50 protein-coding genes and 6 pseudogenes (1 of these 56 running past the window's edge) are annotated in these 57,671 nt (G+C 65.3%); 34 read left to right on the top strand and 22 right to left on the bottom strand.

Translation table 11 applies throughout. The features are described 5' to 3' along the window. Positions 1–379, bottom strand: the 5' end (the start) of a protein-coding gene (locus tag AC2W7M_RS00835; RefSeq protein ID WP_486129387.1) for a DUF932 domain-containing protein. The gene continues 464 nt to the left of window position 1, outside the view; the window shows 379 of its 843 coding nt (coding positions 1–379); its start codon is at positions 377–379; its stop codon lies off the left edge, out of view. Positions 380–651: 272 nt separating this feature from the next. Here AC2W7M_RS00835 and AC2W7M_RS00830 point away from each other — a divergent pair, with 272 nt between their 5' ends. Next, entirely contained in the window at positions 652–1,302 is a 651-nt protein-coding gene (locus AC2W7M_RS00830) for an abortive infection system antitoxin AbiGi family protein (protein ID WP_486129386.1), read from the top strand. 68 nt (positions 1,303–1,370) lie between these two features. Here AC2W7M_RS00830 and AC2W7M_RS00825 read toward each other — a convergent pair whose 3' ends face one another. Then, on the bottom strand, positions 1,371–1,688 hold the full coding sequence (locus AC2W7M_RS00825; RefSeq protein WP_486129385.1) for a DUF736 domain-containing protein: 318 nt from the start codon (positions 1,686–1,688) through the stop codon (positions 1,371–1,373). A 906-nt stretch (positions 1,689–2,594) separates the two neighbouring features. On the opposite strand from AC2W7M_RS00825, the gene AC2W7M_RS00820 reads away from it, so the two are divergent. Then, positions 2,595–4,553, top strand: coding sequence for a nuclease-related domain-containing protein (locus AC2W7M_RS00820; RefSeq protein ID WP_486129384.1), 1,959 nt, complete (start codon positions 2,595–2,597; stop codon positions 4,551–4,553). 26 nt (positions 4,554–4,579) lie between these two features. Continuing rightward, positions 4,580–4,723: an SEC-C metal-binding domain-containing protein gene (locus tag AC2W7M_RS00815; RefSeq protein WP_486129383.1), complete on the top strand. Its 144-nt coding sequence runs from the start codon at positions 4,580–4,582 to the stop codon at positions 4,721–4,723. 55 nt (positions 4,724–4,778) lie between these two features. Here AC2W7M_RS00815 and AC2W7M_RS00810 read toward each other — a convergent pair whose 3' ends face one another. Beyond that, the gene (locus AC2W7M_RS00810; RefSeq protein WP_486129382.1) at positions 4,779–7,061 is read right to left on the bottom strand and encodes a ParB/RepB/Spo0J family partition protein; all 2,283 of its coding nucleotides are present in this window, start codon (positions 7,059–7,061) and stop codon (positions 4,779–4,781) included. Between the two features lie 471 nt (positions 7,062–7,532). Between AC2W7M_RS00810 and AC2W7M_RS00805 the strand changes: the two genes are divergently transcribed. From AC2W7M_RS00805 to AC2W7M_RS00740, 14 genes are all read left to right on the top strand, one after another. Further along, positions 7,533–7,811, top strand: coding sequence for a hypothetical protein (locus AC2W7M_RS00805; RefSeq protein WP_486129381.1), 279 nt, complete (start codon positions 7,533–7,535; stop codon positions 7,809–7,811). Beyond that, positions 7,804–10,287, top strand: coding sequence for an AAA family ATPase (locus AC2W7M_RS00800; RefSeq protein WP_486129380.1), 2,484 nt, complete (start codon positions 7,804–7,806; stop codon positions 10,285–10,287). The genes AC2W7M_RS00805 and AC2W7M_RS00800 overlap by 8 nt, the downstream gene beginning before the upstream one ends. After that, positions 10,288–11,007, top strand: a complete 720-nt coding sequence (locus AC2W7M_RS00795; RefSeq protein WP_486129379.1) for a DCL family protein — start codon at positions 10,288–10,290, stop codon at positions 11,005–11,007. A gap of 212 nt (positions 11,008–11,219) precedes the next feature. Beyond that, the gene (locus tag AC2W7M_RS00790) at positions 11,220–11,840 is read left to right on the top strand and encodes a type IV toxin-antitoxin system AbiEi family antitoxin domain-containing protein (RefSeq protein ID WP_486129378.1); all 621 of its coding nucleotides are present in this window, start codon (positions 11,220–11,222) and stop codon (positions 11,838–11,840) included. Further along, the gene (locus AC2W7M_RS00785) at positions 11,830–12,750 is read left to right on the top strand and encodes a nucleotidyl transferase AbiEii/AbiGii toxin family protein (RefSeq protein WP_486129377.1); all 921 of its coding nucleotides are present in this window, start codon (positions 11,830–11,832) and stop codon (positions 12,748–12,750) included. Before AC2W7M_RS00790 ends, AC2W7M_RS00785 begins: the two co-directional genes overlap by 11 nt. Before the next feature lie 76 nt (positions 12,751–12,826). Continuing rightward, positions 12,827–14,131 carry an SIR2 family protein gene (locus AC2W7M_RS00780; protein WP_122094767.1) on the top strand — a complete coding sequence of 435 codons (1,305 nt, stop codon included), beginning with the start codon at positions 12,827–12,829 and terminating at the stop codon, positions 14,129–14,131. Positions 14,132–14,138: 7 nt separating this feature from the next. Next, on the top strand, positions 14,139–16,250 hold the full coding sequence (locus AC2W7M_RS00775) for an ATP-binding protein (RefSeq protein WP_486129376.1): 2,112 nt from the start codon (positions 14,139–14,141) through the stop codon (positions 16,248–16,250). After that, positions 16,247–17,479 carry an exonuclease SbcCD subunit D gene (locus AC2W7M_RS00770; RefSeq protein WP_486129375.1) on the top strand — a complete coding sequence of 411 codons (1,233 nt, stop codon included), beginning with the start codon at positions 16,247–16,249 and terminating at the stop codon, positions 17,477–17,479. Before AC2W7M_RS00775 ends, AC2W7M_RS00770 begins: the two co-directional genes overlap by 4 nt. 2 nt (positions 17,480–17,481) lie before the next feature. Continuing rightward, positions 17,482–18,540 carry an AAA family ATPase gene (locus AC2W7M_RS00765; protein ID WP_486129374.1) on the top strand — a complete coding sequence of 353 codons (1,059 nt, stop codon included), beginning with the start codon at positions 17,482–17,484 and terminating at the stop codon, positions 18,538–18,540. Continuing rightward, positions 18,471–20,030: a coiled-coil domain-containing protein gene (locus AC2W7M_RS00760; protein WP_486129373.1), complete on the top strand. Its 1,560-nt coding sequence runs from the start codon at positions 18,471–18,473 to the stop codon at positions 20,028–20,030. Before AC2W7M_RS00765 ends, AC2W7M_RS00760 begins: the two co-directional genes overlap by 70 nt. A 59-nt stretch (positions 20,031–20,089) precedes the next feature. After that, positions 20,090–21,256, top strand: coding sequence for an SbcC/MukB-like Walker B domain-containing protein (locus AC2W7M_RS00755; RefSeq protein ID WP_486129372.1), 1,167 nt, complete (start codon positions 20,090–20,092; stop codon positions 21,254–21,256). A gap of 321 nt (positions 21,257–21,577) precedes the next feature. Then, on the top strand, positions 21,578–21,847 hold the full coding sequence (locus tag AC2W7M_RS00750) for a hypothetical protein (RefSeq protein WP_486129371.1): 270 nt from the start codon (positions 21,578–21,580) through the stop codon (positions 21,845–21,847). Then, positions 21,844–22,419 carry a hypothetical protein gene (locus tag AC2W7M_RS00745; RefSeq protein ID WP_486129370.1) on the top strand — a complete coding sequence of 192 codons (576 nt, stop codon included), beginning with the start codon at positions 21,844–21,846 and terminating at the stop codon, positions 22,417–22,419. Before AC2W7M_RS00750 ends, AC2W7M_RS00745 begins: the two co-directional genes overlap by 4 nt. Before the next feature lie 134 nt (positions 22,420–22,553). After that, the gene (locus AC2W7M_RS00740; RefSeq protein WP_486129369.1) at positions 22,554–23,573 is read left to right on the top strand and encodes a hypothetical protein; all 1,020 of its coding nucleotides are present in this window, start codon (positions 22,554–22,556) and stop codon (positions 23,571–23,573) included. A gap of 594 nt (positions 23,574–24,167) precedes the next feature. Here the strand turns inward: AC2W7M_RS00740 and AC2W7M_RS00735 are convergent. The 8 genes from AC2W7M_RS00735 to AC2W7M_RS00700 all read right to left on the bottom strand — a co-directional run bounded on the left by AC2W7M_RS00735 (position 24,168) and on the right by AC2W7M_RS00700 (position 33,395). After that, positions 24,168–25,358, bottom strand: coding sequence for a hypothetical protein (locus AC2W7M_RS00735; RefSeq protein ID WP_486129368.1), 1,191 nt, complete (start codon positions 25,356–25,358; stop codon positions 24,168–24,170). 44 nt (positions 25,359–25,402) lie between these two features. Then, complete coding sequence (locus AC2W7M_RS00730) at positions 25,403–25,852, bottom strand: hypothetical protein (protein WP_486129398.1); 450 nt, start codon at positions 25,850–25,852, stop codon at positions 25,403–25,405. Positions 25,853–25,904: 52 nt separating this feature from the next. Beyond that, positions 25,905–26,903, bottom strand: a complete 999-nt coding sequence (locus tag AC2W7M_RS00725; RefSeq protein ID WP_486129367.1) for a hypothetical protein — start codon at positions 26,901–26,903, stop codon at positions 25,905–25,907. 109 nt (positions 26,904–27,012) lie between these two features. Continuing rightward, positions 27,013–29,397 (bottom strand): molybdopterin-dependent oxidoreductase, encoded by a 2,385-nt coding sequence (locus AC2W7M_RS00720; RefSeq protein ID WP_486129366.1) that lies wholly within the window; start codon positions 29,395–29,397, stop codon positions 27,013–27,015. A gap of 106 nt (positions 29,398–29,503) precedes the next feature. Continuing rightward, positions 29,504–30,562, bottom strand: coding sequence for an ABC transporter ATP-binding protein (locus AC2W7M_RS00715; protein WP_486129365.1), 1,059 nt, complete (start codon positions 30,560–30,562; stop codon positions 29,504–29,506). 9 nt (positions 30,563–30,571) lie between these two features. After that, the gene (locus AC2W7M_RS00710) at positions 30,572–31,411 is read right to left on the bottom strand and encodes an ABC transporter permease (protein WP_486129364.1); all 840 of its coding nucleotides are present in this window, start codon (positions 31,409–31,411) and stop codon (positions 30,572–30,574) included. 2 nt (positions 31,412–31,413) lie between these two features. After that, complete coding sequence (locus tag AC2W7M_RS00705; protein WP_486129363.1) at positions 31,414–32,337, bottom strand: ABC transporter permease; 924 nt, start codon at positions 32,335–32,337, stop codon at positions 31,414–31,416. Beyond that, positions 32,334–33,395, bottom strand: coding sequence for an ABC transporter substrate-binding protein (locus AC2W7M_RS00700; protein ID WP_486129362.1), 1,062 nt, complete (start codon positions 33,393–33,395; stop codon positions 32,334–32,336). Before AC2W7M_RS00700 ends, AC2W7M_RS00705 begins: the two co-directional genes overlap by 4 nt. Before the next feature lie 345 nt (positions 33,396–33,740). On the opposite strand from AC2W7M_RS00700, the gene AC2W7M_RS00695 reads away from it, so the two are divergent. The 5 genes from AC2W7M_RS00695 to AC2W7M_RS00675 all read left to right on the top strand — a co-directional run bounded on the left by AC2W7M_RS00695 (position 33,741) and on the right by AC2W7M_RS00675 (position 38,505). Next, positions 33,741–34,490: a GntR family transcriptional regulator gene (locus AC2W7M_RS00695; protein WP_486129361.1), complete on the top strand. Its 750-nt coding sequence runs from the start codon at positions 33,741–33,743 to the stop codon at positions 34,488–34,490. Between the two features lie 295 nt (positions 34,491–34,785). Next, complete coding sequence (locus AC2W7M_RS00690) at positions 34,786–34,953, top strand: hypothetical protein (RefSeq protein ID WP_486129360.1); 168 nt, start codon at positions 34,786–34,788, stop codon at positions 34,951–34,953. Positions 34,954–35,007: 54 nt separating this feature from the next. Next, entirely contained in the window at positions 35,008–35,691 is a 684-nt protein-coding gene (locus AC2W7M_RS00685; RefSeq protein ID WP_486129359.1) for a CocE/NonD family hydrolase, read from the top strand. Further along, positions 35,583–36,818: a CocE/NonD family hydrolase C-terminal non-catalytic domain-containing protein gene (locus tag AC2W7M_RS00680; RefSeq protein WP_486129397.1), complete on the top strand. Its 1,236-nt coding sequence runs from the start codon at positions 35,583–35,585 to the stop codon at positions 36,816–36,818. The genes AC2W7M_RS00685 and AC2W7M_RS00680 overlap by 109 nt, the downstream gene beginning before the upstream one ends. Continuing rightward, positions 36,811–38,505: an NAD-dependent malic enzyme gene (locus AC2W7M_RS00675; protein ID WP_486129358.1), complete on the top strand. Its 1,695-nt coding sequence runs from the start codon at positions 36,811–36,813 to the stop codon at positions 38,503–38,505. Before AC2W7M_RS00680 ends, AC2W7M_RS00675 begins: the two co-directional genes overlap by 8 nt. A 36-nt stretch (positions 38,506–38,541) precedes the next feature. Here the strand turns inward: AC2W7M_RS00675 and AC2W7M_RS00670 are convergent, their stop codons facing one another. From AC2W7M_RS00670 to AC2W7M_RS00635, 8 genes and pseudogenes are all read right to left on the bottom strand, one after another. After that, positions 38,542–39,804: a phthiocerol/phthiodiolone dimycocerosyl transferase family protein gene (locus tag AC2W7M_RS00670; protein ID WP_486129357.1), complete on the bottom strand. Its 1,263-nt coding sequence runs from the start codon at positions 39,802–39,804 to the stop codon at positions 38,542–38,544. Then, entirely contained in the window at positions 39,794–40,846 is a 1,053-nt protein-coding gene (locus AC2W7M_RS00665; RefSeq protein ID WP_486129356.1) for an FAD-dependent monooxygenase, read from the bottom strand. Before AC2W7M_RS00665 ends, AC2W7M_RS00670 begins: the two co-directional genes overlap by 11 nt. Before the next feature lie 37 nt (positions 40,847–40,883). After that, positions 40,884–41,456, bottom strand: a pseudogene (locus tag AC2W7M_RS00660) (FAD-dependent monooxygenase); the annotation flags it as partial. Positions 41,457–41,547: 91 nt separating this feature from the next. Further along, positions 41,548–42,030 carry a cupin domain-containing protein gene (locus AC2W7M_RS00655; protein WP_209484994.1) on the bottom strand — a complete coding sequence of 161 codons (483 nt, stop codon included), beginning with the start codon at positions 42,028–42,030 and terminating at the stop codon, positions 41,548–41,550. 542 nt (positions 42,031–42,572) lie between these two features. Next, a complete protein-coding gene (locus tag AC2W7M_RS00650; protein WP_486129355.1) occupies positions 42,573–42,821 on the bottom strand; it encodes a helix-turn-helix transcriptional regulator in 249 nt (82 codons plus the stop codon). Further along, complete coding sequence (locus tag AC2W7M_RS00645; RefSeq protein ID WP_486129354.1) at positions 42,715–43,593, bottom strand: AraC family transcriptional regulator ligand-binding domain-containing protein; 879 nt, start codon at positions 43,591–43,593, stop codon at positions 42,715–42,717. Before AC2W7M_RS00645 ends, AC2W7M_RS00650 begins: the two co-directional genes overlap by 107 nt. Positions 43,594–43,604: 11 nt before the next feature. Continuing rightward, positions 43,605–44,429, bottom strand: coding sequence for an oxidoreductase (locus AC2W7M_RS00640; protein ID WP_486129353.1), 825 nt, complete (start codon positions 44,427–44,429; stop codon positions 43,605–43,607). A gap of 351 nt (positions 44,430–44,780) precedes the next feature. Next, on the bottom strand, positions 44,781–45,650 hold the full coding sequence (locus AC2W7M_RS00635) for an FTR1 family iron permease (RefSeq protein ID WP_486129352.1): 870 nt from the start codon (positions 45,648–45,650) through the stop codon (positions 44,781–44,783). Between the two features lie 541 nt (positions 45,651–46,191). Here AC2W7M_RS00635 and AC2W7M_RS00630 point away from each other — a divergent pair. Next, a pseudogene (locus tag AC2W7M_RS00630) lies at positions 46,192–47,474 on the top strand (imelysin family protein). A gap of 97 nt (positions 47,475–47,571) precedes the next feature. Beyond that, positions 47,572–48,963, top strand: a complete 1,392-nt coding sequence (locus AC2W7M_RS00625; RefSeq protein WP_486129351.1) for a multicopper oxidase family protein — start codon at positions 47,572–47,574, stop codon at positions 48,961–48,963. 114 nt (positions 48,964–49,077) lie between these two features. Here AC2W7M_RS00625 and AC2W7M_RS00620 read toward each other — a convergent pair whose 3' ends face one another. Continuing rightward, positions 49,078–49,653 carry a hypothetical protein gene (locus AC2W7M_RS00620; protein WP_486129350.1) on the bottom strand — a complete coding sequence of 192 codons (576 nt, stop codon included), beginning with the start codon at positions 49,651–49,653 and terminating at the stop codon, positions 49,078–49,080. Here AC2W7M_RS00620 and AC2W7M_RS00615 point away from each other — a divergent pair. The 10 genes and pseudogenes from AC2W7M_RS00615 to AC2W7M_RS00570 all read left to right on the top strand — a co-directional run. Further along, positions 49,643–49,924: pseudogene (locus tag AC2W7M_RS00615) on the top strand (DUF4159 domain-containing protein); the annotation flags it as partial. The gene AC2W7M_RS00620 and the pseudogene AC2W7M_RS00615 sit on opposite strands and share 11 nt — an antisense overlap. A gap of 107 nt (positions 49,925–50,031) precedes the next feature. Next, positions 50,032–50,079: pseudogene (locus AC2W7M_RS00610) on the top strand (hypothetical protein); the annotation flags it as partial. A gap of 134 nt (positions 50,080–50,213) precedes the next feature. After that, a complete protein-coding gene (locus AC2W7M_RS00605; RefSeq protein WP_486129349.1) occupies positions 50,214–50,378 on the top strand; it encodes a hypothetical protein in 165 nt (54 codons plus the stop codon). 25 nt (positions 50,379–50,403) lie between these two features. Next, positions 50,404–52,468, top strand: a pseudogene (locus AC2W7M_RS00600) (hypothetical protein). Between the two features lie 208 nt (positions 52,469–52,676). Further along, on the top strand, positions 52,677–52,874 hold the full coding sequence (locus tag AC2W7M_RS00595; RefSeq protein WP_486129348.1) for a hypothetical protein: 198 nt from the start codon (positions 52,677–52,679) through the stop codon (positions 52,872–52,874). Then, positions 52,861–53,436: a hypothetical protein gene (locus AC2W7M_RS00590; protein ID WP_486129347.1), complete on the top strand. Its 576-nt coding sequence runs from the start codon at positions 52,861–52,863 to the stop codon at positions 53,434–53,436. Before AC2W7M_RS00595 ends, AC2W7M_RS00590 begins: the two co-directional genes overlap by 14 nt. Further along, positions 53,433–53,804: a DUF2019 domain-containing protein gene (locus AC2W7M_RS00585; RefSeq protein ID WP_486129346.1), complete on the top strand. Its 372-nt coding sequence runs from the start codon at positions 53,433–53,435 to the stop codon at positions 53,802–53,804. Before AC2W7M_RS00590 ends, AC2W7M_RS00585 begins: the two co-directional genes overlap by 4 nt. Before the next feature lie 39 nt (positions 53,805–53,843). Further along, positions 53,844–54,035, top strand: coding sequence for a hypothetical protein (locus AC2W7M_RS00580; protein ID WP_486129345.1), 192 nt, complete (start codon positions 53,844–53,846; stop codon positions 54,033–54,035). Then, positions 54,032–54,403 (top strand): DUF2019 domain-containing protein, encoded by a 372-nt coding sequence (locus AC2W7M_RS00575; RefSeq protein WP_486129344.1) that lies wholly within the window; start codon positions 54,032–54,034, stop codon positions 54,401–54,403. Before AC2W7M_RS00580 ends, AC2W7M_RS00575 begins: the two co-directional genes overlap by 4 nt. Positions 54,404–54,631: 228 nt before the next feature. Continuing rightward, the gene (locus AC2W7M_RS00570) at positions 54,632–55,003 is read left to right on the top strand and encodes a DUF2019 domain-containing protein (protein WP_486129343.1); all 372 of its coding nucleotides are present in this window, start codon (positions 54,632–54,634) and stop codon (positions 55,001–55,003) included. Positions 55,004–55,146: 143 nt separating this feature from the next. Here the strand turns inward: AC2W7M_RS00570 and ubiB are convergent. Continuing rightward, a pseudogene (gene ubiB / locus AC2W7M_RS00565) lies at positions 55,147–56,713 on the bottom strand (2-polyprenylphenol 6-hydroxylase). A 33-nt stretch (positions 56,714–56,746) separates the two neighbouring features. Further along, complete coding sequence (gene ubiE, locus AC2W7M_RS00560) at positions 56,747–57,547, bottom strand: bifunctional demethylmenaquinone methyltransferase/2-methoxy-6-polyprenyl-1,4-benzoquinol methylase UbiE (RefSeq protein WP_486129342.1); 801 nt, start codon at positions 57,545–57,547, stop codon at positions 56,747–56,749. Between the last annotated feature and the right edge of the window lie 124 nt (positions 57,548–57,671).

The raw sequence follows: 57,671 nt of genomic DNA, 5'->3' as shown, positions 1-57,671 counted from the left end.
TGCAGACGAAACGGAGCATCCCGGCAAACATCTGATAGGCGCTGGTCCCGTCATGGCTGTTGACGATGATGACTTCGGCCGCCTCCGGCTTGCCGATCCCGCCATCGCGGCGCAGTCGCAGCATATGCTTGGCGTGGCCGTGGCGCGAACCGTCGCGCGGAACCGACTGCACGGCGAAGAACGGGAACCATCCTTCGCGGCGCAGGCCCTCCACGATATCGATGGTGGGGACATAGACATAGCGTTCGGAACGGCTGTCATGGGCTTCGCTGGCGAAGATCGACGGGACGTGACGATAAAGCGCCTCGTTATCCAGCGGCTCGCGCCCGCTGATCTGATGGGAGTTGCGGCCGAACCGGGTGGCGAGCTGGTGATACATGGTCTTTCTCCTATGGGCTTGGGTTGGAGCGCAGCGCTGCGCTGCAACCCTGCCCGTCGGCGAGACCGGGGTAGAAAGGTGCAAGGGCGACCGGGCCGGAGGGGGATCACCCGGCCTGCACGGAGCGGAGGAACGACGTGGAGGAAGGCTGGGGAGACCGGCTCGGTCGAGCGTCAGGGATCCCTTGCGCCGCGCGAGGGCAGCGCCCTTAGTGTTCAATATAATGATCGCGCCGCTGGCGGCGCTCACTGAGCCGTTTGGAGAAGAGTGTTTTGAAGAAGCTGATTGGCCCGACGCATCCTAACTGGGACGACATGTCTCCGTTCGTCGTTCATTTCACCAAGAAGTCGGCCACCGGCAGCGAATACGATAATTCCATCTCGATTCTCGCAAGCCGATGCCTTCAGGCGCAAAACCGTTTTGGTATGGGCAAGAATTACGCGGAGTCGCCACCGTGCGTTTGTTTCAGCGAAGTGCCGCTGCACCAGCTCAAGCGTCTTGCTGATAAGCGCGGGCCATATGGGATTGTCTTCCGAAAGGAGTTCATCGTGTCACGCGACGGCGGGCCGATCCTCTATGCCTATCAGGATACGCCGCACGCGAAGGCCACGCGGATGCTAATTGAGGGTGCTGTGGGGAAGCCCAACGATCTCATCTGGAAGATCGCGCCCTTTGTCGACCAGCCAGGACACTATGGAAGCTCGTCATACTTCTACGAGTGGGAGCGCGAATGGCGACACCCCGGCAATCTCGTTTTCAATGAAGCCGACCCAGCGTTCCTGATTATCCCCGAGGATATTCACGAGGCGGCCCGAGACTTCTTCGACAACGCCGAGCGCGAACAACTCGGACCAAATTACAAGTGCCCCTTCATCGACCCCTATTGGGGTCTGGAAAAAATCAAAGGCATCTTGAAGCCGTAGGCTTCGAGTGGCGGGCATGAGCATGAAGAAGCCCGCCGCGGCGGGGCTGCTTCGATGGGAGGCCGGTCTCAGTCGCCGTTGCGGCGGGACCAGATGAGGTTGTGACCGCTGCCGTCCTCGGCTTCAACCAGGCTGGCGTAGATCGGGGCCGGGAAGCTCGGATCGTCCAGCTTGACCGAGAGGTATTCGCGGCCGGTTTCGCGGGCGGTTTTCTTCCAGGCAGCGCCGAACTCGGTCGCGCCGGCGAAGATGCGGAAGTCGGGGCCGCGCTCGCTTTCGCCCTCCGAGGGGACGAACTTGGCCTTGACGTTGAGGGTCAGGGTCTTGACCGCGCCGGCGAAGCCCGCGCCGTTTTCGTTCTTGGTGAAGGTGCCGATGGTCGCCATTGTCGTATTCCTTTTCCTGTCGGGCCGCACCATTGCGACCTCGATGGGGGTCGTGAGACCGGGGACGCTCGGCCCTGCACCCGAAGGGCTGGAACGAGTGGAAGGCGGCCGGCGACGGCTTTTTTGCTTCGCGATGCAAAGCCGAAGGCGGCGGAAAAAGCTGGCGACGGACGTTGCGGGAGACGAGCGAGGCGAAGCCGGTCTTCGGTCAGACCCTTGCCAATCGAGCTCGCGGATGGAGCGCCCGTTTCAGAAAATCGGGGGATACGGCAATGGCGGCAATCCCTCGCACATTACCGCTCGAGAACGGAAACGGCGTGGACCCCACTGGCCGATGCGCCACCACCCTAATCCTCGACGTCAAGGCCATGGCCATAATCGCCTCGGGCGAGAAGGACGGACACGCGGCCCTGTTCTCGCACCATCGTTGGCGCGATCCGCGGGCGGCGCTGCCGAACGTCCATCCGCGTACGGCCGCGTCGATGGTCTCGGCCCAACAGCCGCTCTGCGCCTCCCGGCCGTTCTATGTCACCCTGACAGTGTGCGAGCGTAGCGGCCCAGCGCTTACTGGCGTCGGTGCAATTGCGATTGAGACCAGCCCTTCAGACGCCTCGCCGTTGCGGGGCAATTTGGCGAAATGCCGCTGCCGCCCCTTTGCGTTAGCGATTGAAGTCGAATGGCGGAAACGCACGATAAGCGTGGTTCCGGCGCAGCCTAAAGCGCGGCCCGAAGGGCAACACCAAGCGCTTGTGCATCAGCCGCGCGGGGTGGCCTCCGTGTTGCCGTGGTTCCAAACGATGCGACATCTTCAAAGAACACAAAGATACGCAAAGTGAGTCTTTCGGGAGGGAAAAATTGGGGAGCAGTGTAGCTGAAAAAAAACCGGTTATCCGTACTGAGGCAGAGGTGTTTGAGGAGATTGCCGCCCTCTGTGCGTCGCCCGGATATATTCATGCGATAGCGTATTTCTGTTTTCGGGATAACCTCATCAAGTTCAGTGAAAATCTGGTCGTAAAAGACATGGATTCTCACTATGAGGGCTCCAGTCTTCTCCGCAGTGAAATCTCCACGTTGATCGGCTTAATGGCTAGGGCGCCGATCGGGTTAGAGCTTCCGGCTCCACAGATCATGCAAGCCTACGTTGATCGCACAGATTCATTGATGAAAGAACTTCATCACGCAATGATGACGGGCGCATTCTTTGGAGGAAAGGATTGGGCTGCACTTCTCGCAGAAGGTAGGGATCCGTTCGATGATGGGGCTGCAATGCGTGAGCCCATCTTTTACGGTGGAGAGTCTGCATACAACTTCCAATATGAGGCCCTGACTGCTCCGAAGTACAGTTCTGACGATTCTTGGCTTGTTGCTAAGCGTGGTTTCAGCATTACCGATGCTCTGACTGTCACAAAGGCGATTGGCGAAGGGCATATTTCCAAGCTTGCTTCACTTCGCGAGGAGATGCGCCCAAAAAGCCCGGATGAATGGACCTTTCTGCCTGCTTTCATGTTCACTGCGCAGGAGGTTGTTGAGAGGTCGGGCCTAGACGCGGCGACTGTCGATGCTGTCCTGCGCGCGTTTCGGTTTGAGAGCCACGAGCGCAATGCGCCTTTTGGTGGCATCAGTGAATTCAACGAAACGAATGTGCGGCCAATCCTGTGCATTGCTGACGGCTCTTATGTCCTTCTCCAGCACTATCAGCTTCAAGAATCTCTGTATGAGTCGCCGTTTTTCTGGATGATGGTGGACGATAGTTATCGTTCCACTGCCACAGCACATCGGGGAAATTTCACCGAAACCTATACGAGCGATCGGCTCCGAGCCGTTTTCGGCGACGCTCGCGTACTGAGAAACATCGACATCTATCGCGGCAAGAACCGCTATGCGGAAGCCGACGCATTAGTTCTGTTCGGCAATCATGCGATCGTCGTGCAAGCTAAATCGAAGCGGTTGACGCTAGAAGCGCGGAAAGGCAACGACCGCGCACTACGGGATGATTTTAAAAAGGCAGTCGAGAACGCGTACGATCAGGCGTTACTCTGCGCAGAAGCCCTACAGAATCCCGACGCATTCGTATTTCGGGATACGTCCGGAGCGGAGATAAAGCTCCCCAATTCCATCGATGTCGTCTTTCCGGTTTGTGTTCTGGCCGATCACTATCCTGCCTTGAGTTTCCAAAGCCGCCAATTTCTGAAGGTCCGCGCCACAGACTCTGTCAAGCCACCCCTGGTAACAGACGTGTTCACTCTCGATGTCATCGTTGAGTTTCTCGATACCCCATTGCAATTCTTGAACTACCTCGATCTACGGGCTCAGGCCTTTGACAAGCTTCTCATCACCAATGAGCTGATCCCGTTTTCCTACCATCTTCGGAACAATCTATGGCTCGATCCCAAGTACGACATGGTCAATCTTGGGGAGGATTTCACGGCACACGTCGATGTAGCAATGGCGGTGCGGCGGCAAGGCGTATCTGGCAGCCCTGAAGTCAAAGGGGTGCTGACACGGTATCGCGGAACGCGTACCGGAGCGGTTCTTGACCAGATTCAAGAAGCAACCATCCCAGAATTGACCGAATTGGGTCTTTGGATACTACAGCTTTCGGGCCAGACGGCCGATGGGCTATCACGGGCTCTTGAAAGCCAAATCCAAGCGGCGGTGAGGGAGCGCGTAACAAAAGATCTTAGTTTCCCCTTCGAGGGGCAGTCTGCCGGATTGACGATTCATCTCAGCGCATTGCCGGTTGAAATTGCGCGAGAGAAAATCCTTCAGCACTGCCAATTGAAAAGTACGATCTTAAAGCCGATCGCTGGTACGGGCTCGTCGTTCGTCCAGAAGATCTTCGGATTAGAGATGCACTTGTTTTGAATGATCCTTGGAAGCACAATGTCGCTATGGACAAAATTCTCTCGGCACTCCCGCGACGTGCGCCGGTTCGGCTTGAATCCATGGGGCGCACTTCCAAAAAGGTTGGGCGCAACGAGTCATGTCCGTGCGGCAGCAGACTGAAGTATAAGAAATGCTGTTTGTCTCGATAGCGGCGAAAGCTGGCAGCTCGCTGATCCTGAATGACTGTTAGTTTGTTGTGGCGGATCATCGGTGAAGCCACAAGCCGTGCCCACGCAGATTGGCTGGCGGCGCTCCCGTGACCGGCCCGCTCAGCCCCCTCGCGCGACGGGCCATCAACATGAGCACGATCATTGCAAGTTCCTCCTGAACCCGATGACGGTCACGGTCATCGGATCGTCCCGCGGGGTCGATCCCGCGTGACCGCGATTTTTGGGGCTGAACGGCAAGAAGGCGGGACGCTTGCGCGATCCCGGCCCGGTCCTCACTCGGCGGCTTGGAGGAGGCGTCCGCCTCAGTCTCAGCATCGAGCCATGCGGGTCGCTTGGTGCGCAGCATGGGCGGAAGCCAGCCGGTCCCGGCCAGAAGCTGCTCGGCGGTTGCCGCCATCTCCTGCTTCTTCTTGTCCGCGATCCGTTCCGCAGCCTCGTCGCCAAGGGCTTCGCGCACGGCGGCGAGGATATGGGCCTTGGTGACGCGCCCGAAATAGCTCCGCACGGTCGGCGTCCAGTGCGCCGTCATGTCGAGCGTCACCGCCGTCGCCAGCTTGTCGGCCGTCTCATGGGCGCGGCGCTTGCTGCTCTCCCAAGGCAGCTTCACCGCATTGACGGTCAGCGAGGCGCAATGCGCCAGCAAGGCCATGAGGCTCGCATGGTCCAGACCGGCGACGAAGCCCCAGAGGTCCGCCACGTCGCGCGGCATGTCCGCTGCCCATCCGGCATGACGGTCGTTCAGCATCTTCGCCGCCGCCGTGTCCTCGATGCCGTCCGCGTGGGCGGCGAGGTAATTGCTGGTCGGGCTGATTTCGAGGCAATGGGCCGTGCTGCCGCCCCGATAGTAGGTCTGCGCGGCCAGCGCGTGGACCACGGCGATCAGCGCCATATCCGCCTGCTCGCCAAGGGCGAGGCGCAGGCCAAGGGTGCGATGTGCTGTCAGGTCGCGAATGAGGGAATCGGGCAGCGGCTTGCCTGCGTCCCCGGTCTCTTCTTCCGGCTCGGCTTCGGGAAGGTCGTCGCCTTCGCCGTCCTCGCTTTCGTCGTCGAGGATTTCGCCATCTGCGTTGACGTGCACGCCGTCAATGATGGTTTCGCCATCCTCTACGGTTTCCGCCTCCGGCTCCGGTGCCTCGTCCTCGGCCCGGATGAAGCCACGCTCGATCCGAACATCACCGCTATGGCCGACGACGATGAAGGCGCCGCCGCGCGCGATCTCGTCGGGATCGTAGGCGTGGCGCTTGGCGTCGATCCGCTCGATCTCGGCTTCAAGCTCTGCGAGCCGCGCATCCACCTCGGGCGGGAGGTCAATATCGGCGTCTTCCCATTCCGCATTCCGGCGCTCAAGCTCGTCCTGTGCGGCGTCGTAGGCGGCGGCGTCTTCCTCCGAAAGCTCCACCGAATACGGATAGACGCGGCGCATACCATGCGCATGGGGGAAGTCCAGATGGGCGGCGGTCCACTTCCACCCCTCGGCCTCCCGCACCTCGGCGGCGATCCGTTCCAGCTTCTCGACGGCCAGCCGGTCCAGAAGCGCCGGGTCTTCGAAGAAGCCGCCGCGATCCTCGGTAAACAGGTCGCGGATGATGGTGCCGCCTGCCTCGGCATAGGTTTGCGCGCCGACGAAGACCGCGCAGCGATCCGTCGCCGCGACGTTCATCTTGGTGAGGTCGCGCCGGATGATGGACGGATCGCGGTTATAGGACAGGTTCTCATAGACGTGTTCCTGCCGGGCGTGGTCGTCGGTGATGGCGAAGGCCATCAACTGATCCAAGGTCAGGTCGCCGTCGCGATAGACCTGCAACAGCTTCGGGCTGACAGCGCCGAGACGCTTCCGCTGCTTCACGACATGGGCGGTCACGCCGAACCGGGCGGCGATTTCCTCCGCGCCCCATCCCCGATCTTCCGAAAGCTCGCGGAAGCGCTCGAACTGGTCGGCAGGGTGCAGGTCTTCGCGCGTCACGTTCTCGTCAAGGCTGATTTCCGCCGCATCGTTCGCCGTGTCGATGACGCAGCGGATGGGTTCGGTCTTCTTGATCTCCTTGCGCTTCACGCGCAGCATCTGCGCCTGCCTGCGGCCTTCCCCGATGCTGACGAGATAGAAGCCGGTCGGCTCGCCTTCGCCGTCCGTTTCCGGCTCCACCACCAGATTTTGCAGGATGCCCTTGGCGGCGATGCTGGCCGCCTTCGCCTCGATAGACGCCTCGCTGTGCGGGGTCTTGCGGGCGTTCTTCGGGTGCTTCTTGAGCTTGTTGAGCGGGATGAAGACGGTCGTGCCATGTTCGTCGGTCGGGGCGCTGGTTGCGGTCGTGGTCATGGTGTCTTTCTCCTATGGGCTTGGGTTGAAGCGCAGCGCTGCGCTGCAACCCTGCCCGTCGGCGAGACCGGGGGGTGCAAGGTGCAAGGGCGACCGGGACGGAGGGGGATCACCCGGCCTGCACAAGCGGATCGAAGCCATGGCGAGAGTGAGAAACACGCATCCGCGCGGAAGGCTGGGGAGACCGTCCCAGTCGAGAGTCAGCGATCCCTTGCACCGCGCCAGGGGGCAGAGCCCCCAAGCCGCCGGCCCGGCCAGAGCGGAGCGGCGGCCGGGCGCAAAAGAATTGGATCAAGATATGGAATCCCAGAAGGTGTGAGCAGGCAGCATTCGTATGTTCGCGTTCTCGCTAGGAGAGGGGACGTTGCGAGTTCCTCCCTCGCAAAACGGGTCGGGCGAGACCATGGCTCGACCGCAGGGGAAGGCTTTCCCCGTAAACGCACATAGTTTCGAAGGAGGCGCCATTCTCCTGTGGGCGATCTCGTTGTATTGTCGAATGCAAACAACTGGGGGGATATGCGCGTGGAAGATAAAGCAGAACCGGCAGATTCGCCGGACGTATTTCTTAAAGCCTTGGGAGAAAGTCTGAAGGAAAAGGAAGGTGTCGATGCCGGCATGGCGGAGATCCTTAAGACTCACATCCTGAAAGTGGCGCCCGCGCAGAACGCCGTCGCTCAGGCTAAGGACGCCATCCTGAAACTCGCAGGCGAACGTGCCAGTCCTCCTAAGCCGGAGGTGGCCAATGGCTGATCCTTACTTTCTTCAGTCCTTGGGTATTTCAGGGTTCCGCGCGTATCTCCAACCGAAGACGTTCGATTTCAGCAAGAAGCGTTGCCTGGCGATCTTCGCGCCGAACGGCAGCGGCAAATCCAGCGTCATCGATGCGCTGGAATTCATGTTCTCCAAGGACGGAACGCTCGAAAGGCTCGGGCAGCGCGCAATCAACAACCAGGCTGGACCCGTGGCGCTGGCGCACAATCTGGCCGAGGAGGCGAAGATTCCGGCGGCGGTTACGATCGGCGTGGTCTCGGGCAAGGATGCTACCAGCGGCAGCCGAGCGGCGACGGGGGCGAAGCGACCGATACCGGCGGTGGCCGCGACTGTGAACGCCTGCTTCGCGGTGCCGCCGATCATCCGGGGGCATGCGCTGCGCACGTTCGTCGAAATCCATACGCCCGAACAGCGCTACACGGATGTCGCCAATTGGCTGCAGCTCGGCCCGCTGGTTGAGGTGCAGAAGAACATTCGCTCGCTGCGCACGCACGTGAAGGCCGCCGCCGAGGACGAGACGGCGCTGCAGCGCGTGGACACCCAGCTTGCCAAGGAGACGGCCCAGGCGGTGAAAACCTGGGATGCGGCGGCAGTGCTCTCCCACGCCAACACGTCGGTCCTGGCGCCACTCGATCCGTCGCTAGTGCTGGCGGCGCTGGCGGCCGGCGATCTGGCTTATCTCGAACTGGGATCGCGCGCCAAGGCCGAGGAGAACAAGATCGGGCTTGCGGGCCTGCGCCAGATCCGCAATGCGGCTGCCGCTTTGCGGGCGGAGACGACGGACACGGAGAGCGGCGAGACTGTCGTCAGCGGTGCGATTCCGACCTTTGACGCGGCTGTCGCGGTGCTGTCGGCGGCTGAGAGTAAAGAAACGGAAGAACGCGGCAAGGCGGCGAGCACCGTGTTTCAGGCTTTGTGGAAAGCCGCAGAGCCGCTTTTTGCCGAAGGGGTGGCGGCACCTGACATTTGCCCCGTCTGCGCGACACCTGTCGCGGACACGGCGGCTGGTAGCGCTGAGACGATCCGGGAACACATCGCCAAGCACCTCGAGGAGTTGGCGGACTACGCTGCGGCCAAGAAGGCGCTCGACGAGGCCAAGACTGCGGTGACCAAGGCCCATACCCAGTTGGTAGCGGCGCTGCCAGGACTGATTGGCCACCTCGGCGACGGCGAGGCGGCATTGAAAGCCGATCTTATCGCCTATCAAGTAGGCGTCGCCGGCTGGCCTCAGACTGCCGTTCCGGCCTCGGCCGACATTGTTTTGGCAATCGCCAAGCTGCTCGCCGCGCTCGATCAGGCCATCGCCGACATCGAATCGAAGCAAGGCGACCACACCTATATCAAGGCCAAGGCGAAGATCGATCGACTGCTGGAGCTACAGACCGAGCGGAACCTTGCGCTGCGAACGCTCGATGAGCTGGGGAAACTCTCCAACGCCTTGACGGCGCAGGCGACGATAATCTCGGCCGAAATCCGCAAGAAGGTGCAGGCTCTGCTCGACAAGCTTCAGACGCCGATGAACGATATTTACAAGCTGATCCAGGGCGCTGGCGCCACGCCAATCCGGCTGGAGCTGCCGGCGGAAGACGACACGAACCAGCAGCGGCTCAACCTCCTGATCGACTTCGCTAAAAACCGCACGGGCGTGCAGCCGGGCGGCTATTTGAGCGACTCACAGATCCATTCGGTGGCCCTGGCGTTGCGGATGGCGGCGATCCAGCAGTTTAACGTCGGCGCGCCCATCATCGCGCTGGATGACATCGTCACCTCCTACGATGCCGATCATCGGCGCACCATTGCCGGGCTCATCGCCACCATGTTCGGCAACTGCCAGATCCTGATCACCACGCACGACGAGCGGTTCTTCAATTATTTGAAGGATCAGCTCGAGGCGAAAGCGTGGCACTTCACCCGGATCATTGGCCTCGATCCGGCCTACGGGCCGCGTTTCGCTGATCACAAGGTCAGCGATGAGATGATCGAGGCGCGTTGGGCGGCGGGCCAGTCGGCGGCCAACGAGATGCGCCAGGCCGAGGAGGAATGGCTTCTCGGCATCTGTCGGGATTTCGGGGTCAGCGTCCGTATCCGACCGCTGGAGAGGGCCTATTCCTACGAACGCAGCGAGTTGGCCTCGGCGCTCGCTGGCCTGCTCAAGGATGCCAAGCTGGCGCCGGCGCTGGTGCCGGGCGTCAACAACCGGTTTCTCGACAGTTTGGTGAAGGGCGAGATCGAGAATTTCGGCAGCCACTTCCAGGACGGGCCCTATGGCGACGGTTCGATTGGTGACGAGAAGGCGCGCTGGGAGGAGTTCAAGGCTTTCCGCAGCCAGTTCGGCTGCAAGAAGTGCAGTCGAACGAAATTCCAGCGGCCCTTTACTCTCAAAAAGCCAGTTTGTGCGCATGATGGCTGCGAGGCGCAGTTCGAGTTTGCGGCAGCGCCGGCAGGGGTGGCTTGAATGGGAGGGCGTTCGAAACCAGTAGAGCTGGCGACGCGCAGCTTCGAAAAGCAAGGCGACGCCACGGCTTTCTTCAAGGCCATGCTGAATCGCTACCGGCCTGGTGAGCGAGTGAGTGACGAGGATGGCCTCGACGTTGCCGCCCTTCTCGAACGCCACACCGAATATGTCGCCAAGGTGGGCTGTGGCGTCAGCCATTTTCAGGTCATGATGACCGAGCATGGGACGCAATGCTTCCGGATCATCCGCACCGATGGCAGTGGCACGGATTTCTCCTATCCGCACTGCATATCCCAGCGACCACCCAGCCGTAAGCAGGAGGTCGCTCAAGCCTTTCGACGTGTGGTGCGTTTTGATCTCTACAAGGCCCGCGATAATTTCTTCGCCACCCATAGCGGTTCTGACGGTCTGGTTTCCTGCGCCGTGACGGGCGAACGCATCGCGCGGGACGAGGCGCATATGGATCACCGTCCACCAATGACCTTCGAGGTTATCGTGACGACGTTTCTCTGCGGGCGTGGTCTATCGCTGGACGATGTGCCGCTCACGACAGGCAAGGATGATCAAGTCTCACCCGAGGTGACCGATGACGCCTTGAGCGAGGCGTTCCGAGCCTACCATGCTGGGATCGCGCGGCTCGATTTCGTGCGGAATACCGTCAACCTGGCCCAAGCCAGTCGGCATCGGCTGAAGGACGGCCGGATCACGCTGACAGGATAGCCGCTGCTTACCACGAGAGTTTAGTCGCGCTTTCTCGTCTCATCGACGTACTGGGAAAATATGAGGTCGGCGGCGACGCTGTCGTCGTCCGGCGCCGCTCGGCCAAGCTTCGAGAAGGTTGGTGGTGGGCGAAAACCGGGGATTCCCAAGCCAGCCAGCTTGTGATAAAACCTCTGCTACATATTTCTTTGTCAGAGGAAACGTCACCGTCCATGCCATCCACTAGCGCCCAGCGGCTTCGTGCGCTGAAACTTCTAGAAGCCCGAGGTATGCTCCGGCTGAAGGAGTTCGTTGCCGAAGGCATCGGCCCGGAGACGCTCGCGCGCCTTGTCCGGGAGGAGGCGGTCATCCGCCCGGCACGTGGCCTCTATCAACTCCCCGACGCACACGTCGAGGCTGCCCATACGCTGGCTGAAGCGGCGGTTCTGGTTCCAAAGGGCGTGGTCTGCCTAACCTCAGCCCTCCAATACCACGAACTGACGCTGCAGATGCCGTCGGCTGTATGGATGGCGATCGACCGTGCCGCCTGGCGGCCCAAGATCGATTATCCCCCTATTCGGTTCGTGCGCTTCACTGGGTCGGCACTGACCGAAGGGGTCGAGCGTCACCGCATCGAGAATGTCGACGTTCCCATCACGGATCCGGCGAGGACAATTGTCGATTGCTTTCGCTACCGGACGAAGATCGGCCTCGACGTCGCGATGGAGGGACTGCGCGAGGGTCTCCGCCGTCGCCGATGCAAACCGGATCAAATCTGGCGTTACGCGCGCAAGGCGCGGGTCTGGTCGATCATGCGTCCTTACGTCGAGGCAATGGTGTCTGATGCCGCGTGAGCCTCGCAACATCGGCGCATCAGTGCGAGCGCGGCTCCTCGATCGGGCACGTGCCGAGCGATCGGATTTCCAGATTCTCCTGACGCGATATGCGCTCGAGCGTCTGCTCTACCGGCTAAGCGCGTCGCCGCACCGCGACCGCTTCATCCTCAAAGGTGCGATGCTCTTCGTGACATGGGTCGCCGATCCGTTTCGGCCCACGCGCGATCTGGATCTGCTTGGCCACGGCGACAGCGACGCCGAGGCAATTGCCGAAACCTTCCGGGCCATTTGTGCGCAGCCGGTCGCCGATGACGGTGTGACGTTTGATGTCGCCGCGCTGATGGCGGCCCCGATCCGTGAGGAGGCGGAATATGGTGGTGTGCGGGTCCGCACAACGGCAACCATCGCCGGGGCGCGTATTCCGATCCAGGTCGACATTGGTTTCGGCGACGCCATTACACCTGCGGCCGTCGAGATCGACTATCCCACCCTGCTGGACGCCCCAACGCCGCGCCTTCGCGCATATCCGGTCGAAACGGTGGTGGCCGAGAAATTCGAAGCGCTCGTAACGCTCGGCGTGGCCAATAGCCGGCTCAAGGATTTCTATGATCTCTGGGTGATCTCCCGAACATTCGAACTTCGCCAGGCTCCCCTTGTCGAGGCAATTCAGCGGACCTTCGAACGACGCGGAACGGTCCTCCCGTCTGTTGTTCCGGTCGGTCTGACCGATGAATTCGCGGAAGCATGGACCGCTCAATGGCGCGCCTTCCTGGACCGGGACCGAATGGCAGCCGCACCAGATGCTTTCGCCGCTACCGTCGCCGATCTTCGCCTCTTCTTGATGCCGTTGGTCGTCGGATTGAAGGAAGAACGAATTTGGCCGCCGAGCGGGCCGTGGTCGCCGGGGGAAGCAATCAATGAGGCGTAGCGGAACGAGAAAATTTCTCCGTCTCGCATGGCGCGACTGACGAAGAAAGGAGCCGCTGTCGCGGTTGGGGGGAAGTATGGATAAGAAGCACTTTTATCGCGTAGGCAGCCACTCTGGCGCCTGGGACGATCTACCCACTGACCCAGATGAACTGGATTCTCTGACCAATAGTGCTCGAAAGCACATCGAGCCGTGGCTCTCTGCTGTCTTCCAAGCAGAGCACCTCAACCTACTGCTCGGCAGTGGGTTCACCGCAGCAATTGGTTATCTCGCGGGCGTAGGGGCCACAGGCATGGCCAAGGTTACATTTGGCACGTCTTATGACGCCGCCATCGATGCGCACGCCCAGGCCGGAGCGACGGCCATGAAAAGAGGTGCGGCAAACATCGAAGATCAGTTTCGAAGTGCGCTTGCTCTGCTCGAGGGCCTGGGGGTCATAGACAAGGGAGCAGAAAAAACTCTTAAGGATGGCATTGATGCCCAGATGTCTGGCTTCCTCACTTCATTATTGAAGACGGAAAGCGGGATTGTTGCTGGAAAGGATCCGACGTCGAAAGATGCTGCCCAGGGCGCTCTGCAATCATTCCTGCTGAGTTTTGCGAGCCGCGCTGCATCTCGTGAACGTTTGCACGTCTTCACAACCAACTACGACCGCCTGATCGAACATGGTTGCGACTTTGCGGGTCTTCGGATCATCGACAGATTCGTCGGCGCGCTGAATCCGGTCTTCCGCGCGTCGCGCGTTGAAGTTGATGTCCACTACAATCCACCCGGCATTCGGGGAGAACCGCGGTTCATGGAGGGCGTCATTCGCCTGACTAAGCTCCACGGCTCACTGGATTGGTTTTTTGATAAGGACGAGCGGCGAATCTATCGCAAGGGCATCCCATTCGGAGCGCCTGCGGATCATACCGACATTCCCAAAAAACCCGTCGACACGGTGATGATCTATCCCAATCCCGCGAAGGACGTCGAAACAACACAGTATCCCTATGCGGAGCTCTTCCGCGATTTTGCGGCAGCAGCTTGCCGACCTAACGCCGTTGTCGTGACCTATGGCTATGGTTTCGGCGACGATCACGTCAATCGAGTGCTGCTCGATATGCTCACGATCCCGTCGACCCATTTGGTGATCATGGCCTATTCGGCTGACGATCGCCTCAAAGCATTCGTTGAAAAGACGCGAGATGCGCAAGTCTCGTTGCTGATCGGGCCTCATTTCTCGGATCTTGCAACGTTGGTTGCAAGCTACCTGCCGAAACCGGCGCTCGACTACATATCGGGCCGAATGACAGAATTGTTGAAGCATCGTCCAGGCGATCCAAAACTCAGCGACCCGCCTGCCGCACCGCCTTCAGCGACTGCAACCGGGCCGGTATGAGGCGATCATGACAACTCCAATCGAACGACTGTCGGGCCTTGTTGTCGGTGTCGTCGAGTCGGTTGCGCCCGACGAAGTTCGGGTGCTCCTTGAACTGGACGCTCCGCACTCCACAGCATTGAATACCGGAGTGCCGGCGGGGTTTCCGCGTCTCAATGGGTATGTGATCATCCCAAATGAAGCCGGTGCGACAGTCGCCTACATAACCTGGATTGGGATCGAACGCTCTCCTTATCCAAAGCGCTCTGGCCTGAAAGACTTTGGCCTGATCGATCTTCCATTTCCACTACGGAAGATGTCGCTATCGCCAGTGGGTACATTGACATCTCGGCGCGACCGCGCTTCGGGAATGACCAGATACGAACTCTCTCGTGGCGTGGTCGCGTTTCCGTCAGTGGGGGACCAAGTCCTTATCCCGACACCCCCGCAGGTCGAAGCCATCGTGGGCGCGAGGGACGACGATAAGAGAGTCAGAATAGGCTCCTCTCCGATGGCATCGAACGCGGCCATCATGGTCGACCCTGACAAGCTTTTCGGCCGGCACCTGGCGGTATTGGGAAACACCGGCAGCGGTAAATCATGCACGGTAGCGGGCCTGATTCGATGGTCCATGGAGGCCGCCGAGAAGGCCGTCAAGGATGCCGGCAAGACGGGGGTGCCCAACGCGCGGTTTATCATCCTCGATCCAAATGGCGAATACGCCAGGGCCTTCGCTGATCGCGGAGACGAGCTACGGTTGTTTCGCGTTCCACCCGTTGCAGATGGAGAGCGACCGCTCGATGTCCCTGCGTGGCTCTGGAGTGGGCACGAGTGGACCGCGGTCGCCCACGCCCAACCAGGAGCGCAACGCCCGTTGCTTATGCAGGGGCTGCGGGAGCTGAAGGCCGGTCAAACGGAGGGAGTGCCCAGAGAGGCGATGATCCGCCGCTACCTTGGTTCCTATTCGATCCGGATATCGGCGATGTTGAACACCGGCACGCACGCCTTCGCGGGGGCTCCGAGACCGAGATTCGAGTGCGCACGGCTCCTTGAAACGATCGCGTCAGATTGTTCGCAGTTTGGCGGGGAGGCCCTCGATACAGCTAGCGGCGCTCTTGCCGCGATTTCCACCACGATCACAGGGATTGTCGATAGCCGACGATCTGGAAATTTCTTCAACGATTTTGCGATTTCAGACCTGGAAACGATCCGCAGCGCACTGGATACATTGGCTCAGACGCTGCCGGATATCGGTCACGCAGCCCTCATCAGTGAGGACGCTCCACAGTTCTTTGACGTAAACATTCTCGCCGAACATCTTGATCGGGTGGCAACCGAGCAGGGAGGTAACCTCGCAGGGTTCATCTCGACGCTCGGACTTCGGATTCGCGGAATGCTCGCCGATCAGCGGCTCGGCGCCGTAATTGGTCGCGACCCGCCGACTTCCTTCGAAACCTGGCTGAAGGATTATGTCGGGGACGATGGCGCGAGTAACGGCCAGATCGCGGTCGTCGATCTGTCTCTCGTCCCATCCGAAATCGTCCACATCGTTGTGTCCGTTTTGGCGCGGCTGATCTTCGAATCGCTTCAGAGATACCGCCGCGGCCATCCGAAGGGCCAGACCTTGCCGACAGTCCTCATTCTTGAGGAAGCGCATACATTCGTTCGGCGCGGCAAGGACGATGACGGCCCTGCCTCATCTCCGACCCAGCTCTGCCGCGAAGTGTTCGAGCGTATAGCCCGCGAGGGGCGCAAGTTCGGGCTCGGGCTCGTCCTTTCGTCGCAGCGACCATCAGAGCTTTCTCCAACGGTTCTCGCCCAATGCAACACGTTTCTGCTGCACCGTATCGTCAATGATGCGGACCAGAATCTCGTCGCACGCCTCGTCCCCGACAATGTCGGTGGACTCTTGCGTGAGCTGCCGAGTTTGCCTTCCAGGCAGGCCGTTCTCCTTGGTTGGGCAGCGCCGATCCCGGTTCTGGTGGAGGTGGACGAATTGCCTGATGCACAGAGGCCGCAGTCGGCAGATCCGGATTTCTGGAACGTTTGGACGCTGGCCGAAGAGCGGAATGTCGATTGGGACTCAATTTCGAAAGCATGGTCGGGCTCTGCTCCGGTGCAACTGCCGGAGGAAGAATGATCCGTATTCTGCACACGGCTGATTGGCATATCGGTCAAACTTTACGCGGGTTCTCGCGGGAGCACGAGCACCGTAAGGTGTTTGAGCGGCTTGAAGAGATCGTCGTGGAGCGAGATGTCGACGCCCTCGTTATCGCCGGCGACGTGTTTGACAGCCAAAATCCCTCCGGGGAAGCGCAACAGCTCTTCTACAATACGCTCGTGCGGCTGAGCCGCGCACATCCGCGCATGGCTATGGTGATCGCTGCCGGCAACCATGATGCCGCTGGTCGGTTGGAAGCGCCGCGGCCTCTGTTGGAGGCATTCAACATCCGCGTCGTGGGCAATGTTCGGCGGCGTGAAGGGCGAGTCGAGGCCGCACGCCATCTCGTTCCTATCGCTGACGCAAGCGGTGCGGTAGCTGCTCATGTGCTTGCAGTCTCCTATCCAACCGCTGCGTGCCTTCCGAATTTGACACGGTTGGATGGTGAAGCAGGCTCGCCCGTCATCGCTGGCGTGCGAAGCCTCTATGCCGAATTGGTCGATACGTTGCGGGGACCGATGGATGGTCTACCGTTCGTCCTAACGGGACACCTCCATGTCGCGGGAGGTATCGAATCGGAAGGCGCAGAGCGGCGAATTCTGGTCGGTGGCCAGCATGCCGTGCCGCATGACGTGTTCCCGGCAGAAGCGAGTTACGTGGCGCTTGGCCACTTGCATAAGGCTCAGGCTATTGGCCGCGATACCGTCCGCTATTCCGGTTCACTGATCCCTTTGTCTGCGACGGAGCTGCCCTACGCGCATGGGGTCACTCTTGTGAGCCTCGACGGTACAGCGGCTCTATCTGAGCACATATCGATTGACCGGCCAGTTCCCTTCATCCGCCTTCCTGAAGCGGGCGATATGCGGTTGAGCGAATTTGGTGATCACCTGAAAGCAATGGACCTCTCATCCGACCTACCGCTTCATGAGCGGCCATTCGTCCAGGTCAGGCTCGCCCGCGAAGGGTTGTCTCCCGGGTTCAGAGAGGAGGTCGACCGCATCGCGGAGAGCTTCCCGGTGCGCATCGTCGATACCCGTGTTGCAGCAATACCCGGGGCGTTGAATGACGTGATCATCGCCGATCCTATGATGCGGCTGGCGGAAAGAGATCCGGAGGATCTGTTCAAGCTTGCATTTGAACGCACCCTCGGCGTCGCCCCGGATGCTGCTCACCTGGATGTCTTCCATCGAGCACGGGCGGAGATATAGTCATGCGGATCTTGGCTATCCGCGGCGAGAATCTGGCAAGTCTTGGCGCTCCCTTCGAGATCGATCTTGCCGCAGAGCCTCTTGCAGGTTCCGGCCTCTTTGCCATCACTGGCGAGACCGGCGCCGGGAAATCGACTATCCTCGACGCGCTCTGCCTCGCGCTCTATGGCGAGTATCCGCGCGTCTCTGTTAGCCGTCGTGAAAATACCCCCGATCCCAGCGGAGAGGCGATTTCAATTCATGATGGCCGGGCGATCCTGCGTCGCGGCGCTGGGAGCGGATATGCCGAGGTGGATTTCGTCGGGCAGGATGGCGAACGCTACCGCGTTCGCTGGGAGGCCAATCGGGCGCGGGGGCGAGCAAATGGGCGGCTGCAGAATGAGCAGCGCTCGCTGTATCGACTTGACGACGGCAGTGCGGTGGCGACCGGCAAGACTCAGGTCCGCGAGGCGGTGGAGACGAGAACTGACCTCACATTCGATCAGTTCCGGCGAACGGTGCTCCTCGCGCAGGGCGAGTTCGATGCCTTCCTGCTCGCCGCCGAGAGCGAGCGCGCGGAATTGCTCGAGAAGATCACAGGCACCGAAATCTACGCGGCGATCTCGGTCCGCGTTCATGATGGCACCCACGCACGACGAAGAATTGTCGAGCAATTGGAGCGGCGTCGGAACGACATTGGACTTCTTGATGACGAAGCCATGCAGGCGCTGCTGGAGGAGCAAAGCCAGCTTGCTTCGACCATTGCTCAAAAAGGTGCTGAGCGCGATCAACACAGCGAGCGATTGGATCATTTCAAGCGCGTCGCTGCTGCTCGCGGCGATCTCGCACGGGCTGAGGCCCAGGCGGTCGCAGCGCGCGCCGCACGCGAAGCAGCCGCCAATGAGTATCAATCTCTTGCCGAGTTCGATCTCGTCGAGCCGCTTCGTCCGCTAGCGGTGATGTACAAAATGCACGACGGACGGCAGCGGAGGCCAAGACCCGTCTTGACGGCTTGCTCATTGCGCGCGAGGAAGCGCGGACGCTGGATGCAGCGTCTACAACGCAACTGGCGGATGCTGTAACCGCCAACGTAGCGGCAGAGGACGTCCTCAAGAACTTCGGTCCCCTTTGGAGCGAAGCCGAGAGGCTCGACGCCGAGCTGACGACAGCTCGGACGGAGTTTAATGATGCGGTGGAAAAATCGCAGCAAGCGGAAGCTACATTGCGCGATAAGGCCAATGCGCTGGCCACGATTGATCAGGCTCTCGGTCAGACTTCAGAATCGTACCGCACAACCGCGGCGCAATTAAGCAATCAATCGGATCGCGTTCTTCTTGCTGATCGTCTTGGCGATGCGATGGACTTGTTGGCGAAGCGGGGAGCGCTCCAGCAGGAACACACTACAGCCACGGTGGCGGCCATTGGAGCGGAAGAAACAGCGGCGCGATTGCAAAGTGAAATAACCACCCTGTTGGAAAAGCTCACCGAGGATCGTGAGCGAAAGAATGGCCTAAGTCGTGAAATCGCTGATCGTAGAGCCGGTCTTGCCGGCATCGACGAGGCGACGCTCCACGAACGAGACATCGATCTGCAGCGCGCGCTCGAGGCTCTGCGCGAGGCAAGTACCGTCTGCGACCGGCATACTCGAGCATCGGCAGATCTAACACGGCGAGAATCGGAACACACGCTGGCGGCGCAAGAGGTCAGCACGGCGAAAAGCCAAATTGTTGAAGCCGAAGCGGACCAGCTCCGCGATCGGACCGCACGTGCGGAAATTGTTCCGATCGCAGAGCTCGCCGACGAGGCTGTCTCATCTGAGGCCATTCATCTGCGCAGCCTGCTGGCCCCAAATTTGGCCTGTCCGGTGTGCGGCAGCACCGACCATCCGCATCTTGCGCATCCCAGCGCGCTGAATGAAATTGCTGCTAGGCTTCGCCGCCGACGCGAAGAACTCGATGCCGCGTTGACCAGGACGGGCCAGCGTTTGGATGCTGCAACGCGCGCGCTCTCCGCTGGAGAAGCTCGCCAGACGGAGACAAACCGCGGAATCGATGTGGCGCGCGGACAAATTCTGGCTGCCAACAGCGCTTATGGCGAACAGTTGTCGTCCTTGAACGATCTCTGCACGAAGGCTGGGATCGAGGAGGGTGTACCTCCCGTTCTCGATGACCAGGCTGCGTCGAAACTGGCGGCCCATATCTCAGTCGCGATCGCAGAACGATCAGCCATTGCATCTCCACTCGCAAACGCGCGCCGTCTTCGGACTGAGATCGACGGTTTGCAACGGGAGCATGACGCGCTCGGCGAGGCGACCGAGACGACCGCGCGGTCCATCGACCAAAGACGTTCTGATTTCCACGCTGCGCAATTGAAGGCGACTGAGTACACGGTTCAGGCGGCGGGCCTTGCCGAGCGCCTCATTCCATTCGCCGTGAAATCACGCCGTTTCTCGCTGCAGCAGGTCTGGCCGTCGATGACCTCGATGTCGATCCCACCGGTGTTAGCGTTACGCTGTCAACAATCGCGACGGAGTATGCTGCCCTGCGCGAACAGGTTGGCCAACTTGAAATGACGCTCCAGCGTTTGGCGCCCGAGCGTGCAGCCGCGGGTGCCTCGCTTGAGCACGCGCAGGTGCAGGTGACGACGACGGCACTTCTTCTTGATCAACGTCGCATGGCCGAGGGAGAGAAGGCGCGCGCCAGAGCTCAACTTCTCGATGGCGAGGCGACAGCAAGCCACCGGACTCGGATCAATGAGGCTTGCCGGACCACCCGTGAGGCGCTCGCGCTCGCGCGCGAGACGAAATCCGCCACCGATGCAGCGTTCCAGGCGGCCGGCGCTCGTTGCGACGAGGCCGCCGCTGGATTGGAGACCGCCAAAGGCCGCAGTGCTTTAGCCGAAGAGGCATTCAACGCTGCGTGCCTGGATATTGCTCGCTCGTCAGACCAGGTTGCCGCGCTGATCGCAGCCGACCCAGCTTTGAGCAGAGCGTTGCGGGTCCGAATTCAGGAGATCGACCGAGGCGTGAACGATGCCGGCACCGCAGTGCTTACGCGCCACAATGACTTACACCGGGCGTTGGAAGGTTTCGACGAGACCACCGATGCAGAGGCGTTGGCCGCAGTCGTCGCGGCGTTGGCAACAGAAATCGGAGACTTGCAACAACGGACAGGTGTACTTGCTGCTACGCTCGCGCGAGACGACGAGGCACGCCGCGCCGCCGCAAATCTATCTGCGGAAATCGACACCGCGAAAGCGGAACTCGCAATCTGGCAGGCAGTCGACGATGCTGTCGGCTCGGCCAGCGGTGATCGTTTCCGCCGCTTTGTGCAGGGCATCACACTCGACCACATGGTGCAATTGGCGAATGATCACCTCCACGCATTGACCCCCCGCTATAGGCTCGCGCGGGGGGCAGCGTCCGATCTCACTCTGCATATCATTGATCGCGACATGGGCGACGAGGTCCGCGGGACGCGAAGCCTGTCAGGCGGTGAACGTTTCCTGGTCTCCCTTGCGCTGGCGCTCGCTTTGTCAGGTCTCGAAGGACGATCGTCCTTTGTCGACACACTATTTATCGATGAAGGCTTCGGATCGCTCGATGCGGAGACGCTCGACCTGGCATTAGATGCGCTGGAGACCTTACAGGGTAGAGGTCAGAAGGTTGGCGTCATCACGCACGTCGCTGCCATGATCGAGCGGATCGCAGTGCAGGTTCGCGTAGAAAAACGTGGCGCTGGAAGGTCGGAGATTAGAGTTTCCGATGGCATGGGAGCATGCATGGCCTACTACGAGTAGCGCGCAATAGTATTACAAGTGACCTCGGAGTGTTCAAGTCGGAAGAGAAGGTAGATGAAGGCATGCGGGGCGAAGAGAGCGCGTTTGAGGACGGGACGATCACTGAGGGATTCGCCGTCTTCCGTGTGCTCGACGTCGAGACGGTTCAAGCCATTAGGGCCGAACAACGCCAGAATGCCCACCGCGACGCGCGGCGTTCCCGAGCTCCTGGAGAGCTTGAGGACTTTGCTCCGAACCTACTATCCGCCCCACCTTATCGCGGTGTTTGCGGGTTGGGGGCTCCGCACCGCCTCAGGGCCTCAGGGCGTCGGGCGCGAATCGATGATCAAAGGTGTGTCTCAGCATCATGCCGAGCTCCTTCAGGTCATCGCCTTGGCGCTGCCGGCCGCCGAATGGGGGCAAGAGCCAGCGGAGATGGAGGACATCCAAAAAACGATCGACGTAACACTCGGACTTGCCAAGGCTTTCGTAGCAAAGCGCATGGTTGCCGCGGCGGCCGTCACCGACCCCTTGGCCGCCACGAAGCTGTCGTTGCAGGAACGCCTGCGCCAGCATACCCAGATGGTGCGCAACTGGGGTCCCTACAGATGATGCTCCAGATCCTGTGCGACCTTTACGAGCCGCTCAACGTGGCGATGCGCGAGCACCATGGTTTCGGCGGGCTCGATGTCATTGCGGTGGCCGAGCACACCGTGGCGGCCATCGAAGCCCAGGTGAACGAGCGCTTCAGGCTATTGAAAGACATTTTCAAAGCCCGCGCGATCCCCGAACTCATCTACGATTTCTTCGGCCGCTTTCCAGGCGTCGCCGGCGATCCGGCGGCCTTTCTCTCCGCGCTCGATCCTGAGGAGTCTCTGGAGTCGGTTCGCGCGCGCCTGCTTTCGCACGCCGATCGCTGGCTGGTGGTCAATTCGATCGTGCCCGTTGCGTCCATCGCTGCGGCCAGCGGCCTTTCCGAAACCCAAACTCGGGCGGTTTTGGATCGCCTCAGCTTGATGCCGGGGGACTTGGCAGGGGAAAATCCCGATCATCTTTTCCTTGCTAACCCGGTATGGACGAGGCCGGGCATCAAGTCGGGAGACCAATATTTCTTCGCCTTCCCGCAGACGACGGTCAGCTTCCTGCATCAAATTCTCCGCCTGCTGTGCGAGGAAGCCGCCTGAAGGCCGCTTTGGAACAACGACGGTCGATTTTTCTCGAACAAGAGACGCTCCGCATCATCAGTGGGGCCCTACCAGGGGCCCTGATAAAACCCTCTGCCGAGTGGACATGGCAGAGCGGAAAGTTCGAAACCGATGTGCTTGCGGTGCTGGATCGAACGGTCCTGATCGTAGAGTGCAAGTCAGCCTCTCTGACGCCGCAAGGGTTGCGGGGCGCACCAGAACGCGTGCGCCGTCACGTCGCCGATCTGATCGCCGATCCTGCCATCCAATCGGCACGTCTGGAGAGCGTGATCACTCGAGCGCGCGGCGGTGACCAAGGCGCGCTCGCCATCACCCGCAGTCTTGGCTTTGACCCGGCCGAGATCGATAAAGTCATCCGGATTTCGGTTACGTTGGACGATCTAACCGTGCTGGCCTCGGCCGAAAGGGAGCTTAAGGCCGCCGGCTGGGTTCCCGAAGAGCTTGAGCTGGCAGCGACGCTCAATATAGCCGACCTCACGTGCGTCTACGACATCCTGACCCGCCCGTCGCAGTTTTTGCATTACTTCAGCCGTCGCACGCAGCTGCAGAGGTCCGCTGACGTCATCGGCTTCGAGCTGGACTTCCTTGGGCTCTATCTCGCCACCAATTTCAGCCTGCCGACCGCCAGCGGACATCGTCATATCGTCATCAGCGAGATGTCTCGGGACGTCGATCTCTATTATCAGAACATCGAAATCGGGCATCCGAGCGACAAACCCGCTCCACGGCTTGATCCCTTTTTCAAGGCGCTCCTCGACCAGCTCGAGACACGCCGGCCCCGGGGGTGGACTACGATGGCGCGGGACCTTCTCAGCATTGGAGACATTGACGGCCAAGCAGCCTGCGTTGAATCCCTCGAAGCGTTGCGGTGGAGTGCTTCACACACCCCGACGGATCCCGATCATCTGAACGTGCTTGTCGCGATGCCGGACGATGCGCCTGACCTCGCCATTGTTTTCCACGTCTTCCCTCGGGCGGAGCGGGCGAGCAGGGACGACACTGTTCGAAGGCTTGTCCAACACGTGCTCGCTCACCCGGGGCGGTCGCGATGCTTGTTCATCAGCCGCATGATCGAAACGTGGGACACTAATCCGTATGACGCAATCGGATTGGCCAGAGCCTTGGACAACTAGGCGGCTCTTCGACGGGGAGAGATTCTTGGCAGTGTCCGAGATCACGCGACCAGCTGTCGCCCCGGAAGGATGGGCTGCGCGCCTGAGCGCGGCGACCGAGCAAAGCCCTCAGCCGCAGAATGAGATTTCAAAAAGGGACGCTGTGTCTCGCCGACCAAAGATCCTCTATCTCGATCAGAACGCCTGGATCGCCCGTGGGGCCTGGGATAAGACTGAGCATCACCTCGTGCGCTGCGTAGGTGCTGACGCTGCGAAGAACATCCGCAGAGCTGACGAGATCGGCCGCGCTGGGCGATAGATGGCGAAACCACGTTTTTAGCGATTGAACGAAAAATCCAATGTTTTCAGAAGTGCTGTTTTTGACGGTGTGGCTGACGGTATAGTGTCACGTCAGGATTTTTTTAACGAGTAAAATCAATTAGTTGTGGCGTCAGGAGATAATCGAGTGGGAGTGAACCAGGGTGGTTTCAGACCATCCTGCGCCGTGCCGGAAATCGCACCAACCCGTTGACTGAAAAGTATTCTTCTTCCCACCCCGTCTCGCTGCGTGTCCCACGACCGCTCGCGCAATCGGGGGGCCGGATGGGCGATTTGTCAGTACATGAGACGTGAGATCTCACCAGCCACGTCTGCGGCGGTTTGCCGGAGCAGCTTCAATGTCTGCACGGTTTTCCTCGCACCATGTTCTCCAACAAAGAACATGTGGTTGCCCGGCAGCGTCGCGCTCAGCCGCTGGGCGGCGTGCCCGACATGCTCGACCAGCATCGCCCATTTTTCGGGGGAAAGCGCAGCGAGCTTTTCCGCCTGCGAGAAAACGAGACCTTCGCACAGCTGCTGGGTGATGTAGACGCCCCATGTGGAGCGGTCCGTGAGCGCGTGGCGGGCGTCGATGGCGGAGGCGTGCGTCATCAAGGCGAGCGGCGGAAAGGCGCGATACTGGGCGGTGCCGACCTCGCGCGCGTCTGCGGCCGGGTCAGGAACGAACGCTCCGTCCCGGTAGCGCATGGCCGAGGCGGCCAGCCCGACCGGGAAATCGCCGGTCATCTCGCGGGCGAACGTGTCGACCTCGAGCACCACGTGGCCCGCCGCCGCGTTCTGATCCGCGAGGCAGTGGAGCAGCCAGTCGAGGTAGGCGCCCCTGATCGCGGCGAGGCCGCTTGCGGCTGGCTTCAGGTGGTCGAGACCGGGCAGGGTATGGGGAAGCGCCGATGCCGCCGCCATCGCGACGAAGAGCTCGATGCCCTTTCCCCTGCCGCGCAGCGCGACATGAAGCGGCTCCGCAATCCGCCCCGCCATGCTCCAGCCGAGCACGATGGCGTTGGCCGGCAGGCCATTGCGGTCCATGCAGCGGGCGATGATCTCGGCGCTCTGCTCCGCCCAGTCGGTGACCGAGAACTGCGGGAATGCGGCGTCGAACACACCCCTCTTGTCGATGGGGTAGGACAGGACCAGCGACGGGAAGCCGTCCTCATGCAGCCAGTGGCACAGGAAATCGGCGGCTCTTCCCCCGGGCGGTCCATAGGCGATGCGGCCGAGCACCCCGCCTCCCGTGACGAACACCACGAGGGGAAGGCCCTCGCGCCCGGGCTCGAACCGCACCAGAGCCGGATAGCCGGCCGCCTGCGTCAATTCCTCGCCGGGATAGAGCATTGGAAATCTCGTCTGTGCTTGCGCTGGAGCGCGCCAGGTCGCGGCCAAGGCTATACCGAGCATCGCGACTTGACGACGATTGAGGTCCCCGTCAACCATGCTTGAACCCTCGATGTTCCGTCCGGCCGCCGGCACCCATCAGCCCACGTTGCGGCCTGACGTGGGGTGGATGGGGACGCTCACTTGAACCCGTATTCACGCCAGCGCCGCCGCACGCGGTCGACGATGTCCGCCGGATAGCCGTGGCGGAACGAGGCCCGCATCGGCAGGGCTTCGCCCCATTCGTCGGGCGGCAGTTCGTTGTAGACGATCTTGCCGGTGTGGCCCGAGACCTTCTCGCTCCTGCGGAGATAGGCCAGCATCGGCGCGGCCTCGACGTCGTCGAACACAACATGGCCGAGCAGCGGGTGGCAGCGCGTGGCGAAGGCCCAGACCAGTTCCTTCAGGTCGGTCGGATCCACGTCGTCATTCAGCACGATCACCTTGGGGATCACCGCCCCCGCCTTGCTGGCGAACACCACCTGCCCGATGCGCCGGCAGAGCGCCTCGCTCTCGCCGACGCCGCTGCGCCGGCGCCAGTCGCGCGGAACGGTCACCACCAGCCAGTGCAGCGCCGACTGCAGCGGGATCCAGGCCGCGGTGGCGGCAATAGCCCGAAGATGGCTGAGAATCTCAGCCCGTTCAACGCATCCCGGCCGGTGCGACAGGCGTGGACCGGGGGCGGTGTTGAAAGCGACGCAACCCCCCTGCCATCACGGGGCTATGGTCAGATCGGTGAGGGGCACCGCCTGACAGGCAAGGCAGGTGCCGGCATCCGCCTCCACCGGCACGCGGTGGGCGACCTGGCCGTCCACCAGCGCGACGGCGCAGCTTTCGCATTCGGCCCACCCGGCACCCGCTGCGCAGCGGGATTCCCGCCGCCTGCGCCGCATCAAGCAGCGAACCCGCTTGCGGCGTCCACAGGAACGACCGGTCGGCTCCCACTACGGTCACGCGCCGCGGCGCGAGCCGGGGCGGCATTTCGGGCGCGACTGAAAAGGCCTCGGTGAAGATGTCGAAGCCCGGCACGCCCCATCGCATCAGCCCGTGCCGCATGGTGGCGATGAAATCCGCGGTTCCGCAGATATAGGCGATCGGCCTGCCCGCCGGCGCATCCGGCAGGGCGCCGCTGGCGCGCAGGGCGTCGATGTCGAGGCGCCCCACCGTGACCCGGTCCGCAGCGCGGTCCGCGGCGCAGTCCTGTGCATCGGGACGTGAATAGGCCGTGATCCTGCGCAGCGAGGGAATGCGCACGGCCAGGGCATCAAGCCGGTCGGCGAGCGGGTGTTCGGCGCGGCGGCGGCAGCCGTGCAGCAGCAGCACATCTCCGGCGCGTCCGGCCTGCGCCTCCGCCAACGCTTCAAGAAGCGACACGAACGGGGTGATGCCGATGCCGTTGGCGATCAGGAGAAGCGGACGGTCCCCGCCGAGGGGAAGTGTGAACACGCCGGAGGGCGGCTCCAGCAGCAGCGCGTCACCGGCCTCAAGCTCCTGGATGCGGTGAGAGAGAAAGCCGGCTTCCCCGCCATCCGCACACGCCGGATTGCGCCGCACGGCGATGGAGAAGGTCTGCGGCGCGGTGGGCGGCCCGGTCAAGGAATAGGCCCGCGCCGGACCGCCCGGCTGCAGCCGGACCACCACATGCTGGCCGGGCAGGAAGTCCGGCAGCGCGCCGCCGTCCTCAGGCACCAGCGTCAAGGCGCGGGTCTGCGCATCCGCCGCATGCGCGGCGGCGACGATGAAGCGGCGCTCACCCTGCCATCGGCCGCGATTGGCCTCGGACAGCGGCACGATCTCGCAGCGCACCGCCCGGAGCGGCACCGAGCCGCTGACCGGATCGCGGACGGCATCGCTCAGGGCGACGTTGATGTTTGAGGTGTCCGGACCATGGCTGCCGGTGCCGGCCGGCCGAGGGGGCGCACCCCTCCCACCAGCCGAAGTCGGCCACCATCGTCGCTTCATCGAGCGAAGGGTTGATGCGCACCCGAAGTCGCGCGCACCCGACCCGCGTGCGCACCTCGGCCCAGTCGCCGGCCGCAAGGCCGCGGGCGGCGGCGAGGTCGGGGCTGATCTCGACGCCGGGATCGGGCGCCTTGCGGCGCAGGGACGCCACATGGCGATGGGAGGTGTGGACGAACCAGCCGCTCTTGGCGGTGGTGAGGATCAGCGGCAGCGCCTTGTCCTCATCGGCATAAGGCGGCACGAAATCGGGCAAGGGGTCGTGACCGTGCTCCAGCAGGCGCTCGCTGTAGAGCTCGACCCGGCGGGTCGGTGTGTCGAAGCCGCGCACGGTGCCATCGGCCTCCAGCGCCGCGAACTTCGCATGGGCGAACGGCTGCGGCACGCGCACCCCGTCGGGCGCGCCGCGCAGGTCTTCGACGGTGAGGCCGAGGGGCGCCAGCTGGTAATTCCAGCCAGCCTCGATGTCGCCGCCGAAGAACTGGTCTGCCATCCCGAGGCGCGCCGCCAGGGCCATCACGATCTCATAGTCCGCCCGGCTCTGCCCCAGCGGTTCCAGGACCTTCCGGCGGAACTGGATGGTCTCCGCCGCCTCTTGGGTAATCTCGAAGCCGATGCGCACGGCGTCGCGCTCCCAGGGCATGTTCACCGGAAGCACGATGTCCGCACGCGCGGCCGTGGGGTTCATGAACATGTCCGCATGGACGTGGAATTCGAGCGCTTCCAGCGCCGCGAGGTTGCGCACCGTGTCGGCCTGCGACACCACGAAATTGGTGCCGAAGCTCATCAGCGCGCGCACCTTGTAGGGCACGCCATCGACGGCGGCGCGGGCGAAGTCGCGGGCGGTGATCCAGCCGTGGGCGGGCGGGCCGAGCGGCAGCGCGGCAAGGCCGAGCGCCTTCTCCTTCTGTCCGGGCGGCAGCAGGGAGAGGTCGTTCAGCGTGTTGGCCGGCGGCGGGACGGTCCAGATGTTGCCGCCCTCCCGATCGCAGGAGCCGACGAGGGCGAACAGGGTGGCGATGGCGCGCTCGGTCTGGGTGGCGTTGGCGTGCTGGCCGACGCCGGTCCAGATGTAATAGGCGGCGCGGGGCGCGCCTTCCAGCAGGGCGTAGAAAGCCGCGATCTTGTCCGCGTCGAGCCCCGTCAGGGCGCTCACGCGGGACAGCGAATACAAGCGGGCGCGCGCGGCGAGGCGGCGCAGGACCGTTTCGGCGACGATCTCGCGCCCGTCCGCGCCGCGCATCCGGATCGCCCCGTTGAGCAGCCAGCGCGCGGCATCTTCGGGCGCGCGGGCGGTGTCGCAGGACTGCGGACGGCCTTGCGCGTCCAGCACGAGGAAGCCGTCCCCGTCCCTCTCCCTCCTCCCCTCCCCCGCGCCTGCCGCCTCGGCGCGCAGGAACCGCCCGGTTTGTGTGTCCACGAGCATGGCGGCATTGGTCCATGTCCGCACGAAGTCGTCGGCGAAGCGCGAGGTCTCGATCAGATGATGGATCGCGCCCATGGCGAGGGCCGCGTCCGCACCGGGCCGCATCCGCAGCCACAGGTCCGCCTGCTGGCCCGAGCCATCGGGCTTGGGATCGATCACCACCACCTTCGCGCCGCGCCGGCGGGCCTCCGCGACCCGGCTCGCCTGCGCCAGCCAGGTCCGCGCCGGATTGTGCCCCCACAGGACGATCACATCGGCATGGTCGTAGTCCGGCACGCCAAGGCCGCGCCCGAACGTGAGGGCGTGGGCGTAGTCCTTGTGCCAGCCGCACACCTCGATGGCATAGATGAGGTTCGGGCTGCCGAAGCAGCGCACGAAGCGCTCGATCCATTCATAGCTGTCGACGATGGGCGCGCCGCTGAAGGTGGTGGCGGCGAAAGCCACTGCCTCCGCGCCGGATTCGTCCCGGATGGCCCCGAGGCGGCCTGCGATCTCGTCCAGCGCCTCGTCCCAACTGATCTCTTCCCAGCGCGCGCCCTCGCCCTTCGGCCCGATGCGGCGCAGCGGCGTGGTGAGGCGGTTGGGGCTGTGCACCAGTTCCGGCGCGGCGCGGCCCTTGGCGCACAGCGCCCCGCCGGTGGGGTGGCCCGGCCGCGGCTCGACACCGACCATCCGCCCGTTCTCCACCAGCGTGATGGAGCCGCAGCGCGAGCGGCAGAGCGTGCAGTAGCCTTGGTGTCGTTCAGCCATGATCCGTCTTTCGCGCGCTGAAGGGCGTGCCGCGTCTGCGGCCGCGGAAGACGGCCGTCAGATCGAGCGAGAGGGTCGGGCGCCTGATGCGGCGCGGAGCGAGGGTCTAGAACAGCATCGGCGCATCCGCCGGCCAGGAGGCGACAACCCGGTCGCCCGGCCGCAGGTCCTCGCGGCCGAGGTCGGTATTCTGCAGATGCGCCGCCAGCTTCGTGCCCGAGGCGGTGCGCACCACGCACTCGGTCAGGGCGCCGCGATAGATCACGTCCTCGACCGTCGCCGCCAGGGCGCAGGCGCCGCCGGGCGCGGGCTCACCCCGCAGCAGGCTGACATGCTCGGGGCGGATGGCCAGCACCGATGCGTTCGGCGGCGCCTTCGTGTTCCCGGTCGAAAAGCACTCGCCGCTCTCGCACCGGAACCGGCCCGGGCCGTCGAGCCCGCCGGGGAACAGGTTGGTGAGACCGATGAATTCGGCCACGAAGCGCGTCGCCGGCCGCTGGTAGATCTCGCGCGGGGTGCCGACCTGCTCCACCCGCCCCGCCGACATCACCACGATGCGGTCAGCAACGCTGAGCGCCTCGTCCTGGTCGTGCGTGACGAAGATGGTGGTGAGCCCGAGCGCGGATTGCAGCCGCCGCAATTCGGTGCGCACCTCGGTGCGCAGTTTCGCGTCGAGCGCGGAGAGCGGCTCGTCGAGCAACAGCACCTCGGGCTTGTAGACGATGGCCCGCGCCAGCGCGACCCGCTGCTGCTGGCCGCCGGAGAGCTCTTTCGGCAGGCGTCCGGCGAGGTGCGCGAGCTTCACGAGGGACAGCGCCTCGTCCACCCTGCGCCGCACCTCCTCGCGGGCGACCTTGCGCATCTGAAGCCCGAAAGCGACGTTCTCCGCGACGCTCATGTGCGGGAACAGGGCATAGCCCTGGAACACGAGGCCGGCGTCGCGCAAGTAAGGCGGCAGGTGGGTGACGTCGCGCGCGCCGAAATGGATCGAGCCGGCGCTCGCTTCGGTGAGGCCGGCGATCATGCGCAGGGTTGTCGTCTTGCCGCAGCCGGAGGGACCAAGAAAGGCGATGAACTCGCCCTGGCCGATCTCCAGGCAGACGCGGTCGACGGTCACCAGCGCACCGTGGCGCTTCACGAGGTCCCGGAGGAGGATGCTCGACATCTTCGTTCCTCAGAATGCGCGCGCGAGCTTGAAGTAGCGGTCGGTCAGGACGAGGCCCGCCGAGATGATGGCGATCTGGACGGTGGCGACCGCGGCGATGGTCGGGTCGATGCTCCACTCCAGATAGTTGACGATGACGATGGGCAGCGTCGTCATGCCCGGCCCCACCAGGAACAGCGATTTCTCGAGGTCCACGAAGGAGGCGATGAAGGCGAACAGCGCGCCCGCCACCACCCCGGGCCGGATGAGAGGCCATGTCACCAGCCGGAACGCGGTGAACGGCCGCGCCCCCATGGTGAGCGCGGCTTCCTTCAGTTGTGGATCAAGGCCCACCAGCGAGGCCGTCACCAGCCGCACCGTCCAGGGCAGCGCGATCAGGCTGTGGGCAAGGGCGAGGCCCCAAAATGTCATGGCCACCTGGACGCCGCTCGCCAGTTCCACCTCGATCAGGAACATATAGAGCGCCGCCCCGGCGACGATGCCAGGCACGATGAGCGGCGCCAGCAGGAGCGACTGGATCGCCTCGCGTCCGGGGAAGCGCCCCCGGGCCAGCACGAGGGCCGCCGGCACGCCGACGACAAGGCTCACCAGCGTCGCGACGACGCCCAGCTCCAGGCTGGTGATGAAGCCATCGCGGAACTGGGGCATCGCCGCTGCGGCCCGGTACCAGTCGAAGGTGTAGCCGGTCGGCGGGAAGCTGATGATCTTGTTCTCGAAGAAACTGACCCAGATGATCGCCGCCAGCGGCGAGAGCACCATGACGAAGGCCGCGACACAGCCGCCAACGACGACCGGCCAGAACGATCTGTCCGACAGGGAGCGCGGGACGGGGGAGCGCGAGCCGGCCATGGTCACAGCACTCCGTAGCGCTTCTGCAGCGCGAGGCTGGAGGCGACGCTGAGCGCCAGCGTCACGGCCATCAGCACCAGAGCCATGGTGGCGGCGAACGGCCAGTTGTACACCTTGATCGCCTGCTCGAAGACCTTCGGCGCCATCATCTGGAACGACGGGCCACCGATGAGGACCGGCGTCGCATAAGCGTTCATCGCCAGCACGAAGCACAAGAGGCAACCGGAAAAGATCCCCGGCATGGCGAGCGGAAGGGTCACGCGGAAGAATGCCGTCCACGGCGGCGCGCCCATGGTCTGGGCGGCTTCCTCATAGGTCGTGCCGATGGTCTCGAACACGCTCTCGAGCGAGATCACCATGAACGGCAGCAGCACGGCGATGAGGCCGATGACCACCGCCGATCCGGTGTAGAGGATGCGGACCGGCTCGGCGATCAACCCGGCGGACAGGAGCGCCGAATTGATCAGTCCCTTGTCGGCGAGCAGAACCATCCAGCCCGCCGCGCGCACCGCGTTGCCCATGAGCAGCGGAATGATCGTGGCGAGGATGAGCACCGTCTTCAGGGCGCGGCTCTGGACCCGGCTGATGACGAACGCCGCTGGGACGCCGAGCACCAGGCAGATGGCCGTGCAGCTCAGCGCGACCACCAGCGTGCGGGCTAGGATCATCAGATAGAACGGCTCGCCGAAGAAGCGGGCATAGTTTTCCAGCGTGAAGCCCACGAGGTCCGGGGAAGCGGCATCGAAATGGGCGACGCTGGTGCGGGCCATGAGGACCAGCGGCAGCACCAGCCCCGCCAGCACCAGCGTCAGGCTGGGAAACAGCAGCCAGCCGGCGCCGGAGCGCCGGCGTCGGCGGTCCGTGCCGCCCGGCGCAGGCAGCCCGCCGGTCAGGCTGCCCTCTTCGGTGATGGCCAACGCGCTCACGCCTTGAATTCCTTGTTCCACCACTCGATCCACTGGGCATCGCTCTTCGCCGCATACGGGTAGTCGACGAAATTGAGCTTCGCGATCTGGTCGGCGGTGAATTCGAGGCGCTTGCGATCCTCCACGGGAACGTCGGCATTGTCGGTGGCGACGGCATAGGAGGTGGCGAGAGATATGGCGCCCATGGGCTTGGGCTGGAGCATCGCCTCCAGATAGGCGTAGGCGCCGTCCACGTTGCGGGCCCGCTTCGGGATGCCCGCGCCGAACGAGATGGCGACGGCGCCTTCCTTCGGATAGGACCAGCGCAGGGGCAGACCTTCCTTCTCCCACTGGATGGCGCGCGCGCTGTAGTTCGCCGAGATCCAGATCTCCTCGGCCTTGAACGCCGCCGCGAGCGCCTGGTGGGAAGGATAGAGGCGCGGCTGAACCTGCTTCTTCATCTCCAGCAGGGCGGGAAAGGCCTTGCTCACGTCACCCATGGAGCCGCCATGGGAGAGCGCGGCCGCGTAGATATAGTTGAAGTAGAGCTGGTCGATGATGCCGACGCGGCCGGCATATTTCGGGTTCCACAGGTCGGCGAAGCTTGTCGGCGGCTGCGGAATCTTGGCCGGATTGTAGAGCAGGACCACGCCGCCATAGGCCGCGGGAATGAAATAGGGCCGGCGCAGCTTCTCGATGATGTGACCGGCGCTGGGAATGCGCGACATGTCGAGGGTTTCGAGCACACCCTGGGCGCTCATCTCATAAGCGTCTGCGTCGCTCAGCCAGGTCACGTCGACGCTGGAGCGCGGCAGGCGCCGTTCCGCCAGCAGCTTCGCCTTGCGCTCCGGCACCGGGGCGAGGTCGTGGATGATGCGCATGGCCGAGGCGGCGAAGGCCGGTTCCTCGAACCCCTTGGCGATGCGCTCGTTCCAGTCGCCGCCCCAGTTGGAGACGACGAGCTCGCCGCTCTGCGCGCGGCTGGGGCGGGGCAGCAGGGCGGCGGTGCCGAGGGCGGCGGCGCCGGCGAGAAGCTGCCGCCGATCCATCGGATGACCGAAGATGTTCTGGTGTGTCACGGAGTTCCCCTTAACTTCGCTCTGGATTGACGCAGGCCACGCGCGTGTCTCCGCGCTTCGGCCGGTGGTGGAAAGGCGCGCCGTTCCCCGGCGCCGGTTGTCAGGCCGCGGCCGCAGCGAGCGCGACATTCCGCCGGGATCGGCCGGATAGCCCGCCGTCGCCATGGCCCGCGCCTTTGGCCATCACTTGAGGAGGCGCATCCATGGTGCATATCCTGCACTACAGTAGCGCGTCACACGTCACGTTTTATATGGGCGCGTCACCAGCGGCAAGCGCAAAGTTTATGCAGGGACCAAAGTGCCGAATTTCCGCGCCATTTCAGGCGCCGTCGCCGTTTGCGTTGCTTGCGCGGCGAACAGTGCCGCATTATTGTAGAGCGCTACCAATTGTGCCTCCGGGGCACCAACTGCGGGCGGGTAATGGATCCGAATTTGCGTGAACAGGTGCTGCGGCAGGTGAGGTCGGAGATCATTTCGGGACAAAGCGGCCCGGGTAAGATGTACTCGGTGCCGACCCTGGCGGCCGACCTCGGCATGTCCACGACGCCCGTGCGGGAAGCGCTGCTGGAGTTGGCACGGACCGGCCTCATCGAGCCCATGCGCAATCGCGGGTTCAAGGTCGTGGAGCCGACGGTGGACGATCTGCGCAATCTGTTCGACATGCGCAGCCTGCTCGAGGTGCATGCCGCCGAACTGTTCGCCCTCAAGCCGCGGAAGAAAAAGAAGCTCATCGAGCAGCTCACCGGCCTCGCCGACGCGATCCGTGCGGCCGTGGAGAATGACGATCTCTACGGCTACCTGGAGAACGACCGCAATTTCCACATGGCCTTCATCGGCGCGGCCGAGAATGCGCTGCTCACGGAGATGGCCATGGGCCTGCGCGACAAGATGCGTCTCCACGGCATCTCCTCGCGCGCGGGGCTCGAGCGGCAGGCCGCATCTGTGGGCGAGCATTATCAGCTGACCGCCCTCGCCGAGGCGGGCAACGTGGACGGCATCCGGGAGCTCATGCGGAATCACATCCTCACCTGGGAGCCTATCTTCATGGAGGCGCTGCTGAAGAGCAGGCGAGAGACGAGCGGGACACGGGCCTGAGAACGGGCGCCGGTCGGCCAGGCCCGGCCGTTCTGCCATGAGCGGTTCCATCGCGGCGACAGCCCGAGGGGGTCTCGCGCCCCCGGAGGCTCGGCCGGCCGGATAAAGCACGCCCGCGCGTTCGTCCCCCCGCTCGGTACGGCCCCAGGAATGGGCCGCGTCAGGGACAATGGGGCGCCATGAGAATGCGCGGCATCACCACTTGTGGCGATGCTGCACAGCGGGCATCCAAATAGGCTGAGCCCATCGATCCGTGTCAGCAGCCGCATTGGCCGGCCGACAGCGGGACCGCCCGATGGACCTGGAACAGGCGCTGACCGAAGTGACGGAACGGGTCTTCGATCTGCTCTTTTCGTCCGGCATCGGCGGCTTTTTCATTCCGGATGACACGCAGAAATGGGTGGTGCGGGAGATGCGGCTGGCGGAGCAGAAGAAGACCGGCCTCGACGTCTCGCAATTGTAGAACGCCCCGTGCCGCGACCTGGCGCGGCTGGCGCGGAACCGGGGGGGAACGCACATGACGGCCAAGACCGGGAAGCCGGGCTTCTGGGACAATCTCATCGCGCCGAAGGGCGGCCTGTTCGGCGCGCAGCTCGCCGGCTGGACGCCGGGACCCGGGGCGAAGTCGGGCCTCGGCTGCCGCGTCCTCGCCGACCAGATGGTCGAGGTGGCGCCATCCATCGCGCTCGCCGCCGACGTCTACGTGCCAAAGGCACCCGGCCGCTATCCGGCGGTCATCGCCTTCGCCGCCTATTCCAAGGAACTGCAGGCCGCCGGCGCGCCCACCGGCAACAACGAGACCGGCAGCCCGCCGGTCTTCACCGATCGCGGCTATGCCCATGTGATCGTCACCCGCCGCGGCATGGGCCGCTCGGGCGGCGCCGACGCCGTCTATCTCAACGACACGGACGTCGAGGACCACGCCAAGGTCATCCAATGGGCGGCCGCGCAGCCCTGGTGCGACGGGCAGGTGGTGCTGTTCGGCACGTCCTATTACGGGCTGACCCAGCCGCAGGTGGCGCGGCTTCGACCGCCGGCCTTGAAGGGCTTCTTCACCAACGAGATGTGCACGATTTCTTCCGCCACATCGCCATGTTCGGCGGCGCGCCGCAGCCCGATTTCTTCGCGCTCTGGATGGGCGCGAACTTCACGCCCCTGCAGTTCAGGCTGCGCGTGCCGCCGCTGCTGCGCGCGGCGGTGAGCCACATCACCAACTCGCCCCTGAAGCATGTGTGGTGGCCGCAGCTGAAGAAGCGCATGACGCGGATCATGAGGACCTTCGAGCGGGAGGTGCCGGCGCCCCAGACGCGCCGCCTGTTCGCCGGTCTCATGCTCGACGGCAAGACGCGGGCGACGAGCGTGCTGCCGGCCGGCCCATCCGGCGCGCTTGCCGACATCGAGGTGCCGTTCGTGGTGGTGCAGAATACGGGCTATCTCAACCTGCACCAGTTCGGCGCCTACGATCTGTTCGAGAATGCCGGCACGCCGAAGGATCACCGCTGGCTCATCGTCGGACCGGCGACCTACGACCTGCCCGTCTATGCCTGGCAGATGGAGGCGCTCGCCTTCTTCGACCATCTCGTCTACGGCGCGGACAACGGCTATGCCGCGCAGCCGCGGGTGCGATACTGGACGGAGGGGGCGAAGGACTTTCGCAGCGCACCCGACTGGCCGCTGCCCGGCAGCACGCCGCTCCGGCTCTACCCGGCCTCCGGCGGCGCGGATGCCGACACGCACTGCCTTCACCGCGCCCCGGGGGCGGCCGGGTCCAACCGATGGGCGGCGGTGCCGCTCGGCGCCATTGTCACGGCGGGCTTCGAGGAGGTGGAGACCCAGCGCCTCACCTTCGAGATGCCCGTGGATGAGGAGATGGAGCTGACCGGCCCCATCACCCTGAGCCTCTCCTTCAGCTGCAACGAGATCGATTCCTACGTGGTCGCCCGCACCAGCCTCGTCTCGGCCGACGGCGCCTGCCAGATCCTGTCCATGGGCGCGATCCGCCCTGCCTGCCGCAGGATCGACGCGGCGCGCTCCACCGCGACCGAGATCGCCATCGACATCGATGAGCCCGAGCCGCTCGTGCCCGGCATGCCGGTGACCCTGCGCTTCAGCCTCACGCCGCAGCCCGTGGTGCTGAGGAAGGGCGAGCGGCTGCGCCTCGACATCGCCAGCCGCACCGATCTCCTGCGCAGCGACGTGAGCCACGGGCATGCGCAGTTCGACATGCAGGTGCCGCCCTATTACGCGCGCAACACCCTCCATTACGGACCGGACACCTACATCGAGCTCGCTCGGGCGGGCGATGCCAGGAGCGATCTTCATGTTTGATCCAACCGTCGCGCCGATAACCACCGCTCTGAGCGGGTACGAACTGCTGGCCGACCCCCAGCTCAACAAGGGCACGGCCTTCTCCGAGGACGAGCGCGACGCCTTCCATCTGCACGGATTGCTGCCGCCCCATGTCGCGACCCTGGACGAGCAGATCTCCCGCGCGCTCCAGTCGCTGCGCCAGTTCGAGACCGATCTCGAACGCTATGCCTTCCTGCGCGAGTTGCAGGACATCAACGAAACCCTGTTCTACGCGACGCTGGTCGGGAACCTGGAAGAGCTGCTCCCCATCGTCTACACGCCGACCGTCGGCGCCGGCTGCCAGCAGTTCAGCCGCCTCTATCACAAGCCGCGGGGCCTCTTCCTGAGCATTCCCCACGCGGAGCGGCTCGACCAAATCTTCGCGCAGCCGCGCTTCAACGCGGTGGAGGCGATCGTCGTGACCGATGGCGAGCGCATCCTGGGGCTGGGAGACCAGGGGGCGGGCGGCATGGGCATCCCCATCGGCAAGCTTGCGCTCTATTCCGGCTGCGGCGGCCTGCATCCCGCCACCACCCTGCCGATCCTGCTCGATGTGGGGACCGACAATGCCGACTGCCTCGCCGATCCGCTCTATGTGGGCTGGCGCCACGAGCGGGTGCGGGGGCAGGACTATGACGACTTCGTCGAGGCCTTCGTCTCAGCCGTCATCCGGCGCTGGCCCAACGTGCTCCTGCAATGGGAGGATTTCGCCAAGGGCAATGCGACGCGCCTGCTGGAGCGCTATCGCGACCGGCTCTGCACCTTCAACGACGATGTCCAGGGCACGGCGGCGGTGGCGACCGGCACCTTGCTGGCGGCCATCACTGTCACTGGCGTGCCGCTGACCGAGCAGCGGGTGGCGGTGTTCGGCGCCGGCTCGGCCGGCTGCGGGATCGCCGGCCTCATCCGCTCCGCCATGTGCGATGCCGGCCTGTCGGACAGCGAGGCGTCACAGCGCTTCTTCATGGTCGATCGGGACGGGCTGCTGATGGACGGCATGCCGGGTCTTGCGCCGTTCCAGACCCCCTTCGTGCAGAGCCGGCGGGCGATCGAAGGCTGGACGCTCGACCATCCCGACCAGATCGCGCTCCTCGACGTGGTGCGCAATGCCCGGCCGACCGTGCTGATCGGCGTCTCCGGCCAGGCGGGCGCCTTCGGCGAGCCGGTGGTCCGCGCCATGGCCGCGTGCAACGCGCGGCCGGTGATCTTTCCGCTGTCGAACCCGACCTCGCGCGCGGAAGCGACGCCGGCGGATGTCGAAGCCTGGTCCGAGGGGCGGGCTCTTGTGGGTGTCGGCAGCCCGTTTCCTCCGCTCCTGCGCGACGGCACCCGCTCCAAGGTGGACCAGACCAACAATTCCTACATCTTTCCCGGCGTCGGCCTCGGCGTTCTGGCGGTCGGCGCGCGCCGCGTGACGGACGGCATGTTCATGGCGGCGGCGAAGGCGCTGGCGGAGGCCTCGCCGGCGCGCCTCAATCCGAAGCACAATCTTCTGCCCCCGGTGAGCGCCCTGCGCGAGGTGGCGGCCGAGGTCGCCCTCGCGGTCGCGATGCAGGCGCACCGGGAGGGCGCCGCACCGAACGTCGCGGTCGATCAGATTCAGCAGCGCATCCGCGCCAAGGTCTGGACGCCGCGTTACGTCCCGCTCACCGCAAAGGGGACATGACCGCCGCACCCGCGCCGCCGCGTCGGCGCAGGACTTCTATTGTGCGCAAACCGAATCGAGCCGCCTGACAAAGCCGTCCGAGATGGCGCGGATCGTTGCCGGAGCGGCGAACTCTTCCACATAGACGATGTTGGCGATCAGCGTGCCGTCATAGACCGATACGGAGACATTGGGGAACTTCTTCATCCAGCCCAAGGCATACTCAAAACCGGTCACGGCCAGCCGCTCGAGAGGCCAGTGAAACTGCACCGTCTGGATGTCGGAGACATTGATGGCGACCGGCGCCTGCTGTGGGCTGCCGAATGCGCGCGGATAATTGATGTAGTCGTGAAAGATGCTGCCGTTGGCCAGCCCTTCATGAATATCATCGAAGATGAAACGGGCGATCTCGATCATGGGCCGGTCGAGGTCGGGGACGGGCGTGATGTGACCGGTGATGGCGGTGAAGACCAGTTCGGGGGAAACGTGGGGCTCGAGCCGCCGGCGCATGTCCACCGATGATCGCATGAGAATCCGGCGCGGGTGCCCGTCCGCGACGTCACCTATGGCGAGCGCGAACGCGGCCAGCAGGAGCGCGTGCACGGAAGAGCCGGTTGCATGGCTCGCCGCCTTGATCCGATGCATCGCGTCCGCCCCGATCACGACGCGTTCGAGCCGATGGGTCACCGGGCCGCCATCATGGGGGGCGGGCATGGGAATCTCGGCGAACACCCCGGAATAGGAAGAAGCCGCCACATCCGTTCCAAGCGCCGCCAGGCTGCGGCTCACGGCGTCGTCGACCGGGGTCGGGAACGGCTGCGCGCCGAGGGCCGGCGCCGCGCCGCGCACGACGCAGTCGCACATGTGAGCGAGACAGGAATGCAGCTCGATCAGCGAGGTCGCGTCGGTGATCGCATGGGACGTGAGCATGAAGACATCGAGCGCGTCATCGGCGGCGATGACGTGGATGGCATAGAGCGTCTTTGACGTGTCGAGGTCGGCGTTCAGCAGCTGGGCGTACAGGGTCTCGGCGGAGCAGCCGGCGGCGGGCAACCAGGCCTCGACCGCCGATCGGTCATCGGACCGCTCCACGAAATGCCCGTCCTCGACCACCGCGCGCAGGATTCCATATCGTGCTTCGAGCTGCGCGACGGCCGCCTCGAACTGCGCCCTGCCGATCGTGCCTGAGATGCTGCTGCGGCTCACGACGATCATGCGCGTGGCGATGTAGATCAATTCCGTGGGCGAGGCTTCCCGGTATACGCGCCGACCCGCCGGGCCCAGTCCGCCCGGCGTCGCTTCACTGAGATCATTGGGCATGTGCGGCTCCTTCAAAGAGGTCGGATCGAAACACGCAGGTCGGGGGCCGCTCGGGCGATCCGGGCGCCAGCGGCCAGCAGGTCAAGCTCTTGCGTATCGGGCAGGCACGGCATCGCAGGTTCTTCACCTGCGAAGCGGACGATCCCTGCCGCGGCCATTCGGGGATGGCTTCACGCGCCGGTCGGTCAGCGCTCCGCCACGATCCGCTGGAAATAGGGCACGAGCGCCTGCCAGTCCGCATCCTCCACCTCGGCTGCGAAGGTAGCCGTCCGGCGACCAGCGAGAGGAATTCTCCGGCGTCGGACCGAGGCGGCGCCGCCGCCACGAGCCGGGGAAAGCGCGCGGCGAGTTCGGCCGCCCCGCTTGCGCCGCACGCGGTGAACAGCGGCGTCTCGCCCGCACCGAAAGGCACTTCCCCCGCCTCCGGCCGCACCCGCGCGCCGGCCTTCGCGTCGCCCTGGGACGGGCCGTTGAGCGGGCTGTCCGGATAGCCGATGGAGACTTCCGCCATCAGCCCGGTGATGGCCCGCTGCACCGGCGACAGCCCCATCAGGATATGGGCGACGAAGTCGCGCACATGCTGCAGGGTGTGGTCGGCGAGCGTGCCGATACGGGTCATGCGACCCGAGGCCGCGATCACCAGCGCGCCGACCGGGCGGCGTTCCAGATCATAGCTCTCCAGCAGCGCCGGCGCGCCGGCGAGGCCGCGGATCACGAGGGCCAGCTTCCACGCCAGATTGATGGCGTCCTGCATGCCGGTGTTCATGCCCTGCCCGCCCGCCGGGCTGTGGATGTGGGCGGCATCGCCGGCGAGGAAGACCCGCCCGGACCGATAGGTCTCCACCTGCCGCTCGTTGATGCGGAAGGCGCTCACCCACTCCGTCCCGGTGAGGGTGATGCCCCGGGCCCCGGGCGTCCACCATCTTCTGGAACGCCTCCTGGTCGAGCGCGACCGGCGGCGTTGCGGTCGAGGGGCCGAGACTGGTGATGACGCGCGCGCGGTCGGGCGCCATGGGGAAGAACAGCAGCGGCCCGTCCTCATGCCAGAAGATGGCCAACTGCGAGGAGGGGAAAGGATATCCGCTCAGGTGAAAGTCGCCCTGCGTCCAGTCGAGGCCGAGGGTGTCGCCCTCAAAGTCGAGGCCGAGGTGATGGCGCACGACGCTGTGCGCGCCGTCGCAGGCCACCAGATAGGCATATGGCTCGGTGCGCTCCGTGCCGTCGGGCTCCCGCAGGCGGGCGGAGAGGCCATTCTCGTCCTGCTCGAAACCGAGAAGCTCGACGCCGAGGTCGGGCGTGACGCCGTGAGCTGCGAGGTGACGGCGCAACACGGCTTCGGTGTCATACTGCGGCACCATCAGCGCGAACGGATACGGCGAGGGAATCTGGTCGAGCGACAGCGCGGCCACCGGACGGCCACCCGACAGGATGTTGGCAACGGTGACCTTGTTGCCCATGGCGATGATGTCCGCCGCCGCCCCGGAGCGGTCGAGCAGCTCCAGCGTGCGCGGCCACACCGCGACGGCCCGGGACGTGTGGGTCGCCTCGGGGATCTTGTCGATGATCCGCACCGGGACGCCGTAGCGGGCCAGTTCCAGGGCCATTGTCAGGCCGACCGGCCCCGCACCGGCGATGAGCACCTGCTCCTTCATTCTGTCCTCCCCCTGATGGTGTGATTCGGCCCGCCCGGCGGGACGAGCCTGTCGATCTTGCGTCGATGGCGGCCGTGCCGATGAGGCCGCCTCAGTCCGTGGGCTGGTCGTTCCGGTTGACGGGCGGCCCGAGGAATTCCACGTGCCACTTCAGCCCGAAGGCATTGAGCGCCGCCTGGTCGGGGATGCCGTCGTGCATCACGCCGGCCAGCTCGGTGAAGAAGGCAGCCGCATCAAGCGCCGGAGCCATCAGGATGTATTGGCGCGCGGGCTTGTCGGTGACATTGCAGAAGCCGTGCTCGACCCCGCCGGGAATGCTCACCACGTCGCCCGCTTCGGCATAGAAGCGCTGGCCGTCCGCCTCATAGAGATACCGGCCCTCGATGACCCGGAAGATCTCCGCTTCGCGGTGGCGATGCCGGGGGGGACCCGCGCCCGGCGCATTGATGGTCTCGATGAAGCAGAACTCGCCCGAGCTCGCCGCCGGCGGCATGCGCACGAACAGGTCGAGCCCGATGGCGGGGATCTTGATGGGCGCTTCGGTTCCCTTGGAATGCAGGAAGGATATGGGCATGGGGAGCTCCTTGGGGCTGCGATCCTGATCCTAGTTTTCTTCCTCGAACAGCCAAATCTCGGCGGTGGGCTGCGGCAGGCCGTTAGCGCCTTCGCGCAGGCCGAGGAAGGCGGGGATGCGCCGTCGCCGGGCCACGAAGGCCGCGGCCCGCACTGAGGCCCCCTTTGCGGACCCGGTGCCAGGGACTTATCTCCACCGCGCTCGGGGCGCATCGACAGAACTGGTGATGCGCCCTGTCGTCTCTCGGCGTTCCGGCGTCGAACCGTCCGCGACCATCGGCGCCACCGGGGCCGAGGCCGAACAGATCAAGCTCGGTACAGATCCGCACCGTCGAGGTGAGGAGGTCCGCGCCAGCAGCGATCAGATGTTGAGCCGTTCCCCATGGGCCTCCGTCTGGCGGGCCTGAGGCGCCCAAACTTAGGGCGAGACGAACGACCGTATCGGACCCGCAATCGCGTTCGCGCCATCGAACGGGTCGACTTCGAGGCCCGGAGCGGTGGTGAGCAGGCTGGACTGGGGGACAACGTCTCGCGAAGGGGCGCTTAACTTGAAGCAGCCTCGCGCCTGGCATTGCACTCCCTCCAGCGTCGGGGAGAAACACCTTCCCAATCGCGGAAAGCGCGGTGGAACGAACTGGAGTCGTGATAGCCCAGCAGAAAGGCGATCTCGTCGATCTGCACTGCGTCATTGGCAAGCAGCGTTTGCGACAAATCTCGCCGCGCCTCGGCAAGCAGATCGCGGAAGCTGGTCCCGGCTTCGGTGATCCGCCGCTGCAGGGTACGCTCGCTCATCCCGAGGTCGCGCGCGACATGCTTCAGCTCCGGCCGCGCTGGGCAGGCTGCGCTTCAGCGAAGAGACGACCAGGCAGGCGATGTCCGCCTGGTGGTCCAATTCCTGAAGCGCCGCGCCGAGAACCGGCGTCATCATGGCGATCAGCTCCGGGTTATGGCCGGGGAAGGGCCGATCCAGATCGAGCGCATCCAGGATCAGGCGGTCGGCGTCGGCGCCGAACATGACGGGAGCTTTGAAGTAGGCGCGATAGCGTTCGTCATGCGGACCCGATCGGCGATACTCCACGCGCAGCGGATTGACGCCATGGCCCGTCGCGCGACGCGCGAGTTCGACGATCGTGGCGAAGGCGACATCGACGCTGATGGCCGGCTCCGGCCCGCTCGCATGGACCCAATTCAGGTCGATCACGCACTGGCGTCCCACCTCGCTCATGGTCCATACGGCCGGCGTGCAGAGGCGCTTGTACCGCACGAGCCGCTCGATGCCGTCGCGCAGGTCTCGCGCATAGAAGGCGCAAAGGCTCGGCGGTGGGTGGATGGACGTGTCGGCGTCGCGGATGAGCGTGATCCCGAGCGCGGGCTCCAGATCGAGTGTTTCGAGCGCACGCAGGAGAGCGAAATACTGGTCGGTGGTCAGCATGTGCCCCGGCATCTGGGCGATCGCGGGCAATCGCGCCTGCCGGATCAGCGCCGAAGCGGGAATGCCCCGGGCCTCCAAAATCCGCCAGAAGGCGGACGGGACCTTGATGCGATCGGCCATCTGTCTGGACATCGCGCTCCCCTTCAGCCGACCTGGCTCATGATGATGCGATCAAAGGCGCGATCGCCCAGCCAGGAGCGCAGCGCAATCAGAGAGCCGAACTTGCCCGCCACATAGCGGGTCCGCGGACGACGCGCGGCCACCGCCTTGCCGACCACATCGGCAATCAGCTTCGGCGGCGAGGCCCGGTTGTTACCGTAGCTCGCGCGCGTCGCTGCGGCCACGGCGTTGGTCAGCTTGGCATAGGGCCCCGTTCCCGAGCGCGTCACGAGGCCTTGCGCAACGACATCGCCAAAGCCCGTCTCGATGATGCCGGGCTCGATGATGATGACGTCGATGCCGAGCGGCGCGAGTTCGAGGCGCAGGCAGTCGGACCAGCCTTCCAGCGCGTGCTTGGTCGCGTGATACCAGCTCCCGAGCGGCGTGTAGATTTTGCCACCCATCGAGCTGATGACGACGATCTTGCCGGCCCCCTTGGCGCGCATGGCGGGCAGCAAAAGCTGGGTCAGGCGGGCCGGGCCGAAAACATTGACCTCAAACTGATAGCGCGCCTCGTCCATGCCGATCTCTTCCATCGGTCCGTAAAGGCCGAAGCCGGCATTGTTCACCAGCACGTCAACCCCGCCACGCGCGGAGAGGATTTGGGCGACCGCCGCCTCGACTTCGGGCGCGACGGTGATGTCCATTTTCAGCGCCTGCGCGCCCAGCGCCTCCAGATCCCGCATCTTCTCCACTTGGCGGGCCGCCACATAGACGTGATAGCCGTCGCGGATGAGGCGTTTCGCGATCTCCTTGCCCAGGCCTGAGGAGGCGCCGGTGACGAGGGCCGTCTTGGTGTTGGGGGTCATGGCCTGTTCTCCTTGTGAACGATCACAAGGTAGGCCGCGCCAAAATGCGCCTCAGCGGCAAAACCCGCCATGCAGCCTGCAGAAGGCGCCAAGTCGCAGACCGAACGCGACAGGCCGCAGTGGCGGTTCGGTGCCCAACACCGGTTCAGCAGCGCTTCGCTTGCCTTAGGCGAAATTGCCGGGACATGACGGTCCATTCCGATCGGCAAGAACAGCGTTCCGGCAAGGACATCAAGTGGCCGATCGAAAAGCGGATGGCCGATGGATCCCGAAGCCAAACACCAATTTTATGGGGATTCTATCCCCATAATATCAAGGATTGACTCAGAGCGGGCGGCGGGCTGCGTTCGCTCAGGTGGCGGGCGTGCCTGCCGGCTCGGTCTCCGCCGGCTTGGCCGCCTGCGGCTTGGACTTGGCGATGCGGCCATTGACCAGGCGCGAGAGCACCACGATCACGTCCACCGTCAGGATATAGGCGATGAGCTGCATGCCCGTGGGCTCGGCGCGGTAGCCGACGAGCGTGCGCAGCACGCGGCCCGCCGCGCTGTCGTCGGCCAGCAGCCAGCTCGAATTCCACAGCGGGTCGGCGAGCGACTGGATGAAGCCGGCATCCTGAAGGATGCCCACCACCTGTGCGGCGAGGCCCGCCGCCAGCAGGGTGATGAGGATGGTCGTGACCTTGAACAGGTGCTTGAGCGGGATCGCCACCAGGCCGCGATAGAGCACGAACGACACCAGAGCCCCGCCGGCGAGCCCCAGGGCGGCGCCCAGCGCCACGTCCTGCGGCGTCTCGGCGCCGGTGGCGACGATGCCGTACATGAACAGCACGATCTCCACGCCCTCGCGCAGCACCGCCATGCCCACCACCACGGCGAGCGCGGTGAGCGGCTTGCGGCCCTCCTTCACGTCGCGGCCGACGGCCTTCATCTCGGCCACCATCTCGCGCCCGTGGCTCGCCATCCAGACCACGGTCCACACCAGCATCACCACCGCCACCGAAAGGATCGCGGCGTTCAGCACGTCCTGGCCGGAGCCCTCGAACAGGCCGGAGATCTGGTCGGCGAACAGCGCCAAAAGCCCGGAGCCCAGCACGCCCGCGACGAGGCCGCCGGTGATGTAGAGGCCGCGACCGCGGATGCCCTCGGTGGCGGCGAGCACGACGCCCACCACAAGCCCGGCCTCCAGCACCTCCCGGAACACGATCAGCAACGCGGCAAGCATGGCACGAACCCTCGCGACGCACCCCCACGGGCGGACCGGCGAACCGTGCCGGAACATGAACTCGCCCGGGAGCGGCGGAATACTCACTTCCGCCTGACGAAAAACAGATCGGAGATAAAATTGACCTTGCGGCATCACGCGGAACGTCGCGTGCCCTTGACGAGTCCTACACTGGCGGCCCCGGCCTGTCATCGGCAGGGCGGCCTATTAGATTTGGAATAATTCCAGTTTATAGCGCCTCACACAGCGCAAATGCGTGCCTCTACGCCAAATCCGCATCCCGCATACGCCTGCAACCGAAAAAAGCCGCGCCGATCGCAAATGGGCACGGCGCGCTCGGGCCACGATCATTTGCCACAGGCGGCGCACACCGGCCGACTTCTTCTTCTGAATGCAGGCATGGCGCGGTGAATTCAAACCATAGAACAATTCTATTCTTGTTTGCGCGCCTTGCCGGGCTGGGGGCCTCTCCCTAAGGTCGCGGCGCGGGCAGATTGCGCCCATCGTTTCGCAAACGCGCCATTTTCGAGGAGACCGGTCGATGCGCGTCCACATCATCATTGGCGCCCTTGCCGCAGCGATCGGCGCTTCGGCGCTCAGCGGCCCAGCCGCCGCCGCGGCGCCGAAGCCGCGCGACGTGATCGTCCACTATGCCGACCTGGCGCAGGTCATGTACGAAGGCTCCACGGCCGCCGCCAAGGACCTCCAGGCGAAGGTGGACGCCTTCATCGCCGCGCCGAGCGCCGCGACCCAGACCGCCGCGCGCGAGGCCTGGCGCAAGGCGCGCGAGCCCTACCAGCAGACCGAGGCGTTCCGCTTCGGCAACCCCATCGTCGACGAGTGGGAGGGCAACGTGAACGCCTGGCCGCTTGACGAGGGTCTGATCGACTATGTGGACAAGAAGTCCTATGGCGAGACCTCGGACGAGAACCCGCTCTACAACGCCAACATCATCGCCTCGAAGTCGATCCGCGTCGGCAAGAAGACCATCGACGTCACGAAGATCACCTCCAAGCTGCTGCACGACCTCAACTCGGCCGGCGGGGTCGAGGCCAACGTGACGAGCGGCTGGCACGCCATCGAGTTCCTGCTCTGGGGCCAGGACCTGCACGGCACCGAGAAGGGTGCCGGCGAGCGGCCCTACACCGACTACGACACCAAGAACTGCACGCACGGCAATTGCGAGCGCCGCGCCCAGTTCCTGAAGGTCGCCACCGACACGCTGGTGGCCGACCTCGACGAGATGGCCAAGGCTGGGGCCCGAAGGGCAAGGCCCGCGCCGCTTTGCTCAAGAAGAAGGACAAGGCCGGCCTCGCGGTGATCTTCACCGGCATCGGCTCGCTGTCCTACGGAGAGCTGGCGGGCGAGCGCATGAAGCTCGGCCTCATCCTGCACGACCCCGAGGAGGAGCACGACTGCTTCTCCGACAACACCCACAACTCGCACTATTTCGACGAGGTGGGCATCCGCGACGTCTATTACGGCCGCTACAAGAAGGCGGACGGCACCGAAGTGACCGGCCCGTCCGTCGCCGACCTGGTGCGCGCCGCCGACCCGAAGATCGCCGACGAGATCGACGCCAAGTCCGACGCGGCGCTGGCTGCGCTCAAGAAGATCAAGGACTTGGGCGACAGCGGCGAGATGTATTACGACATGATGCTGGCCGAGGGGAACGCGGCCGGCAACAAGCTGATCCAGGACGGCGTCGACGCTCTGGTGGCCCAGGCCCATGCCATCGAGCGGGGCGTCGCGGCGCTCAAGCTCCAGATCAAGATGGAGGGTTCCGACAGCCTCGACGATCCGTCCAAGGTCGAGAAGAAGTGAGGCCGGCGGGGGTGCGCGGATGATCACGCGGCGGGGTCTGATCCTCGGGGGGGCGGCAGCGGGAACGCTGGCGCTCTCCCCCTCCGCCGCGGGACCGATGCCGCCCGCCGTCGACACCCTGCCCGCCGACGCCCCGGTGCGGCATCTCACACTGTCCGCCGCAGAGATGGACGTGCCGCTGCTGGGGCCGGACAAGCCCGTCACGCGCCATTTCTGCGCCTATAACGGCACGCCCTTGATGCGCCTGCGGGCGCCGCGCGGCACGCGCCTTCGGGTGGACTTCACCAACCGGCTGCCGAGCGCCACCACGGTGCACTGGCATGGCGTGCGCGTGCCCTATCTCTCCGACGGGGTCGCGCCCATCACCCAGGAGCCGATCCCGCCCGGCGCCGCCTTCGCCTATGACGTGCCGCTGCCCGATCCCGGCTTCTATTTCTTCCACCCCCATTGCGACGAGACCGGCCAGGTGGGCCGCGGCCTGGTGGCGCTGCTGCTGGTGGACGACCCGGCCGAGGCCAGGGTGCCGTTCGACCTCGAGCACGTGATCGTGGTGAAGGACTGGCGCCTCGGCGAGGACGGCCAGTTCCTGGAGATGTTCACGGATGAGGGCGCCTCCACCGCCGGCACCTTCGGCACCGTGCGCGCCACCAACGGCCAAGTGGTGCCGCCGCGCATCGCGGCCCCGGCTTTTGGCGACGTGCGGGTGCGCACCATCGTCGCCGATTCCACGCGCGTGATCGATTTCGGCTGCGACACCGAGGATGCGGCCATCCTCGCCTGCGACGGCCAGGCGATCCCGCCGATCCTGCTCGACACGCTGCCGGACGGCATCTGGCGCATGGGTCCGGCCCAGCGGCTCGACGTGCATGTGCGCATGCCGGGGCCAGGCGGCGAGGTGAAGATCTACGACTACCGCACCGCCGAGCCCTATCTTCTCACCACCCTCGTGGCCGAAGACCGGGGAAAGAAGAAGCGCCCGTTCAAGCCGCTGGCCCTGCCCATCGCCAAAGAGGTGCCGATGCCGGACCTCAAGCGGGCGCAGCGGTTCGACTTCCTGGTGCAGACTTCGGCCGGCGCCATCGCCGTCGCCCCGCCGCTGCCGCCCGACGACCCGCTCGCCAAGGCGCTGATCGAATCGGTGTGCGTCGGCGACAGGACCTTCTGGGCCATCAGCCGCAATTCCTGGGGCGCGGGGGCGGACCTGCGCCTGCCGCCGCCGCTGGAGACGCTCAAGGACGGGCAGAGCTACATCCTGTCGATCTCGAACGTCACCAAGCACCCCCACCCCATGCACCTGCACGGCCACATCTTCCGCGTGCTCTCCTCGTCGCGGAAGAAGATGCCGCAATATCTCGCCGACACCGTGCTGGTGGAGCCCAACGAAAGCGTGGAGATCGCCTTCAAGGCGACCAGCGGCAATTGGGTGTTCCACTGCCACATCCTGGAGCACATGGATTCCGGCCTCATGGGCTGGTTCAGGGTGGCATGAGGACGCGGCGCCTCATCGCCGCCGGGTTCGCGCTCGGCCTTCTCCTTTCGGCGCCGCCGGCCGCCGCGCAGGAGGTGCTGGACGCGCTCGACATCAAGATCGGCAAGGCCCTGTTCAAGCGCCCTGGGTGCCGGCGCCGCCTCGACGCGGGGCGACGACGGGCTCGGCCCGCTGTTCGACGCCCGCTCCTGTGCCTCCTGCCATCCGCGGGGCGCCCCGCGCCGCCGCCCCGCTTCGATGCGGACGGCCATCTGGAAAGGGCGCGGCGTGGTGCTGATGATCGGCGCCCCGGACGGCGCGGGCGATCCCCGCAACTTCGCCGGGATCGCCAGTGCCGAGCACCCGCCGGGCTTTTACGGCCCGCCGGACGGCCTCCTGGCGATCAATGCGCTCAGGCCCGACGACCGGCCGAAGGCGCTCGACCTCTCGGCGCTGGGCGGGCGCGTGGAACAGCTCAAGCAGAGCGAGCCGCGCGACCTGCGCGGGGCGGTCCTGCTGGCGGCCATGGTGCTGCTGCTGCTCGATGCCCTGGCGGTGCTCTATCTCTCCGGCGGCCTGTCGCGCCTGCGCGGGCGGCGGGCGGCGGCGGCGGGCCTCGCCGTGATGCTGGGGGTGGGGGGCGGCGACGCTCGGCACCGCGCTCCTGCCGCACGCGGCGCGGGCCGACGACACCTTCGCCGTGACCGCCACGCGCCAGACCCACCTTGCTTATGTCACCACCGGCCGGAGCGAGGTGGACGACATCTCCCGCGCCGGCCTCGACGGGCTGTCCGCCTATCTCGGCCAGCGCACGGCGCTCCAGCCCGGCGCGGCCATGGGCATCGACCTCGCCCGGGACGAGCTGTCCTTCTTCCCGCTGATCTACTGGCCGGTGCTGGCCGACGCGCCGGTGCCGCCGCCGGCGACGCTCGCGAGGCTTGATGCCTATATGAAGCAGGGCGGCACGGTGATCTTCGACACCCGCGACGCCATCGAGAGCACCGGCGGCCCCGGCGCGCCGCTGACGCCGGCCGCCGCCAAAGCTGCGCCGCGATCCTGTCCGGCCTCGACGTCCCCGAGCTGGCCCCGGTGCCGCGCGAGCACGTGCTCACCAAGGCCTTCTATCTGCTGAAGGACTTCCCCGGCCGCTTCACCGGCGGCACCACCTGGGTGGAGGCGCTGCCCCAGGGCGACGAGAGCGACCGCCGCCGGCGGCGCGCGGCGTCTCCCGGTCCATCATCACCGGCAACGACCTCGCCGGCGCGTGGGCGGTGGGCAAGGGCGGCGAGGCGCTGCTGCCGCTCACCCCCGGCGAGCCGCGCCAGCGCGAGTTCGCCTTCCGCGCCGGCGCCAACATGGTGATGTACGTGCTCACCGGCAATTACAAGGCCGACCAGGTGCACGTGCCCGCCCTCCTGGAGCGCCTCGGCCAATGAGCGCCCGCACCCCGGCTTCCGCCCCATGACCTACGGCCTCGCCTTTTCCCCTCTGGTGCCGCTGCCGCTGCTGATCGGCCTCGCCGTCGCCGCTGCGCTGCTCGCCGGACTGCTGCTGTTCTCCCGCACCCGCGGCAGCGCGCTGCGCGCGCTGGCGCTGGCGGTGGGGCTGATCGCGCTCGCCAACCCGTCCCTCACCCGCGAGGAGCGCGAGCCGCTCACCTCGGTGGTGGCGGTGGTGGTGGACGAGAGCGCCAGCCAGTCCTTCGGCGACCGCACCGCCCAGACCGAGGCCGCCCGCGCGGCGCTGAAGGAGCGGCTCGACCGGGTGCCGGGTCTCGAGGTGCGCACCATCGTCGCCGATGCGGCGACGGCGACCAGGACGGCACGCGCCTGTTCTCGGCCCTCTCCGCCGGCCTCGCCGACGTGCCGCCGGAGCGGGTGGCGGGCGCCGTGCTGATCACCGACGGCCGCGTCCACGACGTGCCGGACAATGCCGCGCAGCTCGGCTTCACCGCGCCGGTCCATGCGCTGATCTCCGGCCGGCCGGGCGAGCGCGACCGCCGCATCGCCCTTGAGAAGACGCCGCGCTTCGGCATCGTCGGCCAGAACCAGTCCATCACCTTCCGCGTCACCGACGAGGGCGCGCCGGCCGGCGCCCGCGTGGGCGTCACCGTGCGGCGCGACGGCGAGGTGATCGCCCGGCCCATCGTCACCGCCGGCCAGAGCACCTCCATCGACGTGGCGGTGACCCATGCGGGCGCCAACATCGTCGAGTTCGAGGTACCGCCGCTCGACGGCGAGCTGACGCTGGTCAACAACCGCACCGCCGTCTCGATCGACGGCGTGCGCGACAAGCTGAAGGTGCTGCTGGTCTCCGGCGAGCCCAATGCCGGCGAGCGCACCTGGCGCAATCTCCTGAAGAGCGACGCCAACGTGGACCTCGTCCACTTCACCATCCTGCGCCCGCCGGAGAAGCAGGACGGCACGCCGATCAACGAGCTCTCGCTCATCGCCTTCCCGACGCGCGAGCTGTTCCAGACCAAGATCAAGGATTTCGACCTCATCATCTTCGACCGCTACGCCCAGCAGGGCGTGCTGCCGCAGGTCTATTTCGACAACATCGTGCGCTACGTGCGCGCCGGCGGCGCGGTGCTGGTGGCGGCGGGCACCGACTTCATCGACACCGGCTCGCTCGCCAACACGCCGCTGGACGAGATCCTGCCCTCGGTGCCGTCGGGCGAGCAGACGCTCGCGCCCTACCACGCGCGCCTGACCGAGCCCGGCAAGCGTCACCCCGTGACGCGCGCTTTGCCGGCTCGGAAAGCGATCCGCCCCACTGGAGCCGCTTCTTCCGGGTGATCGACACCAAGGCGCGCTCCGGCACCAGCCTGCTCGGCGCGCCGGGCGACAAGTCGGTGCTGCAGATCGACCGCGTGGGCGAGGGGCGCGTGGCGCTGCTGCTGTCGGACCATATCTGGCTGTGGGCGCGCGGCTATGAGGGCGGCGGCCCGCACATCGACCTGCTGCGCCGGCTCTCGCACTGGCTGATGAAGGAGCCGGACCTGGAGGAGGAGCGCCTCAGGCTCACCGTCCAAGGCCGCGACCTCGTGGTCGAGCGCCAGACCATGGGCGACAGCGTGCCCGCCGCCACCGTCACCACGCCCTCCGGCGCGGTGCGCAACCTCGCCCTTGCCCAGGCCGAGCCCGGTCTGTGGCGCGCCACCACACCGGCCGACGAACTCGGCCTGTGGCGCGCCGCCAACGGGCGCCTCACCGCGCTCGCCAATATCGGCCCGCTGAACCCGAAGGAGTTCGCCGAGGTCACCAGCACGCGCGACGTGGTGGCGCCCATCGCCACCGCCACGGGCGGCGGCGTATGGCGGCTCGCCGACCTCTCCGGCACGGTGCCGCGGGTGGTGCGCGTCTCCTCGGGCGAGCGCCTCGCCGGCGAGGACTGGATGGGCCTGCGCACCCGCGACGTGTCGGTGGTGCGCGGCATCGGCCTGTTCCCGCTGTTCGCGGGCCTCTCCGGCCTGCTGCTCATCCTCGGCGCTCTCGCCGCCGCCTGGGTGCGCGAGGGGCGGTAGGGACCCCCGGCGCAGCAGGGGACAGATCGGTGCCCGAGAGAACGGGGCGCCGATTTTTTTGCCGCGCGAGAAGGCCATTCAGAAATAGGATTTTATTCATAGAGCAGCTTCGGGAGCGTGGCCCGCTGCCGCCTTCGGGCGATCGCCACTTATCCCCGCACCCCTGCGCCGGCCGCATCCTTCCGCCAACGGAAGGTCGGAACGGATCATGGATCAGACCCCTCTCGGCGAAATCCTCGCGCTGCGCTGCGAGCTGGCGGGCCTCAGGGTCATCGTCAAGGGGCTGGCGCTCCAGCGCCTGCTTGCCAAGGCGAACTTCAATCCCGCCCAGCCCCGCGTGCCGGCCGGCAATCCTGACGGCGGGGAGTGGGCACCCGGGTCGGGCGGGGCCGATGGCCGGCGATGACGGCTCGTCGCGGCTGCGCCTCACCATCACCCCGCTGCCGCGGATCGGCGACAATGGTGGCCCGCCCATGGAGGAGCCGCCGGAGATCCCGACGCGGCCCTCATCCCAGCGCGCGCAGTTGCGGGCCGTGGTCCGCGTGGCGCTATGGGCGGCGCGGATAGGGCTGCGGGCAACGCCGCTCGCCGGCGTGCTGATCGCCGCCGAAGCCGCCTATTGGATCTACCAGTACTATCCCTGGATCGAAGCCTATCTCGCCGAGCCGGCGCCGCTGCATGAGTTGCAGAGCGCCGTTTCCACTCCCCAACCGGGCACGGATGTGCATCATATCGTCGAGCAGAGCCCCGCCCGGGCGGATGGCTTCCCGGACGAGATGATCGAGGCGCCGGAGAACCGGGTGCGGATCTCCCGCCTCAAGCATTGGGAGATCACCAGATGGTATGCGACGCGCAATGAGCAGTTTGGGGACCAATCCCCCCGGGACTATCTGCGGGGAAAGGACTGGGACACGCGCGTGCGCGTAGGTCGAGAAAGGCTGATCAAAGAGGGAATTCTCAAGCCATGAAATCCCGCATCCCGCCCCATCCCAGCGTCGAGGAGCTTGTGACTCTCTTCGTTGCGATCGCACTCGAACAGGAAGAGGCCAACATCAACTTCGACACCAGGCGCTTCAACAAGCTTTACGGGCAGATGGACGAGGTGAAGAACCGGCTCAAAGCCATGCCCGGCGACAAGCGCAGCGCCCTCGTGCCGCTGCTTCAGCACCCCAATCTGGAAGTGCGCCTGCGGGCCGCGAAGTCCACCCTCGCGGTGGCGCCAGAGGCGGCGCGGGCCGCGCTCGAGGCTCTCACGAAAATCACCCACACGCCTCAGGCCGGCGATGCCGGCATGTGCCTGTGGGCCCTCGACGAAGGCATCTTCAAGCCCACCTGAAGCGCGCCGCCCGCCCGGGCGGACGGCTTCTCGGACGAGATGATCGAGGCGCCGGAAAACCGGGTGCGGATCTCCCGCCTCAAGCATTGGGAGATCAACAGCTGGTATGCGACGCGCAATGAAGAGTACGGCGGTCAATCGCCGCGGGACTATCTACGGGGAAAGGACTGGGAAACGCGCACGCGCGTGGGCCGAGAGGCACTTATCGACCTGGGAGTTCTCAAGCCATGAAATCCCGCATCCCACAAAATCCAAGCGTTGAGGAGCTTGTGGCCCTTTTCGTCGCGATCGCGCTCGAACAGGAAGAAGCGAATATCGACTTCGACAGCAGGCGCTTCAACAAGCTTTACGGACAGATGGACGAGGTGCGGAACCGGCTGAAGGCCATGCCTGGCGACAAGCGCAGCGCCCTCATCCCTCTGCTTCAGCACCCCAATCTGGAAGTACGCCTGCGCGCCGCGAAGTCTACCCTTGCAGTGGCGCCAGAGGCGGCGCGCGCCACCCTGGAAGCGCTCCGAAAGATCATGCACACGCGCCAGGCTTTGGACGCCGGCATGTGCTTGCGCGCCTTGGACCAGGGCATCTTCAAGCCGACCTGAAGCGCGCCGCCCGCCCGGGCGGACGGCTTTCCCGGACGAGATGATCGAGGCGCCGGAGAACCGGGTGCGGATCTCCCGCCTCAAGCATTGGGAGATCACCAGATGGTATGCGACGCGCAATAGGCAGTTTGGGGGCCAATCGCCCCGGGACTATCTACGGGGAAAGGACTGGGACACGCGCGTCCGCGTAGGTCGCGACAAGCTTATTAAGGAGGGAGTTCTCAAGCCATGAAATCCCGCATTCCACCCACTTCCAGCGTGGAGGAGCTTGTGGCGCTCTTCGTCACCATCGCGCTCGAGCAGGAAGAAGCAAATATTGATTTCGACAGCAGGCGATTCAACAAGCTCTACGGACAGATGGACGAGGTGCGGAACCGGCTGAAGGCCATGCCCGGCGACAAGCGCAGCGCCCTCGTGCCGCTGCTTCAGCACACCAATCTGGAGGTGCGCCTGCGCGCCGCGAAGTCCACCCTCGCGGTGGCGCCGGAGGCCGCGCGCGCCACGCTGGAGGCCCTGACCCGGATCACCCACACGCCCCAGGCCTCCGATGCCGGCATGTGCCTGTCGGCCCTGGACCAGGGCATCTTCAAGCCGACTTGAGGCACGCCGCCCGCCCGGACCGTGGCGGCGCCCCTTCGTTCGAAGAGGCTGCGGCACGAGAGTTGGTCCCCGCCGCACCGGCCGCAGCGACACGGCCGCCTGAGTCTCCAGCGACCGGCCGGAATGCCGTCCGCAGCCCGGAATCACCGCAGCCAGTTCAGCAGCAGCCCGGCGGCGATAGCCCACAGCGCGAGATTGCCCCAGAAGGCGCGCCGCGCCTCGGCGCGGCCGATCCCGTCGAGGGTCGCGGGCGACAAATGCAGGCCGTCGCGGGTCGCCTCGTCCATCTGCTCCACCACGCGGGCGGTGCGCGACAGGAGGACCGGGATGTCGGCGGCGAAGCGGCCCATCTCGCCGATGCCGGCGCCCGCCTGCTGAAGGCGCCCCACCGGGCCGAGATTGGAGGCGATCCACTCCTCCACCACCGGGGCGGAGGTGCTCCACATGTCGAGCTTGGGATCGAGCGAGCGGGCGACGCCCTCCACCACCACCATGGTCTTCTGCAAGAGGATCAATTCGGGCCGGGTGCGCATGTCGAACAGCGCCGTCACCTCCAGCAGCAGCGCCAAGAGGCGCGCCATGGAGATCTGATCGGCCCGGCGCGAATGGATCGGCTCGCCGATGGCGCGGATGGCGAGCGCGAAGTCGTCCACCGAATGGTGCGCCGGCACGTAGCCGGCCTCGAAATGCACCTCGGCGGTGCGGCGCCAGTTGCGGGTGATGAAGCCGTACAGGATCTCGGCCAGAAAGCGCCGCTCCTTGAGCCCGAGCCTTCCCATGATGCCGCAATCCACCACCACGAGCCGGCCCTGGGAATCAACGAACAGATTCCCCGGATGCATGTCGGCGTGGAAGAAGCCGTCGCGCATGGCCTGGCGCAGGAAGGACTGCATGACGATGCGGGCGATGGCCTTGAGGTCATGCCCCGCCGCCACCAGCGCGTCCTTGTCGGAGAGCTTGATGCCGTCGATCCACTCGGTGGTGAGCACCTCGCGGCCGGACCGGTTCCAGTCCACGCGCGGCACGTGGATTTCCGCGTCCTCCTGGGTGTTCTCCGCCAGTTCCGCATAAGCGGCCGCCTCAAGCCGCAGGTCCATCTCCATGGAGACCGAGCGGGCGAGCGTCTCCACCACCGCTTCCAGACGGAGGCGCCGGGCCTCGGGGAAGTTCTCCTCGGCAAAATGGGCGAGGCGGCGGAAGCTCGCCATGTCGGCGCCGAAGCGGCGCTCGATGCCCGGGCGCAGGATCTTCACCGCCACGTCCCGGCGCGTGCCGTCCTCCTCGACCGCCACCGCCTTGTGCACCTCGGCGATGGAGGCGGCGGCGACCGCCGGGCCGAACACCGGGAACACCGCGTTCAGCGCCGCTCGAAGGCGGCGGCGACCGTGGCCTCGGCCACGTCCTGGCCGAACACCGGCATGCGGTCCTGCAGAACCTCCAGGTCCCGCGCCACCGCGGCACCCACCACGTCCGGCCGGTGGCGAGGAACTGGCCGAGCTTCACATAAGAGGGGCCCAGCCGCGACAGGGCCGCCGAGAAGCGCGCCGCGCGGCTGCCGGCGTCGCGCCGGGCGATGATCCGGGCGAGGCGCAGGAACGGGCGCGCCAGAGGCGGCGCCGGCTCGATGGGCATCAGCGAGAGCACGCCCTCGCGCGCCAGCACGTAGCCGGCGCGGGCCAAGCGTGCGGCGTCGGCGATGACGAAGATCACGATGCACCCCCTCGCGCAGGCAGCTCGCGCCCATCAGATGCGGAAGCCCCAATGGAGGGCGACCACGCCGCCGGTCATGCGCATGAAGTCGACGCGGGCGAAGCCGGCGGTGCGCATCAGCTGCGCGAACGCCTCGGCGGTGGGGAAGCGGCGAATGGATTCCACCAAATACTGGTAGGGCTCCGCATCGCCCGCCACCACGCGCCCGAGCGCCGGGATGACGCGGAAGGAATAGGCGTCGTAGACCGCGTCCAGCCCCGGCACGTCCACCTTGGAGAATTCCAGAACGAAGGCGCGCCCGCCCGGCTTCAGCACGCGCCGCATCTCGGCGAGCGCGGCCGGGATGCGCGGCACGTTGCGGATGCCGAAGGCGATGGTGACGGCGTCGAAGCTGCGGTCGGGGAAGGGCAGTGCCTCGGCATTGGCCTCCGCAAACTCCACGCGCGCGCCGAGGCCGCGCTTTTCGGCCCGCTCGCGGCCCACCGCCAGCATCTCGGTGTTGATGTCGGCCACCACCGCGCTGGTGCCCGGGCCGCCGGCCTCGACCACGCGGAAGGAGACGTCCCCGGTGCCGCCGGCAAGGTCCAGCAGGCGGAACGGCCGCGCACTCTGGGGCGGGCGCACCTTGGAGAGCAGCGCATCCTTCCACACCCGGTGGAGCCCGCCGGACATGAGGTCGTTCATGATGTCGTAGCGGCGCGCCACCTTGTGGAACACGTCGTCCACCAGCGCCTGCTTCTCGTCGAGCGGCACGCTGCGGTAGCCGAAATGGGTCTCGGCCGCCTCGCCGGCCGGGGCCGCGTCGGGGAAGGTGTCGGGGGTGGGGTCCGTCATGGTCGGTCCGTCATCGTCCGTGGCGCCGCCTTTGGCGCCGTCCTGGCGCCGCGATCCGTTCGTCGTGGCGGCGGACCTTATCGGATGACGGCGCGCGCGCCACAAGCGCGCCGCGGGGGACGGC

This window comes from Xanthobacter sp. BG11Y11_SDJG (assembly GCF_057364445.1).
This window is presented reverse-complemented; position numbering and strand designations above follow the sequence as displayed.

Coding starts and splice junctions, on each gene's coding strand:
- AC2W7M_RS00825 (WP_486129385.1), bottom strand. CDS start 1,688: ATGGCGACCATCGGCACCTTCACCAAGAACGAAAACGGCGCGGGCTTC.
- AC2W7M_RS00815 (WP_486129383.1), top strand. CDS start 4,580: ATGGACAAAATTCTCTCGGCACTCCCGCGACGTGCGCCGGTTCGGCTT.
- AC2W7M_RS00810 (WP_486129382.1), bottom strand. CDS start 7,061: ATGACCACGACCGCAACCAGCGCCCCGACCGACGAACATGGCACGACC.
- AC2W7M_RS00800 (WP_486129380.1), top strand. CDS start 7,804: ATGGCTGATCCTTACTTTCTTCAGTCCTTGGGTATTTCAGGGTTCCGC.
- AC2W7M_RS00795 (WP_486129379.1), top strand. CDS start 10,288: ATGGGAGGGCGTTCGAAACCAGTAGAGCTGGCGACGCGCAGCTTCGAA.
- AC2W7M_RS00790 (WP_486129378.1), top strand. CDS start 11,220: ATGCCATCCACTAGCGCCCAGCGGCTTCGTGCGCTGAAACTTCTAGAA.
- AC2W7M_RS00785 (WP_486129377.1), top strand. CDS start 11,830: ATGCCGCGTGAGCCTCGCAACATCGGCGCATCAGTGCGAGCGCGGCTC.
- AC2W7M_RS00780 (WP_122094767.1), top strand. CDS start 12,827: ATGGATAAGAAGCACTTTTATCGCGTAGGCAGCCACTCTGGCGCCTGG.
- AC2W7M_RS00775 (WP_486129376.1), top strand. CDS start 14,139: ATGACAACTCCAATCGAACGACTGTCGGGCCTTGTTGTCGGTGTCGTC.
- AC2W7M_RS00770 (WP_486129375.1), top strand. CDS start 16,247: ATGATCCGTATTCTGCACACGGCTGATTGGCATATCGGTCAAACTTTA.
- AC2W7M_RS00765 (WP_486129374.1), top strand. CDS start 17,482: ATGCGGATCTTGGCTATCCGCGGCGAGAATCTGGCAAGTCTTGGCGCT.
- AC2W7M_RS00750 (WP_486129371.1), top strand. CDS start 21,578: ATGATCAAAGGTGTGTCTCAGCATCATGCCGAGCTCCTTCAGGTCATC.
- AC2W7M_RS00745 (WP_486129370.1), top strand. CDS start 21,844: ATGATGCTCCAGATCCTGTGCGACCTTTACGAGCCGCTCAACGTGGCG.
- AC2W7M_RS00720 (WP_486129366.1), bottom strand. CDS start 29,397: ATGGCTGAACGACACCAAGGCTACTGCACGCTCTGCCGCTCGCGCTGC.
- AC2W7M_RS00715 (WP_486129365.1), bottom strand. CDS start 30,562: ATGTCGAGCATCCTCCTCCGGGACCTCGTGAAGCGCCACGGTGCGCTG.
- AC2W7M_RS00710 (WP_486129364.1), bottom strand. CDS start 31,411: ATGGCCGGCTCGCGCTCCCCCGTCCCGCGCTCCCTGTCGGACAGATCG.
- AC2W7M_RS00690 (WP_486129360.1), top strand. CDS start 34,786: ATGGACCTGGAACAGGCGCTGACCGAAGTGACGGAACGGGTCTTCGAT.
- AC2W7M_RS00685 (WP_486129359.1), top strand. CDS start 35,008: ATGACGGCCAAGACCGGGAAGCCGGGCTTCTGGGACAATCTCATCGCG.
- AC2W7M_RS00680 (WP_486129397.1), top strand. CDS start 35,583: ATGTTCGGCGGCGCGCCGCAGCCCGATTTCTTCGCGCTCTGGATGGGC.
- AC2W7M_RS00675 (WP_486129358.1), top strand. CDS start 36,811: ATGTTTGATCCAACCGTCGCGCCGATAACCACCGCTCTGAGCGGGTAC.
- AC2W7M_RS00670 (WP_486129357.1), bottom strand. CDS start 39,804: ATGCCCAATGATCTCAGTGAAGCGACGCCGGGCGGACTGGGCCCGGCG.
- AC2W7M_RS00665 (WP_486129356.1), bottom strand. CDS start 40,846: ATGAGGACGGGCCGCTGCTGTTCTTCCCCATGGCGCCCGACCGCGCGC.
- AC2W7M_RS00655 (WP_209484994.1), bottom strand. CDS start 42,030: ATGCCCATATCCTTCCTGCATTCCAAGGGAACCGAAGCGCCCATCAAG.
- AC2W7M_RS00650 (WP_486129355.1), bottom strand. CDS start 42,821: ATGAGCGAGCGTACCCTGCAGCGGCGGATCACCGAAGCCGGGACCAGC.
- AC2W7M_RS00645 (WP_486129354.1), bottom strand. CDS start 43,593: ATGTCCAGACAGATGGCCGATCGCATCAAGGTCCCGTCCGCCTTCTGG.
- AC2W7M_RS00640 (WP_486129353.1), bottom strand. CDS start 44,429: ATGACCCCCAACACCAAGACGGCCCTCGTCACCGGCGCCTCCTCAGGC.
- AC2W7M_RS00635 (WP_486129352.1), bottom strand. CDS start 45,650: ATGCTTGCCGCGTTGCTGATCGTGTTCCGGGAGGTGCTGGAGGCCGGG.
- AC2W7M_RS00625 (WP_486129351.1), top strand. CDS start 47,572: ATGCCGCCCGCCGTCGACACCCTGCCCGCCGACGCCCCGGTGCGGCAT.
- AC2W7M_RS00595 (WP_486129348.1), top strand. CDS start 52,677: ATGGATCAGACCCCTCTCGGCGAAATCCTCGCGCTGCGCTGCGAGCTG.
- AC2W7M_RS00590 (WP_486129347.1), top strand. CDS start 52,861: ATGGCCGGCGATGACGGCTCGTCGCGGCTGCGCCTCACCATCACCCCG.
- AC2W7M_RS00585 (WP_486129346.1), top strand. CDS start 53,433: ATGAAATCCCGCATCCCGCCCCATCCCAGCGTCGAGGAGCTTGTGACT.
- AC2W7M_RS00580 (WP_486129345.1), top strand. CDS start 53,844: ATGATCGAGGCGCCGGAAAACCGGGTGCGGATCTCCCGCCTCAAGCAT.
- AC2W7M_RS00575 (WP_486129344.1), top strand. CDS start 54,032: ATGAAATCCCGCATCCCACAAAATCCAAGCGTTGAGGAGCTTGTGGCC.
- AC2W7M_RS00570 (WP_486129343.1), top strand. CDS start 54,632: ATGAAATCCCGCATTCCACCCACTTCCAGCGTGGAGGAGCTTGTGGCG.
- ubiE (WP_486129342.1), bottom strand. CDS start 57,547: ATGACGGACCCCACCCCCGACACCTTCCCCGACGCGGCCCCGGCCGGC.